Source organism: Streptomyces rugosispiralis, from assembly GCF_024505145.1.
Classification (GTDB): domain Bacteria; phylum Actinomycetota; class Actinomycetes; order Streptomycetales; family Streptomycetaceae; genus Streptomyces; species Streptomyces rugosispiralis.
On record NZ_JANIAA010000056.1, the window covers coordinates 1 to 51,695 of the forward strand.

Consider the following 51,695-nt stretch of genomic DNA (forward strand, 5'->3'; position numbering starts at 1 on the left):
ATCGGCTGCGGGGTCTCGCGGCGGGCCGGGTCCGGGCCCTCGAACTCGCGGATGACCTCGTAGCGGGTGTTCCGCTCCACCGGCCGGAACCCGGCGTCCCGGATCAGGTCGAGCAGATCGTCACGGGTGAGCTTGTTCGGCGTCCCGTAGTCGTCGGCGTCGTGGGTGATCTTGTACTCCACGACCGACCCGTCCATGTCGTCCGCGCCGTGGTTGAGCGCGAGCTGCGCGGTCTGCACGCCGTGCATCACCCAGAAGACCTTGACGTGCGGCACGTTGTCGAAGAGCAGCCGCGAGACCGCGAAGGTCTTCAGCGCCTCCGCGCCGGTGGCCATGGTGGTGCGGGCCTGAAGGCGGTTGCGGATCTTGCCGTCCTTCATGTCCACGAAGTCGTGCTGGTAGCGCAGCGGGATGAAGACCTGGAAGCCGCCGGTCTCGTCCTGGAGCTCACGCAGGCGCAGCACGTGGTCCACCCGGTGGCGGGGCTCCTCGATGTGCCCGTAGAGCATCGTGCAGGGCGTCTTGAGGCCCTTCTCGTGCGCGAGCCGGTGGATGCGCGACCAGTCCTCCCAGTGGGTCTCGTGGTCGACGATGTGCTGCCGGATCTCCCAGTCGAAGATCTCGGCGCCGCCGCCGGTGAGCGACTCCAGTCCGGCGTCGATCAGCTCGTCGAGGATCTCCGAGGCCGGCATGGAGGAGATCTTCTCGAAGTGGTGGATCTCGGTGGCGGTGAACGCCTTGAGGGAGACCTGCGGAAGGGCCTCCTTGAGCGCCTTGAGCGATCGCGGGTAGTAGCGCCAGGGGAGGGTCGGGTGCAGGCCGTTGACGATGTGGAGCTCGGTGAGGTTCTCGTTCTCCATCGCCTTGGCGAGGCGGACGGCCTCCTCGATGCGCATCGTGTAGGCGTCCTTCTCGCCGGGCTTGCGCTGGAAGGAGCAGTACGCGCAGGACGCGGTGCACACGTTCGTCATGTTGAGGTGGCGGTTGACGTTGAAGTGCACGACGTCACCGTTCTTACGGGTGCGCACCTCGTGGGCGAGACCGCCCAGCCACGCCAGATCGTCGGACTCGTAAAGGGCGATGCCGTCCTCCCGCGAGAGCCGCTCGCCCGCACGGACCTTCTGCTCCAACTCCCTTTTGAAACCCGCGTCGTGTGTGGTCCCCGTCACCCCGGTCGCCTCCCATACGTCTGCTGATGTCAGCCTTCGCCGAGACTACGCCTCGATGTCCTCGGGAAGCTCGCCGACCCGGTTTTCCCACTTCGTGGACAGCACGATCGTGGTCCGGGTGCGGGAGACGCCCTTGGTGCCGGAGAGCCGGCGGATGGTCCGCTCCAGGCCGTCCACGTCGGACGCGCGCACCTTGAGCATGTAGGAGTCGTCGCCCGCGATGAACCAGCAGTCCTCGATCTCGGCGAGCTCGCGCAACCGGTGGGCCACATCCTCATGGTCGGTGGCGTCCGAGAGCTGGATGCCGATCAGCGCGGTGACGCCGAGCCCCAGGGAGGCGGCGTCCACGGTCGCGCGATAGCCGGTGATCACCCCGGCGGCCTCCAGGCGGTTGATCCGGTCCGTGACGCTGGGCCCGGAGAGACCCACGAGCCTGCCGAGCTCCGCGTAGGAGGCCCGGCCGTTCTCCCGCAGGGCCTGGATGAGCTGCCTGTCCACCGCGTCCATAAGCACAAGCGCCTTCCATTATTCAGGGATTGGGCAAGATTACATGTAGAATCTAAGGCATCAGGACCACAAGTCCTGTAAATCTTTTAGGCGATCGACCATCCCTCACAGGAGATGAGACTCACCGTGTACACGATCGAGGGTCTTGAGGCCCGCATGCTCGAGCTGCGGGACCTGGCCAACCGCTCGGGTGCAGCCCGTACCAGCGACCGGCCCGTCTCCCGCGCGGCCCGCCGCGCGGCCGTCGTCGCGGCCCGCGCAGCGCGCACCAGGCGGCGCTGGACCCGCTAGGGCCTGTCGTTCGGATCTCCGCGGCGTCGCGTCGCCCGGCACGCGCACCTGCTGCGTTGTCGTCGGTCGACGACGCTCCGCGTCGCCTCCCTCCTCCGCCTCGCATCTGCACGCACCGGACACCGCTCCTTCCCCCACGGAGATCCGAACGACAGACCCTAGGCCGTTCCCCGGTCCCGGTCCCCACCGAGTTCCCCCTCCCACCGGCGGTACAGCTTGTGCGGCACCCCTGCCGCGTCCAGCACCCGCCCCGCGACGAAGTCCACCAGATCCTGGATGTGCGTCGCCCCCGCGTAGAACGCCGGCGAGGCGGGCAGCACCACGGCGCCCGCCTCGTCCAGCGTCACCAGAGCCTTCAGCGTCTGTCCGCTCAGCGGTGTCTCGCGCACCGCCACCACGAGCTTGCGCCGTTCCTTGAGCGTGACGCTCGCGGCCCGCTGGAGCAGATCCTTCGACAGCCCGAGCGCCACCCCGGCCACACACGCGGTGCTCGCCGGGACGATCAGCATCCCCTTGGCCGGATACGAGCCGGAGGACGGCCCGGCCGCCAGGTCCCCGGGCGACCAGTGGGCCACGTCCGCCACCTCGGCGGGCACCTCGAAGGCGTCGGGCGTGCCGTCCGCGCCGCGCGCCAGCCAGCGGCGCAGATCGTCGCGCCAGTGGGCGTCCCGGAACCCGATCCCCGTCTCGTCCAGCAGCGTCAGCCGTGACGCCCGGCTGACCACCAGGTCGACCGACTCCCCGGCCGCCAGCAGCGCACGCAGCACCGAGGCGGCGTACGGCGTCCCGGACGCGCCGGACACACCGACCACCCAGGGACGGCGCCCGCCCACTTCTTCGTGCGGCCCGTACGGCTCATGCGGCCCGTAAGGCTCGTGCGGCGTCTCCACGCCACCGAGCCTATCCGGCGGGTCTCACAGGCCGAGGCCCCGCACCACCAGGTCGAGGAGCGCGCAGCAGAACAGGGCGATCCCGATGAAGCCGTTGACCGTGAAGAAGGCGCGGTTCAGCCGGGACAGATCGCCCGGCCGCACGATCGTGTGCTCGTACCCGAACGCCGCCGCGACGATCGCCAGCCCGGCCCAGAAGAACGCCCCGGCGTCCGTCGCCAGCGCGTACCAGACCAGCAGGGCCGTGGTGACCACATGGCAGACGCGCGCCCCGTAGAGGGCGCCCGCGATGCCGAAGCGGGCCGGCACCGACCGCACCCCGTGCGCCCGGTCGGCCGCCACGTCCTGGCAGGCGTAGATCAGGTCGAAGCCGCCGATCCAGATGCCGATCGCGAGCCCCAGGATCACCGCGTCCCACGACCACTCGCCGGTGACCCCGATCCAGGCGCCGACCGGGCCGATGGCCTGGGCCACGCCCAGGATGGCGTGCGGATAGTCGGTGAACCGCTTGCCATACGGATAGACCACCATCGGCACCACCGCGAGCGGCGCCAGCGCCAGGCAGAGCGGGTTCAGCAGCGCCGCCGAGCCCAGGAAGACGGCGAGCGCGATCAGCGCGCCGGTCCACGCGGTGCGCACCGACACGGCGCCGGTGACCAGCTCACGGCCGGCGGTGCGCGGATTGCGGGCGTCGATCTCGCGGTCGATGATCCGGTTGCAGGCCATCGCGAAGGTGCGCATGCCCACCATGGCGATCGTGATCAGCAGCAGCCGCGTCCAGTGGACGGTGCCGTCCCACAGGTGCATCGCGGTCAGCGCGGCGATGTAGGCGAAGGGCAGCGCGAAGACCGAGTGCTCGATCATCACCAGCCGCAGAAACGCGCGGACCCGGCCGGGCGGCGCCGGTTCCGGGCCGAAGAGATCGGGGGTCGCGGAATCGGCGCTCACAGCCCGTACTCCTTCCATCGCTTCGTCACCCGATCGGCGGTCTCCGGATCGGACACGATCATGCGCGGCCATCCGCCGTCGCGCGTATAGCCCTCCTCGGGCCATTTCGCGGTGGCGTCGATGCCCGCCTTACCGCCCCAGAACTGCTGGTACGAGGCGTGGTCGAGATGGTCGACGGGGCCTTCGACCACGGTCAGATCGCGGGCGTAGTCGGTGTTCCCCAGGGCGCGCCAGGAAACCTCGTGCAGATCGTGGACATCGCAGTCGGCGTCGACCACGACGATCAGCTTGGTGAGCGACATCATGTGGGCGCCCCAGATGGCGTGCATCACCTTCTGCGCGTGCTTGGGGTACTTCTTGTCGATCGAGACGATCGCGCAGTTGTGGAAACCGCCGGACTCGGGGAGGTGGTAGTCCACGATGTCCGGGATGATGATCTTGAGCAGCGGGAGGAAGAACCGCTCGGTCGCCCTCCCCAGCGGCCCGTCCTCGGTCGGCGGGCGGCCCACCACGATCGACTGGAGCAGCGGCCGCCGCCGCATCGTCACACAGTCGATGGTCAGGGCCGGGAACGGCTCCTGGGGCGTGTAGAAGCCCGTATGGTCGCCGAACGGGCCCTCCGGCAGCGTCTTCCCGGGCTCCAGCCAGCCCTCGATGACGACCTCGGCGGCCGCCGGGACCTGGAGCGGCACGGTCTTGCAGTCGACCATCTCGACCCGCCGGCCCTGGACGAACCCCGCGAAGAGATACTCGTCGATATCGCCGGGCAGCGGCGCGGTCGCGGCGTACGTCACGGCGGGCGGCGAGCCGAAGGCGATCGCCACCGGGAGCTTCTCCCCGCGCCGGGCGGCCACTTGGTAGTGGTTGCGGCTGTCCTTGTGGATCTGCCAGTGCATGCCGATGGTGCGGCGGTCATGGCGCTGGAGGCGGTAGAGGCCGAGGTTGCGCACCCCGGTCTCCGGGTGCTTGGTGTGGGTCAGGCCGAGGTTGAAGAACGACCCGCCGTCCTCGGGCCAGGTGAACAGCGCCGGAAGCTGATCCAGATCGACGTCCTCACCGGTGAGGACCACCTCCTGGACGGGCGCCTCCTTCACCTTCCGCGGCGGCACATGGGCCATCGAGCCCAGCTTCCCGAACGCCTCGCGCAGTCCGCCGAAGCCCTGCGGCAGCTCGGGTTTGACCAGCCCGCCGATCTTCTCGCTGATCTCGTCGTACGAGCGGAGTCCCAGGGCCTTCAGGAGGCGGCGGTCGGTGCCGAAGACATTCATGGCCAGCGGCATCGCCGAGCCCTTGACGTTCTCGAAGAGCAGCGCGGGGCCGCCCGCCTTGTTGACCCTGTCGACGATCTCCCCGACCTCGAGATAGGGATCGACCTCGGCCCTGACCCTCTTGAGGTCGCCTTCCTTGTCGAGCGCCCGCAGAAAGGAACGAAGATCGTCATAAGCCATACGTCCCAGTATCCGGTACGCACTACCCTGGTCCCGTAACTGGGGGCCCGAGCCACCGCCCCGAACACCACACGCAGGGGGAATCGCCTCATGCTACGGGTGCTGATGATCCTGGTGCCGCTGGCACTGAGCATCTACGCGTTCATCGACTGCATCACCACCGACGAACAGGACATCCGCTATATCCCCAAGCCCATCTGGGCGATCCTCGTCCTGCTGTTCCCCGTTGTGGGCTCCGTCTCCTGGCTGATCGCGGGCCGCAAGCGCGCCGCCCCCGGAGGCGCCGGCCGGCCCGGCGTCCGGAGCGCGGGCGGCGGGGGCGGCTGGGTCGCCCCGGACGACAACCCCGAGTTCCTCAAGTCCCTGAACGACAAGGGCCATAAGGACGACGGGGACGAGCCGGCCGACACGCCCGGCGACCGCGAGAGCGACGAGGAGCGTCTGAGGGACTGGGAGGCCGACCTCCGCCGCCGCGAGGAGGAACTGCGCCGCAAGGGCGAGGGGCCGGGCTCCGGTTCGGGTTCCGGGTCCGGCTCCGGGTCCGGTCCGGAGGACACCCCGCCGGCCGCGTCCTGAGAACCGGCCGCGTCCCGACGAGCGGCCACTGACGAGCGGCCGCGTCCTGACGAGCGGCCAGGCGGCCGGAGAAGCGCGACAACGGCCGGTTCCGGTGACCTGGGTCACGGGAACCGGCCGTCGCGTTGTCCGGTGTCAGACTCCGGCGTAGGAGTGCTTGCCGGTGATGAAGATGTTGACGCCGTAGTAGTTGAACAGGTAGCAGCCGAAGGCGATCAGCGCCAGGTAGGCGGCCTTGCGGCCCTTCCAGCCGGCGGTGGCGCGGGCGTGCAGGTAGCCGGCGTAGGCGACCCAGGTGATGAAGGACCAGACCTCCTTGGGGTCCCAGCCCCAGTAGCGGCCCCAGGCGGCCTCGGCCCAGATCGCGCCCGCGATGATCGTGAAGGTCCACAGCGGGAAGATCGTGGCGTTGATCCGGTACGCGAACTTGTCCAGCGACGCCGCCGAGGGCACCCGCTCCAGAACGGACTTGGCGAACCGGCCGAACTGCTTGCCCTCCGGGTTCTCCAGCTGGGCCTCGTAGCGGTCGCGGAAGAGGTAGAGCAGCGTGGCGACGGCCCCGATGTAGAGCGAGGCGCCGGAGACGATCGCGCAGCTGACGTGGATCCACAGCCAGTACGAGTGCAGGGCCGGAACCAACTGGTCGCTCGCGGTGTACAAGACAGAGACGGCGAGACCGAGGTCGAGGAGGACCGTGGTGACGAGGGGCAGCCCGATCCAGCGCACATTCTTCTTCAGCGCCAGCAGCACGAGATACGTGGCCACCGCGACCATGGCGAAGGTCGTGGAGAACTCGTACATGTTGCCCCACGGCGCCCGCCGCACCGACAGCGCGCGGAAGAGGACGCCCACAGCATGAAAGAGGAAGGCCAGTACGGTCAGGCCGACCGCGATCCGGCCGTACACATCGCCCTGTTCGGTGCCGCCCGCGGCGCCCGGCCCGTCCGGGACGTCGCGGCTGCCCGCCGCGGAGCGGGTGACGATCTTCGGCCGGTCCAGGACGGCGGTGCCGCCGCCCTGCCCGCCGACCTGCACGGTCACCTTGGCGCGCTGGGCGGTCTCGGCGTCGGCGGTGATCGCGGCGGCGGTGCGGCCGACGGCGCTGCGGCTGCCGAACACCCACTCGGCGATATGCGCCAGGAAGGCGAGGGTGTAGACCGCCATCGCCGAGTAGATCAGCACGTTGCTGTAATGAGCCAGGTTCTCGTTGACTTCGGCGGCGAGGTTCACGCGCACGCTCCTTCGGCAGGATCTGCGGGATCTGCGGTGTCGGATGCGGATTCCGAGGCGGAGTCCTCGGTGGATTCCTTGGTGGATTCCTTGGTGGCGCCCTTGCCGGAGACTCCGGTGGCGTCCTTACCGGAGGCCCCGGTGGAGTTCCGGTCGGGCTCCGGGTCGGGCTCCGGGTCGGATTCCGCTTCCGGGGCCGGGGGTGCGTCCGCCTGGAGACGGACGGCCAGATCGGCGAGTTCTTCCGGCAGCTTGGCGTACTCACTGCGGCCGAGCCCCGCCATCTCGACCACGGTGGCGCCGTCGCCACCCTTCACCGCGCGCACCCACACCCGGCGGCGCTGGATGAACAGGGAGGCGGCCAGGCCCACCAGGGCGGCCACGGCACCGATGAGGGCGCCCTGGTCACCCGGCTTGTGCGAGATCTGGAAGCTGGCCCATTCCTTGACGCCGTCGAACGACAGCGTTCCGGCGCCGTTCGGCAGCTTCATGGTGTCGCCGACCTTGAGCGCGCGGGCGAACTTGGTCTTGCCGTCAGGCTCCAGGAACTGCTTCATCCGCGACTTGTCCAGCTGGTACACGCTCTGCGGAGTGCCGCCGTCCACACCGAGGCTGCCGTGGTAGGCGGTCAGGACCAGCGTCGGGTTGTCCAGCGCCGGGAAGACGGAGAACATGCCCTTGCTGCGCACCCAGGTCGGCAGGAACTGCCCCTGGAAGCCGATTTGATCCTTCTTGCCGTTCTTGTCCCGATAGTCCGGGACCTTGATGACCATGCTCTCGGTGAGGTTGGCCCCGTCGATCGGCAGCCCGACCACCGGGCCCTGGTGCACCACATCGCCCTTGCCGTCCCGGATGGTGACGACCGGCGAGTAGCCGTGGTTCAGCAGGAAGACCTTGTAGCCCGCGATCTCCAGCGGCTCGTTCACCTTGATCGAGGTCTTGTGGCTGGCGCCGTCCGCGCCGTCCCAGTAGCTCACATCGGCACGGAAGGTGCGCGGGGTGCGCATCTGCGGACCGCTGCGTTCATAGGTCGCGGTGAAGCGGTTCAGCTGGAAGCCGAAGGGGGCGAGATCGTCGCTGTTGAACAGCTGGCCCGTCTTGATGTCGTCGTACTGGGTGAGGCTGTTGGAGAAGCCGCCGCCCTCGGTGATCAGGCTGCTGCCCTCGGTCTTCCACAGCTGACCGGCGGCGAAGGACACCAGCAGCACGATCAGCGCGGTGTGGAAGAGCAGATTGCCCACCTCGCGCAGATAGCCCTTCTCCGCGGCCACCGCGTCGCCCGAGGCCTCGATGCGGAAGCGGCGCCCCTTCATGATCTTCCGGGCGGCCGCCAGCACCTGCTCCGGCTCGGCGTCGCTGCGCCACGTGGTGTACGCGGGAAGCCGGGTCAGCCGGCGGGGCGCGGCCGGCGGACGGCCGCGCAGCTGGCCGATGAACTGCCAGGTGCGCGGCACGATGCAGCCGATGAGCGAGATGAACAGCAGGAGGTAGATCGCCGAGAACCACACCGAGCTGTAGACGTGGAACAGCTGCAGCTTCTCGTAGATCGGGGTGAGCGTCGGGTGGCGCTCCTGGAAGTCCTGCACCTTGAGCTGGTCGATGCTGGTCTGCGGGACCAGCGAGCCGGGGATCGTGGCGAGGGTGAGCAGCAGGAGCAGCAGCAGCGCCACCCGCATCGAGGTCAGCTGCCGCCAGAACCACCGGGCCCAGCCGAGCGGTCCCAGCGAGGGGACGTTGATCTCCTCAACCGGGGCGGTGGACAGCTGCGACTCCGCGGCGCCGAGCTCGCGCTCCTCGGCGGTCGCGCCGCCCTCGGGCGGCGTGCCGGCCTCCTTGCCGGCCGCGGTGTCGGTATCGGTGGTGGACATCGATCAGATCCCAACGTTGAAGCCCTGAGCCCAGGTCTGCATGGAGCCCATCATGGTGTCCCAGACACCTGTGAGCAGCAGCACCCCCAGGGCGACGAGCATGCCGCCCCCGGCTCGCATCACCCAGACGTAGTGCCGCTTGACCCAGCCGAAGGCACCCAGCGCCCGGCGGTAGCCCACGGCGACCACCACGAACGGCAGCCCGAGCCCCACGCAGTACGCGGCGGTGAGCAGGGCCCCGCGCCCCGCACTCGCCTCATTGAACGCCAGGGCGTTGACTGCGGTGAGCGTCGGCCCCAGGCACGGCGTCCAGCCGACGCCGAACAGGGCGCCCAGCACCGGCGCCCCCGCGAGCCCCAGCGTGGGCTTGATGTGGAAGCGGAACTCCCGCTGTCCGAAGCCCCCCAGCACCCCCATGAAGGCGAGGCCCATCACGATCGTGACGACCCCGAGGACCTTGGAGATGGTCTCCTTGTGCTCCTGGAGCGTCCAGCCGAAGTTGCCGAAGAGCGCGCCCCCGGAGACGAAGACCGCGGTGAAGCCGAGCACGAAGAGCGAGGCACCCGCGACCATCCGGCCGCGCTTGGCCTCGGCCAGATCCGTGCCCGTCACCCCTGTGACGTACGACATATAGCCGGGCACCAGCGGCAGCACACAGGGGGAGAAGAAGGAGACCAGTCCGCCGAGCAGGGCGACCGGAAGCGCCAGCAGCAGCGCCCCGGTCAGGACGGTCTGGTTGGGATCGGTCGCGGCGGCCAGCGTGTTCACGAACGGTCACTTCTCCGCGATCAGCGGGGTGACCATCGAGCGCAGGCGCTCCTCGCTGAGCGGCGTCAGAGCGCGGGCCGCGATCCGGCCCTCCCGGTCCAGCACGATCGTCGAGGGGATGGCCTGCGGGTTGAGGCTGCCCTTGGGGAAGCGCAGCATGAGCTTCCCGATCGGGTCGTACAGACTCGGGTAGTCGACGCCGTATTCCTTCTCGAACCTGAGCGCGGGGGCGCGGTTGGAGTCACGGGTGTTGATCCCGATGAACTGCACGCCCTTGGCCTTGGTGTCCTTGGCCACCTTGGCGAGGTTCGACGCCTCGGCCCGGCAGGGGGCGCACCAGGAGCCCCAGACGTTCAGGACCACGATCTTGCCCTTGTAGTCCGCCACGTTCAGCGGCTTGCCCTCCAGGGTCTTGCCCGAGAGCTGGGGTGCGTCCTTACGGTTCTCCTTGGCGACGGTGTCCACGCCGCCCTTGCCCTGGACGAACTTGGTGTCGGCGGAGCCGCCCGAGGTGCCGCCCCCGCCGCAGGCGGTCAGGGACAGCGCGGCAACCGTGGCCCCGACGGCCAGCACGGTTGCGCGACGACGGGTCGCGAGGCCCCGAGGGGCACGGCAGGCACTCATGTGAAAAGTTTCGCATGGCCCTTTTGCGGATCTTCGCCACCCCCCTCCGGGCACTCGGCCGGGCCCCGCGGGGCCTCGCCCCCGGCTCACCCCGGGCTCCCCCCGCATCCGCGGGCGCCGTCAGCCGCCGTTCGCACTCCACGCCTGGCCCACACCGAGCCCGCGCAGCTCGGCCAGGACCGCGGGGTCCTGTGCGTCCAGCCAGTCGGTGAGCTGCTTGAAGGAGACCAGCCGGACGTCCTTCCGGTGCTCGTCGGCCATGTGCTTGAGCGCTTCCTCGACGGCGTCCATATAGATGCCGCCGTTCCACTGCTCGAAGTGGTTTCCGATGAAGAACGGGGCCCGATTGGTCTCATAGGCGCGCTTGAAACCGGCTATGTACGCCTCGGTGGCCTGCTTGCGCCAGCCCGGGTAGTTCGCGGGCGGCGCATTGGTGGAATTCTTCGACTGGTTCGCCAGGATGTTGTAGTCCATCGAGAGCACCTCGAAGGAGTGCCCCGGAAAGGGAATCTGCTGCAGCGGAAAGTCCCACACGCCCTGCTTCTTCGACGGCCACACCTGGAGTCCGCCCGGCGAACTGGCGTCATAGCGCCAGCCGAGCTCCCGGGCGGTCGGCAGCAAATTGGTCTGGCCCTTCAGACAGGGAGTGCGGCCGCCGATGAGCTCCTTGTGATAGTCGAAGGGCAGCGGATCCACATCGGTGAAGCGCGTATTCGTCCGCCACTCCGTGACGAAGGACATGGCCTGGTCGATCTCGGACTTCCACTGCGCGGACGTCCAGTTCTCCACCGAGCCGCTTCCGGAGCAGAAGTGGCCATTGAAATGGGTGCCGATCTCATGGCCCTCGAGCCATGCCTCGCGCACGTTCCGCAGCGTGGCCTTGATGTGGTCATCGGTGAGATAGCCGATGTCGGAAGCGCCCACCGGGTTGTTCGGCGGCCGGTAGAGCGACTTCTTCGACTCCGGAAGGCAGTAGATGCCGGAGAGGAAGAAGGTCATGGTCGCGCCGTGGTCCTCGGCCAGCTTGCGGAACCGCGGAAAGAGACCGTTGCCGACCTCTCCCGCACCGTCCCACGAGAACACCACGAACTGCGGCGGCTTCTGCCCCGGTTCCAGCCGCTCCGGCTTCGGGGCCTCCTTACGCCGCTCACCGTGCGAAGTGGAGCCGTCACCGATCGGCTTCGCCTGGGTCGTCTTCGAGGGCTTCGGCGTACCGGATCCGGACCCCGAGGAACAGCCGGCGACGGCCAGTGATGCCGCCGCTCCCATACCAAGACCGAGGATCCCCCTCCGGCTGACCTCACGCATAACGTCCTCAATTCGCACTCGCCGCTCTGATTGCCCGGGGTGTCCGGACAACCCTGGAGATGGCGAGGCGAATAGCGAGGTTCCGAAAGGACGCGGTCAATTACACGGCGAACACAATGTCTCCATTCGGTGGCACACCGCATGACCCGACGGTCATCCCACGGCCATGCACCCGTCACACACACAGCGGGCCGCCCACGGCGGCCCGCACCGCACCCACGACCCGACCGCGGCCGGGCGGCCCCTCAGCCGCCGTAGCCCTGCCAGGCCCTCAGCCGCCGTAGCGCTGCGCGGCCCTCAGCCGCCGTAGTCCTGCGCGGCCCATCAGGCGCCGTAGCCCTTGGAGGCCCCCTTCACCGGCTTGGCGCCCGCGCGCAGATGGGGCGGAACGAGATCGCGGGCCGGCTCGCTGTAGCCCACCGAGACGATCCGGTCGCCGCGGAAGGTGAAGCTGGTGAGGCTGGCCAGCGTGCACTGCCGCTTGCGCGGGTCGTGCCACAGCCGCCGCCGCTCCACGAAACTGCGCACGATCCAGATCGGGAGCTGATGGCTGACGCACACCGCCTCGTGCCCGCGCGCGGCGTCCCGCGCCCGGCCCAGCGCCGCCATCATCCGCACCACCTGGTCGACATAGGGCTCGCCCCAGGACGGGCGGAACGGGTTGGTGAGATGGCGCCAGTTGCCCGGTTTGCGCAGCGCGCCGTCGCCGACACCGAAGGTCTTGCCCTGGAAGACGTTCGCCGCCTCGATCAGCCGCTCGTCCGAGGCCACGTCCAAACCGTGCGCCTTGGCGATCGGCGCCGCCGTCTCCTGCGCCCGCTCCAGCGGGGAGGCGACCACATAGGTGATGTCACGGTCGGCGAGGTGCTCGGCGACCCGGTCGGCCATCCGCCGCCCCAGATCGGAGAGGTGGTAGCCGGGCAGCCTGCCGTAGAGCACGCCCTCCGGGTTGTGGACCTCGCCGTGGCGCATCACATGGACGACGGTGATGTCGTTCTCGCTCTGTGTCATGTCACCCATCATTCAGTGGCCTCGGCGGCGGCCCGCGCCGCCCCCGGCAGAGCCGCCGCCACCCGCTCCAGCGCCTTCTCGTCGTGCGTCGTGGAGACGAACCACGACTCGAAGGCGGACGGCGGGAGGTAGACGCCCTGGGACAGCATCGAATGGAAGAAGGCGGTGAAGCGGAACGCCTCCTGCGCCTTGGCCTTCTCGTAGTCGGTGACCTCGTCGGCGGTGAAGAAGACCGAGAACATGTTGCCCGCGACCTGGACCCGGTGCGCCACGCCCTCCTTCGAGAGCGCCTCCGTCACCATCGCCCGCAGCCGCTCGGAGGCCGCGTCCACCCGTCCGTACGCCGCGTCGTCCAGCAGCCGCAGTTGGGCGACGCCCGCGGCCGTGGCGACCGGGTTCCCGGACAGGGTGCCCGCCTGGTAGACCGGGCCGGCCGGGGCCAGGCGCTCCATGACGTCGGCGCGCCCGCCGAAGGCAGCCGCCGGGAAGCCGCCGCCCATGACCTTGCCGAAGGTCATCAGGTCCGGCTCCACGCCGTCCAGCCCGAACCACCCGGCCCTGGAGACCCGGAAGCCGGTCATGACCTCGTCGGAGATGTAGAGCGCGCCATGGTCGGCGCAGAGCTGCTTGAGGCCCGCGTTGAACCCGGGCAGCGGCGGCACCACGCCCATGTTGCCCGGCGACGCCTCGGTGATCACACAGGCGATCTCCCCTGGGTGCGCGGCGAAGGCCGCCCGGACCGCCTCCAGGTCGTTGTACGGCAGCACCACGGTCTCCCCCGCCTGTGCTCCCGTCACCCCCGGAGTGTCCGGCAGACCGAAGGTCGCCACCCCGGACCCGGCCGCGGCCAGCAGGGCGTCCACATGCCCGTGATAGCAACCGGCGAACTTGATCACCTTCGACCGCCCGGTGAACCCACGGGCCAGCCGGATCGCCGACATCGTCGCCTCGGTGCCGGACGACACCAGGCGCACCTGCTCGACCGGGGCGACCCGCGCCACGATCTCCTCGGCGAGCTCGACCTCGCCCTCGCCCGGCGTGCCGAACGAGGTACCGCGGGCGACGGCGGCCTGCACGGCCGCGGTGACCTCGGGGTGGGAATGGCCGAGGATCATCGGTCCCCACGAGCACACGAGGTCCACGTACTCGCGTCCGTCGGCGTCGGTGAGGTACGGACCGTCCCCGGACACCATGAACCGGGGCGTACCTCCTACGGCGCGGAACGCCCGCACCGGAGAGTTCACGCCGCCGGGCGTCACGGCGGCCGCGCGATCGAAAAGCGTCTGCGAAACTGGGGCTGCGTACGGATAGCTCACGCATGCCATGTTGTCAGAGGCGGACACACTCCCGCGGCCGGGCGTTTCACAGCTCTATGGTGGGGGAGGTCTCTGTGAACAGAGATCGGGTTGCGCGGTAGTGGCCGCGAGTGGTCGGGTGGAGATATGCATCGCGGTGGCGAACTGGGTGAAGGGACTGACGACCGAGGCCCCGAGCGTGCCCGGCCCGGACGCCATCGGCGGGACGAGGCGGGCAGGGCTGGCAGAAGCGGGGGCCGCATGGGGGTGACCTACAAGTACTTCGGTGCGCCGGACGGCGCCACCGCGGCCAGGGTCCCCATCTCCATGCGCCCCGAGGAGCTCGGTGGCGACGAGCTCGGCCACGGCATGTTCACGAAGATCAAGCCGGAGACGGTGGCGGCGATGGTCCTCACCGGCATCGAGGGCGTCCCGCTGCACAAGGTCCCCCCGCTCGAACTGGTCGTTCTCCACCCGGACTACGCCGTCGTCAAGCTTCCGATGACCGCTGTCGATCCGCTGCGCGGCGTGGGCGAGGAGGCCGTGGGCGCCGCGGCCTTCATCTGGTCCACGGTCCCCGACCGCGGCGGCCCCCGGGACGCGTTCACGGTCTATCAACTGCTCCACGAGTGGCAGGACTTCAGCCACCGGCTGCACGAGGCGGGTCACCAGCCGTACTGCCTGGTCTGGCCCTGAGCCCGGGGCTCGGGCGGGCCCGGGTGCGGCTGGGTCAGTGGATTTTTCTGAGCAGTTCGCACACCGGGTGGTCGGCGTCCGGGCCGGCGCAGAGGAAGTAGCCCGTCCAGCGGTAGTGGCTGTCGGACACGGTGCCGGGCCTCGTTGCCAGGTGGCCACTTGGTCGCCGTTGGAGAAGGTCAAGCCGCCCTGATCGGCCTTCGGTTCGCGCTCCAGCAGGGTGGCCAGGTCGTGGAGGAAGGACGCTCGGTCCGGGCGCTTCTTCCAGGACGCGATGACCTTGTCCGGGGCGGCGGCCGAGAGGCCCGTGCCGTCGAAGCCCCCGCGGTCCAGGAGCCAGAAGGTCAGGCCGGCGACGGCGGCGAGCGCCAGGGCGGCCGCGGCGAGGGCGCGTTGGTCCGCCATGGTGAGCAACTCCGGCGCGTCCGGGTCGCCCTCTTCGAGGAGGGCGACCAACTCGCCGGTGAAGGCCGGGTACCGCTCCCCCCCCGGGGGCGCCAGCGCCTGCTTGGTGGCGTGAGAGGCGGCGAGGAAGGGTCTTGTATGGGCGGGCCGTACCCTTCCCCCATGCTCATCGCACGTTCCATCGCACTGTTCGCCGTGGCCGCGATCCTGGAGATCGGCGGCGCCTGGCTCGTCTGGCAAGGCGTGCGTGAGCACAGGGGGTGGGCGTGGATCGGCGCCGGGGTCATCGCTCTTGGCGCCTACGGGTTCGTGGCCACGCTCCAGCCGGACGCGGAGTTCGGCCGCATCCTCGCGGCGTACGGCGGCGTGTTCGTCGCCGGATCGCTCGCCTGGGGCATGGTCGCCGACGGCTACCGGCCCGACCGCTTCGATGTGCTCGGAGCGCTGATCTGTCTGGCCGGAGTCGCTGTGATCATGTACGTGCCTAGGAGGTAACCATCGGCCGGCCGTGGCCGCCCTTGCCCTCGTGGTCGTCGTGGTTGTTCTTGCCCTGCTTGCCGTGGTCACCGTGGTGCTCGTCCTGCTCCTGCTCCGTGCCGAGGACGCAGCCGGTGTCCGGGTCGATGAAGACGGTCGTGATGGTGTGGTCGCACTCGACCTCCACGACCCACACCTGCTTGACCTTCTGCTTGTGCGAGTCCTTACGGTCGTCCTTGCGCTGCTTGTCCTTGCGGTCGTCCTTGCGCTGGTCGTCCTTGCGGTCGTCCTTGCGGTCGTCCTTGCGCTGGTCGTCCTTGCGCTGGTCGTCGTGGTGGCGCGAGTCCTTGCGGTCGTCCTTACGGCCGTCCTGCTGCTTGCCCTGGTGGTGCGAGTCGTCCTCGGGGCAGTCCACCAGCTCGGCGCTGACCGCCTGGCCGCCGACCTCGCACTCGGCGATCTCGACCGCCTCGGCGAGCGTCACCGAGTCGTTCTTCTTCTGGTCCTGGTGCTCGTTGTGCTCCTGGCCGTGGCGCGCCTGGTCGTCCTCGTGGACGGGGACGGTGACGGGACGGACGGCACCGCGGTCCTGGGCCTCTTCACCTGACTGGGCGGCCTCGTACGGCTGAGCGGCCTGCTCGGGCTGGGCGACCTGCTCGGACTGAGCCGCCTGCTCCGGCTGCGCGGCCTGCTCGGGGCGCGCCGCACTGCGGCCCTGGATGCCGGGCCAGTACTTCACGGTGGGGAAGTACTGGGTCGGGTCCTTACGGCCCTGCTCCTCGCGCTGACCGTGGTCCTCGCGCTGACCGTGCTCCTCCTTGCGGCTGTCCTCCTTGCGGCTGTCTTCCTTGCGGCTGTCCTCCTTGCGGCTGTCCTCCTCGCGGCTGTCCTCCTCACGGCCGTTGTCCTCCTCGCGACCGCTGTCCTCCTTCTCGTCGTAGCGGCCGTGGTCCTCGCGCTGGTCGCTCTCCTCGCGCTGGTCGTCGTCCTTCTCCTCGTACCGCCCGCCCTCGTCGTGGCGGCCGCCGTAGGAGTCCTCGTGGCTGTTCGCCTCGTAGCGACCGTGCTCGTCCTTCTTCTGCTCGTGACGGCCGTTCGAGTCCTTCGCCTCGTAGCGACCGTGCTCGTGGTCGGCCTTCTTGTCCTCGTGACGGCCGTTCTCGTGGTTCTGCTTCTCGTGGTTCTGCTTCTCGTGGTCCTGCTTGCCGTGGTTCTGGTTCTGCTTCTCGTGGTCCTGCTTGCCGTGGTCCTGGTTCTGCTTCTCGTGGTCCTGGTTCTGGTTCTGCTTCTCGTGGTTCTGGTTCTGCTTGTTGTCGCCGTGCGCCCGGTCCTGGGCGCAGTGGTTGCCCTGCGACGAGTGCGGGTCGGGGGTGCTGGCCGAGGCCCATGCGGTTCCCGGAGCGCCGGTGACCAGAGCCGCCGCCGCGATGGCGCCCGCTGAGGCCACGCCCCAGCGTCGGAAAGAACGACGGGACCGCTGAAGGAATCTGCTCTGCTGGGTCATTACCTGAATTCACTCCTTGGGCATGGGTGCTCCAACTACCGGCGCCGCGCCGGACGCAGTGCACCCTTCCCCGGGCCCGAGAGCCCGTAGCGGATTCCTATCTTCAGTCCCCCGGTTGGAGGTAAATCAGGCCGTCATATCCTGCATATGGATCATGCGCACACACCACCGTCTGCGCCACGTCGCCACTGGAGGGCCGATGACCACCCGTACCGCAGTGATCACCGGCGCGAGCAGCGGGATCGGAGCCGCGACCGCGCGCCGCCTGGCGGCCGCCGGATTCCGTGTCGTCCTCGCCGCCCGCCGTAAGGAGCGCATCGAGGCGCTCGCCACCGAGCTGACCGAGGCGGGGCAGGAGGCCGAGGCGTACGTCCTGGACGTCACCGACCGCGCCGCCGTGGAGTCCTTCGCCGCCGGTCTGGACCGCTGCGACGTCCTGGTGAACAACGCGGGCGGCGCGGTCGGCGCCGAGACCGTGGCCACCGCCGACCCGGCCGACTGGCGGGCGATGTACGAGGTCAACGTGGTGGGCGTGCTCCAGGTGACCCAGGCGCTGCTGCCCGCCCTCACCGCCTCCGGCGACGGCACGATCGTCGTGCTGTCCTCCACGGCGGGCCATGTGGCGTACGAGGGCGGCGGCGGCTACGTGGCGGCCAAGCACGGCTCCCACGCCATCGCGGCCACCCTGCGCCTGGAGCTGTGCGGTGAGCCGGTGCGGGTGATCGAGATCGCCCCGGGCATGGTGAGGACCGACGAGTTCGCGGTGAACCGCTACCGCGGCGACGAGAGCCAGGCCGCGGCCGTCTACGAGGGCGTGGCCGAGCCGCTGACCGCCGACGACGTGGCCGACACGGTCGAATGGGCGGTCACCCGCCCCTCGCATGTGAACATCGACATGATGGTCATCCGCCCCCGCGCCCAGGCCGCCCAGCACAAGGTCCACCGCGAGCGCTGAGCCCGCCCGCCCTCGTCCTCCACGGTTCCTCACGACCCCTCGCCGTAACAGCCCGCCGTCCCCCGTTCGGCGCAGTGTGTGTGCGCCATCCCGGGGGCGCTCCGATGCTGGGAGTGGCCGTCACCTCGCGAAGACTCTTCGCGGAGGCTCTTCGCGGAGACTCTCGGCGGAGGCTCTTGGCGGTGATTCCTCGCGGTGAAGCGGAGGCGTCATGAGGGTTGTCGTTGATCTCAACCGGTGCCAGGGCTACGCGCAGTGCGCCTTCCTCGCCCCGGACGTGTTCGCGATGCACGGTGAGGAAGCGCTGCTGTACGACGCGGAGCCGGATGACGCGCGGCGCACAGACGTGCTGCGGGCAGTGGCGGCGTGCCCGGTGAGGGCCATCACCGTGGAGGGCGCGGGCGGCCGGTGGACGGCGGACCGGGTGGGTGCCTCCAATGGCGCTTGACGGCTCCCTGGAGCGGCTCCGGCGCGAGGGCCACATCGTCGTGGTGGGGGCGTCCCTGGCGGGGCTGCGGGCCGCCGAGACGCTCCGGGAGGAGGGCTTCACCGGCACGCTCACCATGATCGGTGACGAGCCGTACGAGCCGTACGACCGTCCGCCGCTGTCCAAGCAGGTCCTGCTCGGCCTGGTGCCGGTCGACCAGACGGCCCTCCCCCGGCGCCGGGCGATCGACGCGCGGTGGCGGCTGGGCGTCGCCGCGACCGCGCTGGACATGGCGGCCAAGCGGGTGGCGCTCGCCGATGACACCTCGGTGGAGTACGACCGGCTGCTGATCGCCACCGGTGTGCGCTCCCGCCCGTGGCCGAACGAGCTGGAGGCCGGCCTGGACGGTGTCTTCGTGCTGCGGACCACGGACGACGCCGCCCGGCTGGTCCACCGGCTGCGGGCCGGCCCCCGCCGGGTGCTGGTGATCGGCGCCGGGTTCACCGGCTCGGAGATCGCCTCCGTCTGCCGTGAGCGGGAGCTGCCCGTCACGGTCGCCGAACGCGGCCCGGCGCCCCTGGTGGGCGCCCTGGGCGGGGTGATCGGCGAGGTGGCCGCCGAGCTGCAGCACCAGCACGGCGTCGATCTGCGCTGCGGTGTGATGGTCACCGGGCTGGACGGCGACGGTGCGGGCAGGCTGCGGCGGGCCCACTTCTCGGACGGCGACACGCTGGACGTGGAGGTGGCCGTCGTCGCCCTGGGGGCGACGCGCAACACCGAATGGCTCGCGGGCTCCGGACTGGCCGCGGGGCCGCGCGGGATCGCCTGTGACGCGGGCTGCCGGGCCTTCGACGTACGGGGCATCGTCTGCGACGACGTCTTCGTCGCGGGGGACGTGGCCCGCTCCCCGCATCCGCTGTTCGGCTACCAGTTCCTGTCCCTGGAGCACTGGGGCAACGCGGTCGCGCAGGCCGAGGTCGCCGCGCACAACATGATCAGCCCCGGTGAGCGGCGCCGCCCGCACCTGTGGACGCCGTACTTCTGGTCGGCCCAGTTCGGCGTCAACATCAAGTCCGTCGGGGTGCCGAACATGGCCGACCAGATCCTCGTCAGCCAGGGGTCGCTGAGCGAGCACCGCTTCACCGCGGCCTACGGCTACCAGGGCCGTGTCATCGCCGCCGTCACCTTCGACCAGGCCAAATGGCTGGAGTTCTACCAGCGGCAGATCGAGCGGGCCGCGCCCTTCCCCCTGCCGTTCACCACCGTCGACCGGCGGACCGAGGGCATGCGGCCGGTACCGGCCGGGTTCCCCGACCCCTCGGTGCCCTCCCACGGCCCCGAGGTCACCGTCAGCGGCCACTCCCCGACCGACCAGCGCGTCACGTTCACCCCCGCCTGACGCGGACACCACCCGCGCCGACTCCACCCCCGCCTGACACGGACACCACCCGCGCCGACTCCACCCCGGCCCGACGCGGACACCACCCGCGTCACGTTCACCCCCGCCCGACACGGACACCCCCGGCACCGCACCCGGAAGGACTCCACCATGACGTCGGTCGCACTCCTGGGCCAGATCCTCGACCACGCCAACCGCGCCGACCCGTACCCGCTGTACGCGGAGCTGCGCAGGACGCCCGTGGTGCGGGACGAGTCCGGGCCCTACCTGGTCAGCACCTACTGGGAGATCCACAGCCTGCTCCACGACCCCAGGGTCAGCTCCGACGTCCGCAATCTCGCCCCCGAGGCGAGAACCGTCGCCGGCACCTACGACCCCGACCTGCCGCCGAGCTTCATCCGGCTCGATCCGCCCGACCACGACCGGCTGCGCCGGCTGATCATGCGGACGTACGGCCCTCCGCACACGCCCCGGCGGGTCTACGACCTGCGCGGCGAGATCTCCGGAATCGTCTCCGGCCTCATCGACCGCTTCCAGGGTCGGGACCGGATCGACCTGGTCGAGGACTTCTCCTACCCCTTCCCCGTCACCGTGATCTGCCGTCTGCTCGGCGTCCCCCCGGAGGACGAGCAGCGCTTCCACGGCTGGGCCGACACCGTGGCCACCGCCATCGAACCGCCCTCCGGCACGCCCGAGGAGCAGCAGGCCCACCGGGAGGCCGTCCGGGATGCCCGGCACCAGCTCGCCGCCTATCTCTCGGGTCTGATCGAGCAGCGCCGCCGCGCGCCCCGGGACGACATGATCTCCGGCCTGGCCACCGAGCACGGGACCGACGAGAGCCCGATGTCCCTGCCCGAGATGCTCAGCAATCTGACGACACTGCTGATCGCCGGTCATGAGACCACCGTCAACATCATCACCAACGGGATGCTCACCCTGCTGCGCCACCCCGACGCCCTCAAGCAGCTGCGCGAGGACCCCGATCTGATCTTCCCGCTGGTGGAGGAGGTGCTGCGGTTCGAGCCGCCCGTACAGCTGCTGCCCGAGCGCACCACCCTCGACGACATCGAGATCGGTGGCATCACCATCCCCAAGGGCGCCTCCCTGTGGCTCGTCCCGGCCTCGGGGAACCGGGACCCCCAGCGCTTCCCCGAGCCGGACCGCTTCCTCCCTGACCGCCCGGACAACCAGCACTTCGGCTTCGGCAGCGGCATCCACAACTGCATCGGCTCGCCCCTGGCCCGGCTCGAGGCGCAGGCCGCCCTGACCGAACTCGTCCGCCGGCTGGACAACCCGCGCCTCGTCGAGGACCCGCCCCCGTACCGCCGGAACGCCGTCCTCAGAGGGCCGCGGCACCTGGCCATCGGCTACGACGGCATCAAGCGCTAGCGCGCCCCGAGCGGCAGCGTCCGGGGCTCAGCCCTTCACGCACACCACCTGCTTGAGCCGCGCCACCACCTCGACGAGGTCCCGCTGCTGGTCGATGACCTTCTCGATCGGCTTGTACGCACCCGGGATCTCGTCCACGACACCGGAGTCCTTACGGCACTCGACACCACGCGTCTGCTCCTCCAGATCCCGGGTCGAGAAGCGCTTCTTCGCCGCGTTACGGCTCATCTTCCGGCCCGCTCCGTGCGAGGCCGAGTTGAACGACGCCTCGTTCCCCAGACCGCGCACGATGTACGAACCGGTGCCCATGGAGCCCGGGATGATCCCGTAGTCCCCGCTCCCGGCGCGGATGGCGCCCTTACGGGTCACGAGAAGGTCCATGCCCTGGTAGCGCTCCTCGGCCACGTAGTTGTGGTGGCAGCTGATCACCGGCTCGAAGACCGGGCGGGCCTTCTTGAACTCCTTGCGCACCACGTCCTGGAAGAGCGCCATCATGATCGCGCGGTTGTACTTCGCGTACTCCTGCGCCCAGAAGAGATCGTGCCGGTACGCGGCCATCTGCGGGGTGTCCGCGATGAAGACGGCCAGGTCGCGGTCGACCAGATTCTGGTTGTGGGGCAGCTTCCGGGCCTCGCCGATGTGGTACTCGGCCAGCTCCTTACCGATGTTGCGGGAGCCGGAGTGCAGCATCAGCCAGACCGAACCCTCGTCATCGAGACAGAACTCGATGAAGTGGTTACCGGATCCGAGCGAACCCATCTGCTTGACGGCCCGCTCCTGGCGGAACCTGACCGCCTGGGCCACTCCCCCGAACCGGCTCCAGAAGTCGTCCCACCCCGTCGTCGGGAACGCGTGCAGCCGCCCCGGGTCCACCGGGTCGTCGTGCATACCGCGCCCCACCGGGATCGCCTGCTCGATCCGGGACCGCAGCCGGGAGAGATCCCCCGGAAGGTCGTCGGCGGTCAGCGACGTCTTGACGGCCGACATCCCGCAGCCGATGTCCACCCCGACCGCCGCCGGGCACACCGCGCCCCGCATCGCGATCACCGAGCCGACCGTGGCACCCTTCCCGTAATGCACATCCGGCATCACGGCGAGGCCCTTGATCCAGGGCAGCGTGGCCACATTGCGCAACTGCTGCATGGCCACGCCCTCGACCGTCGAGGGGTCGGTCCACATCCGGATCGGCACCTGCGCGCCGGGCACCTCGACATACGACATGATGTACTCATTCCCCCGTAAAAGACTGAAAACGCAAAAGCCTGGCCAATGCCCCATAGGCGGCGGGCGACCGGCAGGCACGGCAGTGCGTGCGATAGACATTGTGTCCAGCCGCCGCCTGCGGGCGGCAAGGAGTTTTCCGTCGCTCGAAGGGACACGGACAGTGCAGCCAGCGCAGCGAAGGGCGTACGGACGGCGGGCCACCCCGGCCGTCGCCGTGCTCATCACCGTGCTCGCCGCCGCGGGGCTCGGCGCATGCACCGGCTCCGATTCGACGACCGACCCGGACGACGGCGCCTCCGGCGACTCCGGGACGGCCGTCTCGGCCGAGCCCGGCCGCTACCGCACCCTGCCCGAGGCGTGCGGCGCGGTGAGCCGCAAGACCCTCCAGGCCCTGCTGCCCGGCGCGGAGCAGGACGACAAGGTGTACGACGGCCAGGCGTCCGTGACGTATGACATAGACCGCCGGGACGGCTGCCGCTGGAAGGTGGAGACCTCGAGCGGCACGCGCTATCTCACGATCGACTTCCAGCGGGTGGTCTCGTACGACCCCTCGGTCAGCGATGACGACCGGGCCCAGGAGACCTACGAGAAGAAGGCCGCCGCCGCCGACATCCCGGACGCCACGAGTCCGCCCTCGAGCCCCTCCGGTTCGGAGAGCGGCTCGGGCGGCTCGGGCGGCGCGAGCGACGACAGCGGCTCCTCCGCCTCCGCGAGTTCGAGCGCCGATGAGCCCGGTAAGAGCAGCAAGGGCGACAAGGGCGATGAAGCCGGTAAGGGCGACAAGACCGGCGATGGAGGCAAAAGCACCGATAGTCCCTCCGTGGGCGCCGATGCGAGCGGCGGAAGTGACGAAAGTGACACCGCCTCGACCGACACCGCCCCGCGCCGGCTGGACGACCTCGGTGACGACGCCTTTCTCAACGACCAACTGATCACCAAGGACTCCGGTATCCACCGCGACATCACCGTCGTGTTCCGGTCCTCGAATGTGATTGCCACCATTGAGTACGACCAGTGGACGACCGACAAGAAGCACATTCCCAGCAGCCAGGAACTGCAGGAGAACGCCCAGGACTTGGCCGATGAACTGACCGGTCGCCTCAACGAATAACGGGTCCTCGCCACACCCCCGCGAGCACCCCGGCCCCACCCCGCGGAGACCTCGGAAATTGGGACGCCCGCGCGTCGGCCGCGTACCGTGCCGACTAATGACGCGGGCGGCACGTCCGCCCATCGACAGAGAATGAGCGAAGGACCCATGCACCGTTCAGCCCCGCGACTCGCCCGAATACTCGCCTGCGCGACCGTACCGGTGGTGCTCGTCGCCGGCTGCTCCTCCGGCTCGGACAAGAAGGAAGACAAGAACGCCGGTGGCTCAGCGAGACCCGACTCGCCCAGCGCTTCACCCACCGTCGCGGCGGCGAAGTTCAGCAAGCTGCCCGATGTGTGTTCCACGCTTTCCGGGAAGACGGTCGACGACCTCGTCCCCAAGGCGCAGAACAAGAAGGGCAAGGCCCTTCCCTCGGCCGACACCAATACGTCGGCCAGCTGCCTGTGGAGCGGCCTCGACGAGTTCGACTACCGCTCGCTGACCGTCTCCCTCAAGCTGTTCCACTCCGACGCGGGCCTCGGCTCCGGCGACAAGCGCGCCGGGGAGTACGCCGCCCAGCAGGCGAGCAGGGCCGCCACCACCGGCAAGGTGACCGACCCCAAGACCGAGAAGATCGCGGGCATCGGCGACGAGGCGACCGCGGTCAGCACCAAGGAGAAGAAGGACGGCGACGACTTCCGCGACCAGACGGTCGTGGCCCGTACCGCCAATGTCGTCATCACCCTCCAGTACGACGGCGCGGGCTATGAGACCGCCAAGACCCCGGACGCCGCCGACCTGCTCAAGGGCGCCAAGTCGGCCGCCAAGGAGGCCGTCGGCGCCATCGGTAAGGGTGCCAAGAGCGGCGCCTGACCCGCCGACACGACCCCTTCCCGCCCATGAGCCTTGACGTGTATGCGACGCTGATGCGGCTGTTGTTGAGGACGGGGAGGGGTCGCGGGTGGCCGCGATGCAACTGACACGGATGCACCGAATACTGGCCGGGGTGGTCGTCACCGGGGCAGTGGTGATCGCCGGGATCGGCTTCGCCGGTTCCTACGCCGCGGTGCGCGATCTCGCCCTCGACAAGGGCTTCGGCGCGTTCGCCAATGTCTTCCCGATCGGCATCGACGCGGGGATCGTGGTCCTGCTCGCGCTGGATCTACTGCTCACCTGGATCCGCATCCCCTTCCCGCTGCTGCGCCAGACCGCCTGGCTGCTGACCGCGGCCACCATCGCCTTCAACGGCGCGGCCGCCTGGCCGGACCCGGTCGGCGTCGGCATGCACAGCGTGATCCCGATCCTGTTCGTCGTCTCCGTCGAGGCCGCCCGGCACGCGGTCGGCCGGGTCGCCGACATCACCGCCGACCGGCACATGGAGTCGGTCCGCATCGCCCGCTGGCTGCTCGCGCCGGTGCCCACCTTCCGGCTGTGGCGCCGGATGAAGCTGTGGGAGCTGCGCAGCTACGAGGAGGTCATCAGGCTGGAGCAGGACCGGCTGGTCTACCAGGCCCGGCTGCGGGCCCGCTACGGGCGGTCCTGGCGCCGTAAGGCGCCCGTGGAGTCGCTGATGCCGCTGCGGCTGGCGCGGTACGGGGTGCCGCTGGCGGACACCGCCCCGGCGGGGCTCGCGGCGGCCGGTCTGGACCCGTCCACGGTGTCGGCGACCGCGCTCCCCCCGGGCCGGTCGGCCACGGCGGACGGGACGGGGCCCAAGAACGCGCCCCTGGAGGCCCGGACGGGCCCGTACGGGGCGCCGGGGGCCGGGGCCGACTCGGGGCCGCAGCAGCACCCCCAGCAGCCTCAGACGCAGGAGCTGCCGCTCTCGCTGCCCCTGCCGGTGTACCAGCAGCCCGCCGGGCAGGGCCATGACGGCCGGAACGCCGTGCCCTTCGACCCGGCGGCCGCCCACCCCGCGGCCGTCGAGCAGCAGCCACAGCAGCTCCAGCACCCGCAACAGGCACAGCAGCCGCCGCAACTCCAGCCGCAGGACCAGCAGGTCCCGGGCCAGGCGCCGCAGCCCGAGCAGCAGCCGCAGCAATTCCAGCAGCCCCAGCCCCCGCAGCCCCAGCTGACCGTGCCGGTCGGGCCCGGCGGCCGGGTGCGGCCGCTCGGCGGTGAGGGCGTGGGGAGCCACCAGGGCGTCTACGTACCGGAGCAGCGCGAGCCCGAGCGGTACGCGTACGAGGAGCCGCAGCCGGAGCAGCAGCTCAACCAGCTACCGGACGACGTGCCGCGCGAGGAGGTCTACTACGCGACCTTCCGCCAGTTCCTCGCCGACCACAGCCGGTACCCCTCCGCGTACCAGTTCGGGCAGCGGCTGCGGGAGACCTACGGCGTGACCGACCTCAGCAACAGCGAGCTGGCCGGGTACGTCGAGGACTTCAAGGAGCGCGTCCGCCTGGAGCGCGAGGCCATCCCGTAGCCACCCCGTGGCCGTCATGGCCGCCGTGGCCGCCATGGCCGTCCCGCGAGGCCGGAACGCCGGGCGGCGGCCGTAAGGCCGTCCGCCCGGCGCCCGGGAGCCGCGGAGGTCAGGCCGCGAGCAGCTTGCGCACCCGGTCCGCCCCCACCGCCAGCAGCAGCGTGGGCAGCCGCGGGCCGGTGTCCCGCCCGACCAGCAGGGTGTAGAGCAGCGCGAAGAACGACCGCTGGGCGACCTTCAGCTCAGGCGTCGGCTTGGCCTCCGGCGACAGCCCCGCCTGGATCTTGGGCACCCCGTAGACCAGCGTGGTGAGGCCGTCCAGCGACCAGTGGTCGTCCAGGCCGTCGAGCAGCAGCCGCAGCGACTCCCGCTCGGTGTCGCCCAGGGCGGCCAGCCGCTCCGTGTCCGGCTCGTCCCGGACCCGGGTGCGCTGGTCGGCCGGGACCTGGGTGGTGATCCAGCGCTCGGCCTTGTCGAGCCGGGGCCGGGTCTCCTCCAGGGACTTCACCGGGTTGTCGGGGTCGAGCTCGCCGAGGATGCGCAGCGTCTGCTCGTCATGGCCGGTGGTGATGTCCACCACCGAGGCCAGCGTGCGGTACGGCAGCGGGCGCGGGGTGCTCGGCAGCTCGCCCGTGGCGGTGCGGGTCGCGCGGCGGTACGCGGCCGCGTCCGCGGGCTGGGCCGTGGACTCGGTGATCTTCCGCTCCAGCGCGTCCCACTCGTCGTAGGTCCGCTGGATCTCCTGGTCGAAGGCGATCTTGAAGGACTGGTTGGGCCGGCGCCGGGCGTACAGCCAGCGCAGCAGCGGCGCCTCCATGATCTCCAGCGCGTCGGCCGGGGTGGGCACACCGCCCTTGGAGGAGGACATCTTGGCCATGCCGCTGATGCCCACGAACGCGTACATCGGGCCGATGGGCTGCTCGCCGCCGAAGACCTCGCGGACGATCTGGCCGCCGACCACATAGGACGAGCCGGGCGAGGAGTGGTCGACGCCCGAGGGCTCGAAGACCACGCCCTCGTAGGCCCAGCGCATCGGCCAGTCGACCTTCCAGACCAGCTTGCCGCGGTCGTGCTCGCTCAGGCGGACGGTCTCGCCGTGGCCGCACGCGCAGGTGTACGCCAGCTCGGTGGTCTCCTCGTCGTACGAGGTCACCGTGGTCACATCGCGCTCGCAGACCGAGCAGTACGGCTTGTACGGGTAGTAACCCGCCTCGCCCGCGCTGCCGTCGTCCTCGGCGGCCGCGCCCGAGCCCTCGGCGGCGGCCAGCTCGGCCTCGTCCACCGGCTTCTGCTGCTGCTTGGGCTTCTTGGCGCCGGGCTTGTCCTTGGTGCGGTACCGGTCCAGGACGGCGTCGATCTCCCGGCGGTGGCGCATCGCGTGCAGGATCTGCTCCCGGTACGCCCCCGAGGTGTACTTCTCGGTCTGGCTGATGGGGTGGAACTCGATGCCCATCTCCCGCAGCGCCTCGGCCATCGGCGCCTTGAAGTGCTCCGCCCAGTTCGGGTACGGGGATCCGGGCGGGGCCGGGACCGAGGTGAGCGGCTTGCCGATGTGCTCGGACCAGGACGGGTCGATCCCTGCCGGGACCTTGCGGTACCGGTCGTAGTCGTCCCAGGACAGGATGTGAACGCACTCGTGGCCCCGGCGCCGGATCTCGTCGGCGACCAGGTGCGGGGTCATGACCTCGCGCAGATTGCCGAGGTGGATCGGGCCGGACGGGCTGAGGCCCGAGGCGACGACGACAGGTTTGCCCGGGGCGCGGCGCTCCGCCTCGGCAATGACCTCGTCGGCGAATCGGGAGACCCAGTCGGTCTCGGTGCTCTGAGCCACGGTCGGCACTTCCTTCCTAGCGGGCATGGCACCGCCCATTGTCCCAGACGGAACAGACCCCTCCGGATTCGCCCACAGGGCCCGCCGGGCGGACCCGGGTTGTCCACAGGCCGGGGAAATCGTTGGACGCGCCGTGAAATACTGGGTTGTCCATACCACCACTATCGGAATGGCACCTCATCCATGGCATCGGTCCTTTCCCTCGCCGCTACGGTCCATCAGCGCGTCGCGGACGCCCTCTCGGCTGCCCTGCCGGAGGCCGGCTCCGCGGACCCGCTGCTGCGACGAAGCGACCGGGCCGACTTCCAGGCCAACGGGATGCTGGCGCTGGCCAAGCAGCTCAAGGGAAACCCCCGTGAGCTGGCCGCCAAGGTCGTGGCGCACCTTCCGGTCGCCGCCACCTCGGCCGACCCCGATCCGGTGATCGCCGACATCGAGGTCTCCGGCCCCGGCTTCCTCAACATCACGATCGCCGACTCCGCGATCACCGCGACCCTCGCCGCCCGCGCCGCCGACGACCGCCTCGGCGTGCCGTACGCGCAGGCGCCCGGCACCACCGTGATCGACTACGCCCAGCCCAATGTGGCCAAGGAGATGCACGTCGGCCATCTGCGCTCGGCGGTGATCGGCGACGCGGTGGTGCGGATCCTGGAGTTCGCGGGCGAGAAGGTGATCCGCCGCCACCACATCGGCGACTGGGGCACCCAGTTCGGCATGCTCATCCAGTATCTGATCGAGCACCCGCACGAGCTGGACCACGAGGACGCCTCCTCCGGCGAGGAGGCCATGTCCAACCTCAACCGGCTCTACAAGGCCGCGCGGGCGCTCTTCGACGCCGACCCGGAGTTCAAGGAGCGGTCCCGGCGGCGGGTGGTGGAGCTCCAGGCGGGCGACGAGGAGACCATCGCCCTGTGGCGGAAGTTCGTGGACGAGTCGAAGATCTACTTCTACTCGGTCTTCGACAAGCTGGACATCGAGATCCACGACCCCGACGTGGTCGGCGAGTCGGGTTACAACGACATGCTGGCCGAGACCTGCCGGCTGCTGGAGGAGTCCGGTGTCGCCGTGCGCTCCGAGGGCGCGCTGTGCGTCTTCTTCGACGACATCAAGGGCCCCGAGGGCAATCCGGTGCCGCTGATCGTCCAGAAGTCCGACGGCGGCTTCGGCTACGCGGCCACCGACCTCTCCGCGATCCGCGACCGGGTGCAGCACCTGAAGGCGGACACCCTGCTGTACGTGGTGGACGCCCGGCAGTCGCTGCACTTCAAGATGGTCTTCGAGACCGCCCGCCGGATCGGCTGGCTCAATGACCAGGTGCACGCCGCGCAGCTCGCCTTCGGCACCGTCCTGGGCAAGGACGGCAAGCCGTTCAAGACCCGCGCGGGCGAGACGGTGCGGCTGGAGGACCTGCTGGACGAGGCCACCGAGCGGGCCGCGGCCGTGGTCCGGGAGAAGAGCGAGAAGCTCGGCCTCACCGAGGAGGAGATCCTCGAGCGCGGCGCCCAGGTCGGCGTCGGCGCGGTGAAGTACGCGGATCTGTCCACCTCCGCCTCGCGCGACTACAAGTTCGACCTCGACCAGATGGTCTCGCTCAACGGGGACACCTCGGTCTACCTCCAGTACGCGTACGCCCGGATCCAGTCGATCCTGCGCCGCGCCGGGGAGGGGCAGCGGCCGCTGGCCCACCCGGAGCTTCCGCTGGCCCCGGCCGAGCGGGCGCTGGGCCTGCACCTCGACCAGTTCGGGGAGACGCTGCGCGAGGTGGCCGCCGGATACGAGCCGCACAAGCTGGCCGGGTATCTCTACCAGTTGGCCTCGCTCTACACGACCTTCTACGACCAGTGCCCGGTCCTGAAGGCGGACGGCGGCCCGACCCATGTGGAGAACCGCCTCTTCCTGTGCGACATCACGGCGCGGACGCTGGGGCAGGGCATGTCCCTGCTGGGCATCCGCACCCCCGAGCGCCTCTGAGTCACCGCGGATGAAGAGCCCCGCCCCGGCACGAGGGGCGGGGCTCTTCGCGTTCATCGATGGCTCGTCACGGGCGTCACCGGCAGAGCACATCGCGCTTCGGCCGCTGACCGGTCAGCAGGAAGTCCGTGACCCTCCGGTCCGCGCAGGCGCTGCCGTTCGCCACATACGCCGCGCCATGCCCCACCGCGTCCACGCTGACCATCCGGGCCCGGTCCCCATAAGCGCGCCGCAGATTCAGCGCCCCGCTGTACGGGGTGGCCACATCGCGCCTGTTCTGCACCAGCAGGACGTTCGACGGCCCCTGGCCGGTGATCCGCACCGGCTTGTCCCGCGGCGCGTCATGCCAGAACGCGCACGGCGTGACGTTCACCGGCATGCCCGCGGTGAGCGGGTGGCTCTTACGGTCGGCGGCGACATCCCGCGCGTAGCCGGGCAGGGAGGTGGGCCACTCCACGTCGTTGCAGATGGTCGCGAGGGACACCGCCGCGGCGTCCTGCGGGGGGTTGGCCGGTGCCTCGGCGGTCACCTTGCCCGCGTCCGCGTCGACGATCAGGCGGGCCAGGCTCTCGAAGCGGTCCGGGGAGTACAGGGCGTCCAGCATGCCCTGGCGCAGTGCGTTGCCGTTCAGCTCGGGCGGGTTGGCGCCGGGCCACGGCAGCGGCTTCGCGTCCAGCCGGGCGGCGAGGTCCAGGACCCGCCGCCGCACCCCGTCGGGGGTCCCGGCGAGCCGGACGGGACTGCCGGGGGCGGAGGCCCAGCGGGCGAAGTCGGGGAACGTGTCCTCGACGCCCACGGCGTAGTTGGCCAGCCAGCCGCGCTCCACCCGCTCCGGGTTCGGGTCGTCATTGCTGTCCAGCACCCAGCGGTCGGTGTGCTCGGGGAACATCTGCGCGTAGACGGAGCCCACATACGTCCCGTACGAGACGCCCCACGCGGACAGCTTCCGCTCGCCGAGCGCCCGGCGGACGCTGTCGATGTCCCGCGCCTCGTTGACGGTGCTGATGGTGCGCAGCAGTTCGCCGCCGTTGCGGGCGCAGGTGTCGGCGATGCGGCGGCCGGTGGTGACGTTCCGCGTGATGTCCCCGTCGGGGGCGGGCCAGGGGCGGGAGGCGAGCAGCGACAGATCGGCGGGGTTCAGATCGCATCCGGCGTGGGTGGACCGCCCCAGGCCGCGCGGGTCGAAGCTGACGATGTCGTACGCGTCCCGCACCGACTGCGGGAGCCGCTTGCCGAGCGTGCTGGGCCGGTTCAGCCCCGGCGATCCGGGGCCGCCCGGGATCAGCAGCAGGGTGCCCCGGCGGGCCCGCGGCCGCTCGCTGGGGATGCGGGAGACGGCGAGGGAGATCCGCTCGCCACCGGGGTCGCGGTAGTCCAGCGGCACCTTGAGCGTGGCGCATTCCTGACGGGGGTCGAGCCCGGTGCCCTCGCAGGCGCCCCAGTCGGGCGCGGCGGCGGTCGGGTCGGCCAACGGGGCCGGGGTCGCGTTCGCGGACGCGACCCCGAGGAGGGCGGCGGTGGTGGCGGTGGCGAGGGCCAGTGCGGCGGTTCTGCCGGTCGTCGGTCTCATGCGCACAAGCCTTGTCGAACCGGCCCTCCCGTCCCATCCGGGCAACCGGCCGACCCGCTCGGGGGAAAACCCCCGGGCAACCGGCCGACCCGCTCGGGGGAAAACCCCCGGGCGGCCGCCATGAGCACCCCGCCCCCGCGGACGTAGCATTCGGGACACATTTCCCGGACCGGGACAACCTCTCACCGCCCCGGCCTGTCCAACCCCGTGAATCACCTGTCATCAACGGACAACAGACCATTGGGGGCTTGACCATGCGACGGTGGGGGACCGCACTCGCGGCGATGGCGCTCGCGGGCGGCGCGCTGGCGGCGACGGCGGGGACGGCAGGGGCCGTCACGCCGACCGCGGCCAAGGCGGCGACGACCTGCGAGACCGGCTGGGGCAGCGGCGAGAAGACGGCCCAACCGGCGGGACACGCACCGCTGGGGAACATCAGGACGGGCCGGCACGCGTGCTACGACCGCATCGTGTTCGACGTGAAGGGGGCCACGGCCGCCGATCGCGTCGGCTACCGCGTGGGGTATGTGAACACCCTGCACCAGGACGGCTCGGGCGAGGAGATCCCGGTCCGCGGTGGGGCAATCCTGGAGATCCATGTGTCCGCGCCGAGCTACGACCCGGGCAGCGGCGCGGAGTCGTACCCGGGGCGGGCGCGCAAGCCGCTGCCGGGCGTGGACATCTCCGGCTACCAGACCTTCCGGGACACCCGCTTCGGCGCCAGCTTCGAGGGTGAGACCCAGGTCGGCCTCGGGGTGCGGGCACGGCTGCCGTTCCGGGTCTTCCAGGCCGACGGGCATGTCGTGGTGGACGTGGCGCACTCCTGGAACGCGGCGCGCTGAGCCCGGCGCGGGGCCACGACGAGGGCACCTGACGGCCATGACAAGGGCCTGCCCCGCGACCCGGTGGGTTCGCGGGGCAGGCCCCTTGCTCTGCCGCTGGTGCGGGCTACCTGCTGAAGCCGTAGTCCATCAGCTTCTTCGCGTCCTTCGTGCGGTTGTCCACCGAGGTGGAGGCGAGGACGGTGCCGATCATCGTCTTCCCGCTCCGGGTGGCGGCGAAGACCAGGCAGTACTTGGCCTCCGGACCCGAGCCGGTCTTGACACCGATGGTGCCCGAGTAGCTGCCCAGCAGGTTGTTGGTGTTGGTCCACGACATGTAGCGGTAGCCGCCGTTCTTCGTGGTCACCTTCTGCTTGGTCGACTTCGTCTTCACGACCGAACGGAACGTGGAGTACTTCATCGCGTTACTGGCCAGCTTGGTCAGATCGCGCGGCGTCGAGTAGTTGGCGCCGTTCCCGATGCCGTCGAACGAGTCGAAGTGGGTGTTCGTCAGCCCGAGCGACTTGGCGGTGGTGTTCATCTTGCCGATGAACGACTTCACCCGCGCGGCCCGGGTGGAGCCGGTGCCGAACTTGTCCGCCAGCGCGTACGCCGCGTCACAGCCGGACGGCAGCATCAGCCCGTACAGCAGCTGGCGGACGGTGACCTTGTCGCCGACGATCAGCTTGGCCGAGGAGGCCCAGTTGTTGTCGACGATGTAGTCGCTGTACGCCTTCTGGACCGTGACCTTGGCGTCCAGGTTGAGGTTCGGCTGCGCGAGCACCACCCGAGCGGTCATGATCTTGGTGGTGGAGCCGGTGGAAAGACGGGTGTCCGCGGCCTTGGTGAACAGGCTCTTCCCCGTGGCGTTGTTCATCACGAACCCGCCCTTGGCGGCGATCGTGGGACTTGCGGTCGTCGCGGCCTGCGCGGAGGCGGTGAACGCCCCCGCCGTCAGTACGGCTCCAGCGGTGATCGCGACCGCGGATACGCGACGTAGACCCTTCATGCCGGTTTTCAACGTCAATATCTCCAAATGCCCCTGGCCTGCGGCCGCATCACAGGGCCGCTCCCTGATCAGACGTCCGAGAGGGTCCGATGGATGTGCCCTCTGCCGAGATTTCCTGGAAATTCCCCCGGGTGCGCCTCCGCGCCGCGGGCGTCGGGCCGGGTAGTGGATCGTGCCGTGCGGCGCGGGCCCGACGCCCTCGCAGTGCTGGGTGAAGGTGGCGTCCAGCAGCGTGACCGCGCCGGAGGCGGCCGTCTCCAGCTGGTGCGCAAGCGCACGAGCACTGCCTCTCCGCCGAGGAACGCGAAGGGGGCGAACGGCCTCAACCTAGCGGGCGCGTACGACAGTTTGCAGTCGACCACCGCCACGGCGCCGCCTCCGGATACCCTGCCTCGCGCACCGAACCCGACGTGCCGAAAGCGCCCACCATGACTCCCCAGCACCTCCTTGACCGCGCTCGGCGCCTCGCCGACGCAGGCACCCGCCGTCTGCTCGGCATCGCCGGACCGCCCGGCGCCGGTAAGACCACCCTCGCCGAGCACCTGGTCGACGCCCTCGGCGCCGACCGGGCCGTCCTGGTGCCCATGGACGGCTTCCACCTCGCCGACGCCGAGCTGCGCCGGCTCGGCCTGATCGGCCGCAAGGGCGCGCCCGAGACCTTCGATCCGTACGGCTACACCGCGCTGCTGCGGCGGCTGCGGGCGCCGCGCGCCGAGGAGGTCGTCTACGCGCCGGGGTTCGACCGCGAGCTGGAGCAGCCGGTCGCGGGCACCATCCCGGTGGAGCCGGAGATCCCGCTGGTGATCACCGAGGGCAACTATCTGCTCCTCGACGAGGCGCCCTGGCTCCCGGTCCGCGAGCTGCTGGACGAGACCTGGTGGGTCGATCTGGACACCGAGGAGCGGGTGCGCCGGCTGGTCGAGCGCCATGAGCGGTTCGGCAAGCCGCACGACGAGGCCGAGCGCTTCGTCCTCACTTCCGACGAGGCCAACGCCCGGCTGGTGGCCCCCGGACGGGCCGCCGCCGACTTCGTGGTCAGGGGCCGGTGATGACCGGCACGCCCGGTCTCGGGGCCGTCCGCACCACCCCGTACGACAGCCGGGCCGGACGCGGCGGACGCGCGTCCGGCCCGTAGAGCACGAGGGGACGGCTACTCCCCTCGGTTCAGCCGCTGCGCGACCTCCGTCGCCCAGTACGTGAGGATCATCCCCGCGCCCGCGCGCCGCACCGAGGTCAGCGTCTCCATGATGGCGCGGTCGCGGTCGATCCAGCCGTTGGCCGCGGCCGCCTCGACCATCGCGTACTCACCGGAGATCTGGTACGCGGCCACCGGCACGTCCACGGCGTCGGCGATCCGGCGCAGGATGTCCAGGTACGGCAGGGCCGGCTTGACCATGACCATGTCCGCGCCCTCGGCCAGGTCCAGCTCCAGCTCGCGCAGCGACTCACGGGCGTTGGCCGGGTCCTGCTGGTAGGTCTTGCGGTCGCCCTTCAGCGAGGAGCCCACCGCCTCGCGGAACGGGCCGTAGAAGGCGGAGGCGTACTTCGCGGTGTAGGCGAGGATCGAGATGTCCTGGTGCCCGGCGCCGTCCAGCGCCTCGCGGACCACCCGGACCTGCCCGTCCATCATCCCGCTGGGGCCCACCGCGTGGACGCCCGCGTCGGCCTGGGCGCGGGCCATCTCCGCGTACCGCTCCAGCGTGGCGTCGTTGTCGATCCGGCCCTCGGCGTCCAGGACGCCGCAGTGGCCGTGGTCGGTGTGCTCGTCCAGACAGAGGTCGGACATGATCACGAGGTCGTCGCCGACCTCCGCGCGCACATCGCGGATCGCCACCTGGAGGATCCCGTCCGGGTCCGTGCCGGGGGTGCCGACCGCGTCCTTCTTGGACTCCTCCGGCACCCCGAAGAGCATGATCCCGCCGATCCCCGCGGCGACCGCCTCGGCCGCCGCCTTCCGCAGCGTGTCCCGGGTGTGCTGGACCACGCCCGGCATCGACTGCAGCGGCACCGGCTCGGTCACGCCCTCGCGGACGAACGCGGGCAGGATCAGCTCGGCCGGGTGCAGCCGGGTCTCCGCGACCATGCGCCGCATCGCGGGCGTGGTGCGCAGCCGGCGCGGCCGGGTGCCGGGGAAGCTGCCGTTCGAGATGGTCAAGAGCGTGCCCTCCTTCGCGAACCAGGCCGTCGCTCGCTCGGGCGGGTGACCGGCTCCCCGGCCTCGATCGCGGCCTGCCGCCGCGCCGCCCCGAAGTCCGCGAGCGCCTCGGCCAGCTTGAGCACCGAGGGCTCGGGCGACAGCACATCCACCCGCAGTCCGTGCTCCTCCGCGGTCTTCGCGGTGGCCGGGCCGATACAGGCGATGACAGTGACATTGTGCGGCTTGCCCGCGATGCCGACGAGGTTCCGCACGGTGGACGACGAGGTGAAGAGCACCGCGTCGAACCCGCCGCCCTTGATGGCCTCACGGGTCTCGGCCGGCGGCGGCGAGGCGCGCACGGTGCGGTACGCGGTCACGTCGTCGACCTCCCAGCCCAGCTCGATCAGCCCGGCGACCAGGGTCTCGGTGGCGATGTCGGCGCGCGGCAGGAACACCCGGTCGATCGGGTCGAAGACCGGGTCGTACGGCGGCCAGTCCTCCAGCAGCCCGGCCGCGGACTGCTCACCGCTGGGCACCAGATCCGGCTTCACCCCGAAGTCGATCAGGGACCTCGCGGTCTGCTCGCCCACCGCCGCGACCTTGATCCCGGCGAACGCGCGGGCGTCGAGCCCGTACTCCTCGAACTTCTCGCGCACCGCCTTGACCGCGTTGACCGAGGTGAAGGCGATCCACTCATAGCGGCCGGTGACCAGGCCCTTGACCGCGCGCTCCATCTGCTGCGGGGTGCGCGGCGGCTCCACGGCGATGGTCGGCACCTCGCTCGGCACCGCGCCGTAGCCGCGCAGCTGATCGGAGAGCGAGGCGGCCTGCTCCTTGGTGCGCGGCACCAGGACCTTCCAGCCGAACAGCGGCTTGGACTCGAACCATGACAGCTGATCGCGCCGGCCGGCCGCGCTCTGCTCGCCGACCACGGCTATGACCGGCTGGGCGCCCTGCGGCGACGGCAGCACCTTGGCCGCCTTCAGCACCTGGGCGATGGTTCCCAGCGTCGCGGTCCAGGTCCGCTGGCGGGTGGTGGTGCCCGCGACGGTGACGGTGAGCGGGGTGTCCGGCTTGCGGCCCGCGGTCACCAGCTCGCCCGCGGCGGCGGCCACCGTCTCCAGGGTCGCGGAGACCACGGCGGTCGCGTCGGAGGAGCCGATCTCGCTCCAGCAGCGCTCGTCGGCGCTCAGGGCGTCCACGAAGCGCACATCCGCGCTGTGGGCGTCCCGCAGCGGCACCCCCGCGTACGCGGGCACGCCCACCGCGGCGGCCACACCGGGCACCACCTCGAAGACGATGCCCTCGGCGGCGCAGGCCAGCATCTCGTCGGCGGCGTATCCGTCGAGGCCGGGGTCGCCCACGACCGCGCGCACGACCCGCTTGCCGCCGCGCGCGGCCGTCATGACAAGATTGGCGCTGTCCCTGAGTACCGGGACGGTGGCGGTGCCTGACGACCCGTCGGCATCCGCCTGCCGCGGCGCGCCCTGAGCGTCCGCGGCCACGCCCGGCCTGACGTGCGTGCGCACCACGTCGAGCACTTGAGGATCGGCGATCAACACGTCCGCGGCGGCGAGTGCCTCCACGGCGCGCAAGGTCAGCAGGCCCGGATCTCCGGGGCCCGCACCGAGGAAGGTGACGTGTCCGCAGCCGGGGTGATTCGGGGCGTTGGGGTTCAAAGTGCTCGCTCCCCCATAAGACCGGCCGCACCCTTGGCGAGCATCTCGGCAGCGAGTACGCGACCGAGGTCCGCGGCCTCACTGGGCGATGCGGGTACGGGACCGGTGGTGGACAGCTGCACCAGCGTCGTGCCGTCGAGCGTGCCGACGACGCCGCGCAGGCGCATTTCGGTGACAGCCTGACCGTCGCCCAACAGGTCGGCCAACGCACCCACGGGTGCGCTGCAGCCGGCCTCCAGGGCGGCGAGCAGGGATCGCTCGGCGGTCACGGCGACCCGTGTGGACGGGTCGTCGATCTCGGCGAGCCGGGCAGTGAGCGCCACGCTGGACGCGGCGCATTCCACTGCCAGGGCCCCCTGGCCGGGGGCGGGCAAAACATGGTCGACATCGAGCAGCTCGGTCGCCTCGCCGCTCCGTCCCAGACGGATCAGACCGGCGGCGGCGAGCACCACGGCGTCCAGCCGTCCCGAGCGGACGTAGCCGATACGGGTGTCGACATTGCCACGTATCGGCACGGTCTCGATGTCGAGGCCGAGGGAGCGGGCCCACGCGTTGAGCTGGGCCGCGCGGCGCGGGGATCCGGTGCCTATCCGGGCCCCCGGCGGAAGCTGGGCGAAGGTGAGCCCGTCGCGGGCGATCAGCGCGTCGCGCGGGTCCTCGCGGCGCGGGACCGCGGCCAGCTCCAGCCCCTCCGGCTCCGCGGTGGGAAGGTCCTTCAGCGAGTGCACGGCCAGGTCGATCTCGCCCCTGAGCAGCGCCTCGCGCAGCGCCGAGACGAAGACACCGGCACCGCCGATCTGTGCCAGGTGCTCCCGAGAGGTGTCGCCGTACGTGGTGATCTCGACGAGCTCGACGGGGCGCCCGGTGACCTCGCGGACCAGGTCCGCGACCAGACCGGACTGGGCCATGGCGAGCGCGCTGCGGCGAGTGCCCAGGCGCAGCGGCGGAGCGCCGCCGGAGGCGGCGGGTGAGGGGGTGGGGTTCATGCCCGGCCTCCCTTCGGGTCGTTCGGTTCGGCGGAGCGGGCCGAGCCGTCCGCGCGGCTGACGGCCGCGACCGCCTGCGGATCGAGGTCGAAGAGCTCCCGCAGCGCGTCCGCGTAACCGGCGCCTCCCGGAGTGCTCGCGAGCTGCTTGACCCGCACGGTGGGCGCGTGCAGCAGCTTGTCGACGACCCGCCGCACGGTCTGCGTGATCTCGGCCCGCTGCTTGTCGTCCAGATCGGGAAGTCGCCCGTCGAGGCGGGCGATCTCACTGGCGACGACGTCCGCCGCCATGGTACGCAGCGCGACCACCGTCGGGGTGATGTGCGCGGCGCGCTGGGCCGCCCCGAAGGCGGCCACCTCCTCGGAGACGATGGCCCGCACCTTGTCCACGTCGGCGGCCATCGCCCCGGCGGACGAGCCCGGCGCGCCGGACGGCTCGGCGGCCGCCTCGGCGAGGGACTCGATGTCGACCAGGTGCAGCCCCTCGATCCGGTGCGCCGCCGCGTCTATGTCGCGCGGCATCGCCAGGTCGAGCAGCGAGACATCCGCCCCGGCGGGGTGCGCCCCGGGCGGACAGGCCGCGCGCTGGGCGAGCGCGGTGCGCAGCTCGGCGGCGGTCAGGACCAGCCCGGTCGCGCCCGTACAGGACACGACGATGTCGGCGTGCGGCAGCTCGGCGGACACCCGGTCCCGGGGCACGGCGCGGGCCACCAGAGCCTCGCGCAACGTTTCCGCACCGGTGTCCGCGCCGGTGTCCGCACCGGGCGAGCTGTCCTCGGCAGGGGCGATCGCGACCGGGGTGGCGGCGTGCTGCTGGGCCAGCGACTCGGCCAGGCGCAGCGCCCGCTCCAACGTCCTGTTGGCGATCACCAGTTCTGATACACCGGCACGCGCGAGCGTCGCGGCGGCCAGCGAGGACATCGAACCGGCGCCGATCACCAGGGCGCGCTTGCCCCGGGCCCACTCCGCCACCGGCGCGCCCTGGGCGAGCTGCTCCAGGCCGAAGGTGACCAGCGACTGGCCCGCCCGGTCGATCCCGGTCTCGCTGTGGGCCCGCTTGCCGACCCGCAGCGCCTGCTGGAAGAGATCGTTCAGCAGCCGCCCGGCGGTGTGCAGCTCCTGCCCGAGCGCCAGCGCGTCCTTGATCTGGCCGAGGATCTGGCCCTCGCCCACGACCATCGAGTCCAGCCCGCAGGCCACCGAGAACAGGTGGTGGACGGCCCGGTCCTCGTAGTGGACGTAGAGGTACGGGGTGAGCTCGTCCAGTCCGACGCCGGTGTGCTGGGCGAGCAGCGTGGACAGCTCGGCGACCCCGGCGTGGAACTTGTCCACGTCGGCGTAGAGCTCGATGCGGTTGCAGGTGGCCAGCACCGCGGCCTCGGTGGCGGGCTCGGCGGCGAGGGTGTCCTGCACCAGCTTCGCCTGCTCGTCCCCCACCAGGGCGGCGCGCTCCAGCACGCTCACGGGCGCGCTGCGGTGACTCAGTCCGACGACAAGGAGACTCATGCGGGCATCACGGCGGGCACGTCCCCGTCAGGTCCTTGCCGTCCGCTGTCGGCGCCGGGGGCGCCGGGGGGCGCGCGATGGGGCACGGGCGGCGGCGGAACCGCCCCCGCGGCTTCCTCGGGGGCGCCGACCTCCTCGCCCGCCTTGCGCTGCTCGTGGAAGGCGAGGATCTGCAGCTCGATCGAGAGATCGACCTTGCGCACGTCCACCCCGTCCGGAACGGACAGCACGGTGGGCGCGAAGTTGAGGATCGAGGTGATCCCGGCGGCCACCAGCCGGTCGCAGACCTGCTGGGCCGCGCCCGCCGGGGTGGCGATGACGCCGATCGAGACGCCGTTGTCCGTGATGATCTTCTCGAGCTCGTCGGTGTGCTGCACCGGGATGCCCGCGACCGGCTTCCCGGCCATCGCGGGGTCGGCGTCGATCAGCGCGGCGACCCGGAAGCCACGGGAGGCGAAGCCGCCGTAGTTGGCGAGCGCGGCGCCGAGGTTACCGATACCGACGATCACAACCGGCCAGTCCTGGGTGAGCCCGAGCTCCCGCGAGATCTGGTAGACGAGGTACTCGACGTCGTAGCCCACACCGCGGGTGCCGTACGAACCGAGATAGGAGAAGTCCTTGCGCAGCTTGGCCGAATTGACGCCGGCCGCGGTGGCCAGCTCCTCCGAGGACACTGTGGGCACCGAACGCTCGGAGAGAGCGGTCAGCGCACGCAGATACAGCGGTAGCCGGGCGACGGTGGCCTCGGGGATCCCTCGGCTGCGGGTCGCCGGTCGGTGAGTTCGGCCAGTTGCCACGGTGCTCCTGCGGGTAGAGCGAGGCTGCGGGCGGCCGGGTGTTTCATGACCGCCCCATCGACAGCAGGCTATGTCTTTGTGAACGCGTGCACAAAGATGGTGTCCGCTTTGTCCGAGCAAAGTGACCGGTGTCACGCGCCTTATCGAGCCAGCCGCGGAACCACTACCTGCGTCGCACCGTTCCCCGCGGGCTCGCCCGCCCCGCTGGGCCGCCGACGGGAGCACAGGCCCTCACTCCTCACCTTTTACCCCCGGACAGCAACAAAACGCCCACGATCGTAATCGACCGAGAGCCCACTTCCGAACTCGTCGGGAGCCGCTCGCCCACGGGGGCGGGCACACTTGTGGCCATGAGCCCGTTGCTGCGCCGCACCCCGCGCAAGAAGCCCACCGAGCGCACGGTCACGCTGATCGGCAAGCCCGACTGCCATCTGTGCGAAGACGCCGAGGCCGTGGTGAAGGAGGTCTGCGGCGAGCTGGGCACCCCCTGGGAGAAGAAGGACATCACCCAGGACGAGGAGCTGTACCGCGCCTACTGGGAGCAGATCCCGGTGGTGCTGATCGACGGCGAGCAGCACGACTTCTGGCGGGTGAACCCACAGCGGCTGCGCACCGCGCTCGGCGGCTGATTCCGGCCCCCGCACCGGGCCTCTTCCACTCTTGCGCGCCTCCCTTTCGCGTAACCTGAATCGGCCCGACACCCGGGCGTAACGGGATGCGCCGGAGCGCTGGCTATGCTCGCTTCATGGCCGCACTGGGATGGTTCACCCGACGTCGACAGCCCGCCACGGAGCGGAGTGTCCTCGCCGGAGAGGCATCGGCCGAGGCCGCGCGCAAGTCATCGGCCGAGGCCCCCGCACCGCAGCCCCCCGCCGAACCGGAGTTCCCCGTCGTCGGGGACGAGCGGGCCGCCGCCTTCTTCGACCTGGACAACACGGTCATGCAGGGCGCCGCGCTCTTCCACTTCGGCCGCGGCCTCTACAAGCGGCACTTCTTCCGCAAGCGCGAACTCGCCCGCTTCGCCTGGCAGCAGACCTGGTTCCGGATGGCCGGGGTCGAGGACCCGGCGCATATGGAGGACGTGCGCAGCAGCGCCCTGTCCATCGTCAAGGGCCACCGGGTCGCCGAGCTGATGTCCATCGGCGAGGAGATCTACGACGAGTACATGGCCGACCGCATCTGGCCCGGCACCCGCGCCCTGGCCCAGGCCCATCTGGACGCCGGACAGCGGGTCTGGCTGGTGACCGCCGCGCCGGTGGAGACCGCGACGATCATCGCCCGGCGGCTGGGGCTGACCGGGGCGCTGGGCACCGTGGCCGAGTCGGTGGGCGGCATCTACACCGGGCGGCTGGTCGGCGAGCCGCTGCACGGCCCGGCCAAGGCCGAGGCCGTACGGGCGCTGGCGGGGGCCGAGGGACTGGACCTGACCCGCTGCGCGGCCTACAGCGACTCCGCGAACGACATCCCGATGCTGTCGATCGTGGGCCATCCGTACGCGGTGAATCCGGACACCCGGCTGCGCAAGCACGCCCGGGAGCACGGCTGGCGGCTGCGCGACTACCGCACCGGGCGTAAAGCGGCCAAGATCGGCATCCCGGCGGCGGCCGGGGTGGGCGCGGTGGCGGGCGGCACGGCGGCCGCCGTGGCCCTGCACCGCCGGCGCCGCTGACAAAGCGGCCGGGGGCCCGTCCGGGCCCCCGGCGTCACCCCTCACCCCCTCGCTGACCTCCCGTTGAGCCTCTTCCGGAGTGCCCCGTTCGGGCGGTGCCGACCGCCTGCGTACGACCGTGACCGAGGACGGTCAAGGCTGACCGTCGATCGCGCTCCGTGACGATGCGCCCATCGATACACAGCGTCACCAACCGAACGCGCCCGCCCTGTTTCGGTCATTCCGTGGTTCCTACCCCACAGCGCCCCCGCCAGTCCCCTTACCGCCGCTTTGTCACAACACGCCACACAATCGCACAATCCACGAACGGTTCCGGTCAATTGGCGGTACGCGTTCGATACTTGATGCGTCATCAATCCATAACAGAGTGAACGGAAACGATGATTTGAGCAACTGGGTGTAGTGCCGCCTGTACGAAGCGTTATTCTCCTTAGACGCAAACCGGTACCCACGCGTCCCTACGGCGGGTGACGGTCCCGTACTGCACGTGATGGAAGCTCTGCCTCTGGGAGTCCCGTGTACCCACACGTCGGGGTTGACGCCTCGGGCCTGGCTACGCTGCGCGCAACGGTCCTCGACTGTCTGCGCGGCTTCGTCCCCACCGCGTATGCCGTCCCCGCCCTCGCCACCCCCCAGCCCGTCAGCCCAGCCGTCGGCACGGTCGACCGCCCCGGCCAGGCCGGTCCGTGCTACGCCCTGGCGGACGGCGGCGCCGCGGTCGGCAGACGCTCCCGCGGCTCCACCCCCACCGCCCGGCGCCCCGGCGCCGACAGCGACAGCCGCCGCATGATGGACCTCGTCGAGCGCGCCCAGGCCGGGGAGGCCGAGGCGTTCGGCAGGCTCTACGACCAGTACGCCGACACGGTGTACCGCTACATCTACTACCGCGTGGGCGGCCGGGCCACGGCCGAGGACCTCACCAGCGAGACGTTCCTGCGCGCCCTGCGCCGCATCGGCACCTTCACCTGGCAGGGCCGCGACTTCGGCGCCTGGCTGGTGACCATCGCCCGCAACCTCGTCGCCGACCACTTCAAGTCCAGCCGCTTCCGGCTGGAGGTCACCACCGGCGAGATGCTGGACGCCAACGAGGTCGAGCGCAGCCCCGAGGACTCCGTCCTCGAATCGCTGTCCAACGCCGCCCTGCTCCAGGCGGTGCGAAAACTCAACCCGCAGCAGCAGGAGTGCGTGACGCTCCGCTTCCTCCAGGGCCTCTCGGTCGCCGAGACCGCCCGGGTCATGGGGAAGAACGAGGGCGCGATCAAAACGCTTCAGTACCGGGCCGTACGCACTCTGGCCCGGCTCCTTCCGGACGACGCCCGCTGACCCGCCGTAGCCTCCCGGCCACGGTCCGTCCGCACGTCGGGAGGGCCCTCGGGGAGGGCGTAACCCGGGTGCTGCGCCGCTCGTTGTGGGGGATGCAGGCGCCTTGTGGTCGTACCCTGCCAGTGATCCACTCACTCGATCGGGTGGACGCGCGCATGGCACGGAACCCTCGGGTGTCCTGGGGAGTCGACCGTCACGACGAGAGGAGGTGCCGCCTGTGATCGCGAACGTATCGGCACACCGGCGGGCGAACGCCTTCGCCAAGGCCCTGGAGGCCCTGGAGGCCCTGGAGAGCAACCACCAGGCCGCCCGGGACGAGACGCCGCAGCAACAGCCAGGTTCCCCATCGGCGGAGAGCGCCGAGCGGAGACGGCTGCTGGCCCTGGCGAGCGGGCTGGGCGAGCTGCCGGCACCGACATTGGACCCGGAGGTCCGCGCCACCCAGCGGGCGCAGCTGCTCGCCGCCATGGAGGCGGCCTTCGCCGAGGGGGCGCCGCGCGTGCCCGAGCAGCGGCGCCGCCCCAGTGGCGCCCACCGGGCCAAACCCCCGGTGGCAAGATTCCGCCCCCGTTCCCGCTGGTCCAAGGGGCTGGCGGCCGGGGGGCTCACGGTCGGCGTGGCGGCGGGCGCGTTCGGCGGCGTCGCCGCGGCCAGCTCGAACGCGCTGCCGGGCGACACCCTCTATGGGTTCAAGCGCGGTATGGAAGACCTCAAGCTGGAGATGGCGGACGGCGACGCCGACCGGGGCCGGATCTATCTGGACCAGGCGTCCACGCGGATGAGCGAGGCGCGCCGCCTGATGGAGCGGACCCGCACCGGCGATCTGGACCATGACTCGCTGGGCGAGATCCGCCGGGTCCTGGCCGGGATGCGCCATGACGCCTCCGAGGGCCACCGGCTGCTGCACCAGGTCTATCAGCGCGACGGCTCGCTCGGCCCGATCCAGCAGCTGTCCACGTTCTCCCAGGCCCACCGCGACGGCTGGAGCCGGCTTCGCGAGCGGCTGCCGGTCCAGCTCATGGATGTCGGCGACGAGGTGAGCTCGGTCTTCGACGCCATAGACCAAGAGGTCGGTCCGCTGCGGGCGTTGCTGCCCACGAAGAAGGAGCAGCAGCCCCAGTCCGGCCCGCAGCCCGGCCGCGCGCCGCAGCGCGCGGGCGGGCTGGACCCGGACGACCGCACGGCGTCCGCCTCGGCCACCCCGAGCGGCAGCCACACCGACGAGAAGACGGCCCCCCGGCCGCACCCGTCGTCCTCGGCGAGCACCCACAGCCAGAGCGGCGGCCTGGTGGGCGGGGCCGGCGATCTGCTGGACCCACCGCTCGGCGGTGGATCGAGCCCCAGCCCGTCCACGGGCAAGGGCGACCCGGGCAGCAAGCCGTCCCAGCCGGACATCACCATCCCCCCGCTGCTCCCGGACCTGCTGCCGGGCCTGAGCATCGACGGCGACGACACGAGGTGAAAATGCCTTGGCGGGGTGGTGTGCGGCGCACCCCCCCCCGCCAGGTACACGTTCCTCAGAAGAACACCGACCTCCGCTGCACCAGCAACTTATAGAGCGTGTGCTGGATCGTTTCTCGTACCTGGTCGGTCAGGTTGAACATCAGCATCGGGTCGTCCGCCGCCTCCGGCGGATGCCCGTCCGTGGGGATGGGCTCGCCGAACTGGATGGTCCACTTCGTCGGCAGCGGCACCGCTCCCAGCGGCCCGAGCAGCGGGAAGGTCGGCGTGATCGGGAAGTACGGGATGCCGAGCAGCCGGGCCAGGGTCTTCGCGTTCCCCACCATCGGGTAGATCTCCTCCGCGCCCACGATCGAGCACGGCACGATCGGCGCCCCCGCGCGCAGCGCCGTCGAGACGAAGCCGCCCCGTCCGAAGCGCTGCAGCTTGTACCGCTCCGAGAACGGCTTGCCGATCCCCTTGAAGCCCTCCGGCATCACCCCGACCACCTCGCCGCGCTCCAGCAGCAACTGGGCGTCCTCGGCGCAGGCGAGGGTGTGCCCGGCCTTGCGGGCCAGCTCGTTGATGACCGGGAGCACGAAGACCAGATCGGCCGCGAGCAGCCGCAGATGGCGCTTGGCCGGGTGGTTGTCGTGCACCGCGACCTGGAGCATCAGCCCGTCCAGCGGCAGCACCCCGGAGTGGTTGGCGACGACCAGCGCGCCGCCGCTGTCGGGGATGTTCTCGATCCCCTTCACCTCGACCCGGAAGTACTTGTCGGACAGCGGGCGGAGCAGGGACATCAGCACCTGCTCGGTCAGGTCGTGGTCGTACCCGAAGTCGTCGACCTCGTAGTCCCCGGTGATCCGGCGGCGCAGAAAGTTCAGCCCGTGGGCCAGCTTGCGCTCCCAGTCGCCGCTGCCCGGGGCGGGCTTGGGCGGGTCGGGCGGCAGGGGCGGCACGGCCGCGGCCGCCGTCTGGGGGCGCTGCTCGAGCGCCTCGTCGCGCTGCTGGGGTACGGGCTTGAGCGAGCCCTGGGAGCGGCCGCCGCGGCCCAGCCGGGGGACCTTCCTCCGGGACGACCGGGGTTCCTCACCGAACGGAATGACCTTGGCGTCCGCCATGGTGGTTGCGCTCCTTAAGGCTGGGCGCCGGCGGGCAGCAGCGCGGCGAGCCGATCGATGGTACGGGCGAGGGTCTCGGGCGGGAGCAGCCCGGGGCCGCGGCTGTGCGCATAGTCCGCGAGGGCGCCGGCGGTGGTGTGCTCGGGTTCGAATCCCAGGGTCTCGCGCATCTGGGTGGTGGCCACGACCCGGCCGTGGGTGAGCAGCCGGATCTGCTCGGGCGAGAAGTCGGTGATGCCGAGGGACCTCAGCGCGGTGCGGGCCCAGCGCAGGGTGGGCAGCAGCAGTGGCAGGGTCGGGCGGCCGAGCCGCCGGGCGGCCTGGGAGAGCAGCAGCACCCCGTCTCCGGCGATATTGAACGTGCCGCTGTTGAGCGTGGACCGGCGCGGCTCGGAGGCCGCGATCCGCAGCACCTCGATGGCGTCCTTCTCATGGACGAACTGCAGCCGCGGGTCGTAGCCGATGACGGTGGGCAGCACGGGCAGCGCGAAGTACTCGGCGAGCGGGGAGTCCGCGCACGGCCCCAGGATGTTGGCGAAGCGCAGCACGCACACCGCGACATCGGGGCGGCGCCGGGCGAAACCGCGGACATAGCCCTCGACCTCGACGGTGTCCTTGGCGAAGCCGCCGCTGGGCAGGGATTTGGGCGGGGTGGTCTCGCTGAAGACGGCGGGGTCGCGGGGCGCGGAGCCGTACACATTGGTGCTGGACTTCACCACCAGCCGCTGCACCGACGGGGCCTTCTGGCAGGCGCCGAGCAGCTGCATGGTGCCGATGACATTGGTCTCCTTGACCGAGGCGCGATTGCCGCGCGCACCCAGCGGAGTGCCGTTGATATCCATGTGGACGACGGTGTGGACGCCGTATTCGGCGAGCAGTTTCCCGATCGTGGGATGACGGATATCGGCCCGGACGAAGTCGGCGCCGCCGAGGTGGTGTTCGGGCGGTACGGCGTCCACGCCGATCACCCGCTCCACATCGGATTCGCGCTGTATGCGCCGGACGAAACGGCCTCCCAGCCGACGAGCGACTCCGGTGACGAGCACGACCTTTCCCAAGATCAGCGCCTTCCTTCCCACCCTCGTCCGAGCTGGGCTGTGCCGAACACCGTAACCGCTCGATCTTGCCCTGTGATGACCACTCGCCGCGCGGTACGACGTTTTAAGCCGGGGCCAAAGGGGCGAACGTGGCTTCAGACCGGTGCCGCCCACGCACCGCAGCCCTCCCACCGGTGGTGGAAGGGCTGCGGGACGAACACAGCGTCGCTTGCTTACTTCTTGTTGCGACGCTGGACGCGCGTGCGCTTGAGCAGCTTGCGGTGCTTCTTCTTGGCCATCCGCTTGCGCCGCTTCTTGATAACAGAGCCCACGACTACCCTCGCTCACTTCGAATCACTCGGTGCGGGGCGTCCGAGCCCACACGACCTACATCGGGCCAGCCTACCCGGCACCGAGCGAACCACGTAATCCGAGGGTCCTCCCCAGGCCCGGAAACGGCCTAGGCGGACTCCACCCCCACATACGATTCGCGGAGGTATTCATGAACCGCTTGCTCTGGGACCCGGAAAGACCTGCCCACCCGGATCGCCGGCAGATGACCACTGTGCACCAATCGGTACACGGTCATCTTGGACACTCGCATCACCGAGGCGACTTCCGCCACGGTCAGAAACTGAACCTCGTTCAGAGGCCGTTCGCCAGCAGCCATGACAACACCTGAACCTTCCGCACATGTCGGGCACCGGCTTCCCCTCCGGTGACTCCTGGTCGCATGCGCGCTCCACCCCAGGTTAGGGGCGGGTGATGCAAGTGGGGAAGAGGAGTAGCGATCGGACGCCTACTGTGACAGACACGCTCGATTGAGTACATAGCGAGTAATCGGCCGGTAGTAACCAGACCGCACACCGTCATCAAGCGGAACGGCGACGGACACCCGCCCCTCGGCCTCCCCGACGAACAGCGCGGGGTCGTCCGTGTCACCGAGACCGATGGCCTCAAAGCCCAGCTGACCTGCTCCGCAGACCCACCCGTGGTCCCCGATGACGAGCCCCGGCAGAGGCCCGCCGGACTCCGCGGCCCGGCCCAGGGCGACCCGAACCGGGAGCGGCGAATGGCTGTGGGCGCCCGGCTCACTCGCGGTCGGGCGAGCGCCGGGCGCCCGCACCATCGCGACACCTCGTACGTAGGCGAGCCGGTGAGTACGTACGCCAAACCGCGTCGTTATGTCGATACATCTACCCCGTGCGGGAGTGAGGACACGGCAACCCGCCGCCGAGAGCGCCGACGCCAACGCGGCGTAGAAGCCGAGGAGACGGTGGGGATGGCCGGTGCCGAGGAGTACCGGGAGCCGGTCTCGGGCGGCCCCGCGCAGCCGGTCCGCGAAGGCGTCCAGCGCGGCGATCGTCAGCTCCGGATCGATCACATCCGGCCCCGAAACTTTGGCCGGATCGATCGAAACCCCGCATTTCTCACCCATCAGGCCGAGCAATTCCATAAAGGACCAGTCGTATTCGGGCTCCAGCCCGAGCAGCACCCGAGGGTCCCGGGCCGCGAAGAGCCGATAGCGGCGCAGGCTCTCCTCCCGGCTCGTCGCCACGGGACCGGCGAGCCGCGCCGCCAGCAGATGCGCACGCAGCGCCGCGGTACTCGACACGCCACCGATGCTGGCGGACGGAGCCCGTGGGCCGCCCGGATACGCGGGCAGACCCCACGGTTGGCGTAACGGCCACGTGGCCGCGGCCGTGGTTCGGACCCCGCCCAGCCGTGGTACGGGGCGTTCCACGGGGCTTCCGTTCCACGGGGCTTCTACGGCAGCAGCCCGCGGTGCGGGAAGACCGCCCGGCGCGTCGCCAGGATCGCCTGGTCCAGCCGGTCCGCGGGGTCGTACCCGGCCTCGTGGAAGTCCTGCCAGACCGGCTCCCGCCCGTCCGTCATCCGCCGCGGCGCGTCCATCCGGGTCCGCCGGTACACCTCCTGCCGCCACTCCTCCGGCACCGGCGTGGTGGCCTCCACCGGCCGCCCGGCCGCGATCGCGACCAGATGCGTCCAGGACCGCGGCACCACGTCCACCACCGCGTAGCCGCCGCCCCCGAGCGCCATCCAGCGCCCGTCCGCGTGCTCATGCGCCAGCCGGTGACAGCTCTCGGCGACCGCCCGCTGCGCGTCGACGGTCACCGCCAAGTGGGCCAGCGGGTCCTCGACATGGGTGTCCGCGCCGTGCTGGGTCACCAGCACCTGCGGGCGGAACGCCGCCAGCAGCTCCGGCACCACCGCGTGGAAGGCCCGCAGCCAGCCCGCGTCCGAGGTCCCGGCCGGCAGCGCCAGATTGACCGCCGAGCCCTCGGCGCCTTCCCCGCCTGTCTCCTCCGGCCAGCCGGTCTGCGGGAACAGCGTCCGGGGGTGTTCGTGCAGCGAGATCGTCAGCACCCGCGGATCGTCCCAGAACGCCGCCTGCACCCCGTCCCCGTGGTGGACGTCCACATCCACGTACGCGACCCGCTCCGCCCCCAGCTCCAGCAGCCGCGCGATCGCCAGCGCCGCGTCGTTGTAGATGCAGAACCCGGACGCGCCCCGGGGCATCGCGTGGTGCAGCCCGCCCGCGAAGTTCACCGCGTGCAGCGCCTCCCCGCGCCATACGTCCTCGGCCGCGCCCACCGACTGCCCGGCGATCAGCGCGGACGCCTCGTGCATCCCCGCGAAGGCCGGATCGTCGATCGTCCCGAGGCCGTACGAGCCGTCCGCCGCCTCCGGGGCGGCCGAGGCGCGCCGTACCGCCTCGATGTACTCCTGCCCGTGGACCAGGCGCAGCGTCGACTCCCCGGCCGGCTTGGCGGCCACCACCCGGACCGCCCGGTCCAGCCCGAACGCCCGCACCAACCCCATGGTCAGCGCCAGCCGCACCGGGTCCATCGGATGCCCGGCGCCGAAGTCGTATCCGGTTACTTCCTCATCCCACATCAACTGTGCGCGGCCGCTCATGCCCGTCACCGTATCCGGCTGGTACAGGGCTGAACGACCTCGCATACCGGATCGTCATCAGCACGAGCGCCATCGGCACCAGCATCGCCACACGGTAGTTCCACGCCCCGCCCAGCGCGCCGACGAGCGGGGAGCCGATCAGGAAGCCCACGTAGTTGAAGATGTTGAGGCGCGCGACGGCGACGTCGGACGCCCCGGGGAAGAGCCGCCCCGCGGCCGCGAAGGTCTGCGGCACCAGCACGCACAACCCCAGCCCCAGCAGCGTGAACCCGGCCATCCCCAGCCATGCCCCGGGCGCCGCCGCGACCACCGCGAAGCCGCCGCCCGCGAGCAGCGCCCCGGCCCGGACCACGGCGACCGCCCCGAAGCGCCGCACCCCGAGGTCGCCGAAGGAACGGCCGAGGAGCGTGGTGACCATATAGACGTTGTACGGGACCGTGGCCAGCTGCTCGGAGCTGTGCAGCACGTCCTCCAGATACTTGGCGCTCCAGTTGGAGACGGTGGAGTCGCCGATGTAGGCGAAGGCCATGACGAGACAGAGCGGCAGCAGTGCCCGCATGCCCACGGTGGTCTCGTTCCGCACCACTTCGGTCGGCTCGGCGCCCCGGTGGTCGACGTACCAGCGGCTGGCGATCAGCGCGACGGGCACCAGGGTGGCCACGAGCGGCGCGTAGAGCGTGGGCAGCGGCAGATCCCAGTGCGCCCCCACCCAGGCGAGCGAGGCCCCGGCGATCCCGCCCAGGCTGTACGCGCCATGGAAACCGAGCATGATGCTGCGCCCGTACGCGCGCTGGAGGCTCACCCCCAGCATGTTCATCGACGCGTCGAGCGCCCCGACCGTCAGCCCGAACACCGCGAGCGCCGCGGCGAGCTGCCACACCGTGGTCCCCGATCCGGCGGACAGCAGGGCGAGGGAGACGATGGGCTGCACCAGGCGGAGGACCAGCCCCGGACGCATCCGCTTGACGAGATGCTCGGTTCCGACGCTGCCCACCCCGGCGAGGATCGGCACGGCGGCCAGGAAGAGGGGCAGCAGCCCATCGGATATCCCGTACCGGTCCTGGAGCGCGGGTATGCGCGTCACCAGCAGAGCGAAGATCGCGCCCTGGACGAAGAAGCTGATGGCCAATGAGGCCCGGCCTTGCCGAAGCCGGCGGCTCGGACGCGAATCCGTCATGGCCGTGGAGCGTACGGCCCTGGGCTACTTGTGGGTAGAGGTGAGCAGTCCTCGCAGTTCGGCCATCTCCACGAAGAGGCCCCGGGCCGCGGCGAGTTTGGCGGCCGGTGTCATGGCCGTGTAGCCGTACACATCCATCCCGGCGGCCAGGGCGGCCTGGACCCCGAGCGGGCTGTCCTCGACGACGGCACAGCGCTCGGGCACGACGCCCATGCGCTCGGCGGCGTGGAGGAACAGATCCGGGGCGGGCTTGCCCCGGCCCACGTCCTCGGAGCTGAAGATGCGGTCCTCGTCGAAGAGGTCGTACAGCCCGGTCGTACGGAGGGCGACGCGGATCCGCTCATGGCTTCCGGATGAGGCGACGCAGTACGGGACGCCGTCGGCCCGCAGCTTCTCCAGCACCTCGGCCACACCCGCCACCGGCCGCAGCTCGCGGCGGAAGGCGTCGAAGACCCGGCCGTGGAAGGTGGTGTCGAAGTCGGGCGGAAGCCGCCGGCCCGAGCGCTCGAGGACCAGGTCGTGGACGCGATGCATGGCGGAGCCCATGTAGTCGCGTATGGAGTCCTCGTAGCTGGTGGGGTGCCCCAACTCGGTGAGATAGGCGGCGAGCAGCCGGTTGGAGATGGGCTCGCTGTCGACGAGCACTCCGTCGTTGTCGAAGATGACCAGGTCATAGCGCATGTGGTCAGCCTACAAACAGAAATGCGAAAAGCCCGGTTGCGAGCCAAAGCTCCCAACCGGGCTTTTCGTAAAGT

48 protein-coding genes are annotated in these 51,695 nt (G+C 70.7%); 18 read left to right on the top strand and 30 right to left on the bottom strand.

Translation table 11 applies throughout. From position 1 onward, the window contains the following. Both mqnE and NP777_RS42935 read right to left on the bottom strand, forming a co-directional pair. On the bottom strand, window positions 1-1,169 hold a 1,169-nt coding region (gene mqnE / locus NP777_RS42930; protein ID WP_256655629.1), incomplete at its 3' end, for an aminofutalosine synthase MqnE. A gap of 45 nt (window positions 1,170-1,214) precedes the next feature. Continuing rightward, on the bottom strand, window positions 1,215-1,676 hold the full coding sequence (locus tag NP777_RS42935) for an Lrp/AsnC family transcriptional regulator (protein WP_137978995.1): 462 nt from the start codon (window positions 1,674-1,676) through the stop codon (window positions 1,215-1,217). Between the two features lie 114 nt (window positions 1,677-1,790). On the opposite strand from NP777_RS42935, the gene NP777_RS42940 reads away from it, so the two are divergent. Continuing rightward, a complete protein-coding gene (locus NP777_RS42940; RefSeq protein ID WP_256655630.1) occupies window positions 1,791-1,967 on the top strand; it encodes a hypothetical protein in 177 nt (58 codons plus the stop codon). A gap of 158 nt (window positions 1,968-2,125) precedes the next feature. Here the strand turns inward: NP777_RS42940 and NP777_RS42945 are convergent, their stop codons facing one another. From NP777_RS42945 to NP777_RS42955, 3 genes are all read right to left on the bottom strand, one after another. Then, window positions 2,126-2,800, bottom strand: coding sequence for a UbiX family flavin prenyltransferase (locus NP777_RS42945; RefSeq protein WP_256655671.1), 675 nt, complete (start codon window positions 2,798-2,800; stop codon window positions 2,126-2,128). 81 nt (window positions 2,801-2,881) lie between these two features. Further along, window positions 2,882-3,805 (bottom strand): menaquinone biosynthesis prenyltransferase MqnP, encoded by a 924-nt coding sequence (gene mqnP, locus NP777_RS42950; RefSeq protein ID WP_256655631.1) that lies wholly within the window; start codon window positions 3,803-3,805, stop codon window positions 2,882-2,884. Continuing rightward, window positions 3,802-5,253 (bottom strand): menaquinone biosynthesis decarboxylase, encoded by a 1,452-nt coding sequence (locus NP777_RS42955; RefSeq protein WP_256655632.1) that lies wholly within the window; start codon window positions 5,251-5,253, stop codon window positions 3,802-3,804. Before NP777_RS42955 ends, mqnP begins: the two co-directional genes overlap by 4 nt. 90 nt (window positions 5,254-5,343) lie before the next feature. Between NP777_RS42955 and NP777_RS42960 the strand changes: the two genes are divergently transcribed. After that, window positions 5,344-5,829 carry a PLD nuclease N-terminal domain-containing protein gene (locus tag NP777_RS42960; RefSeq protein WP_256655633.1) on the top strand — a complete coding sequence of 162 codons (486 nt, stop codon included), beginning with the start codon at window positions 5,344-5,346 and terminating at the stop codon, window positions 5,827-5,829. Between the two features lie 135 nt (window positions 5,830-5,964). Here the strand turns inward: NP777_RS42960 and ccsB are convergent, their stop codons facing one another. The 7 genes from ccsB to hemL form a co-directional block, all read right to left on the bottom strand. After that, a complete protein-coding gene (ccsB, locus tag NP777_RS42965) occupies window positions 5,965-7,059 on the bottom strand; it encodes a c-type cytochrome biogenesis protein CcsB (protein ID WP_256655634.1) in 1,095 nt (364 codons plus the stop codon). Further along, entirely contained in the window at window positions 7,056-8,927 is a 1,872-nt protein-coding gene (locus NP777_RS42970; RefSeq protein WP_256655635.1) for a cytochrome c biogenesis protein ResB, read from the bottom strand. The genes ccsB and NP777_RS42970 overlap by 4 nt, the downstream gene beginning before the upstream one ends. A gap of 3 nt (window positions 8,928-8,930) precedes the next feature. Then, window positions 8,931-9,695 carry a cytochrome c biogenesis CcdA family protein gene (locus NP777_RS42975; RefSeq protein ID WP_256655636.1) on the bottom strand — a complete coding sequence of 255 codons (765 nt, stop codon included), beginning with the start codon at window positions 9,693-9,695 and terminating at the stop codon, window positions 8,931-8,933. A 6-nt stretch (window positions 9,696-9,701) separates the two neighbouring features. Next, complete coding sequence (locus NP777_RS42980; protein WP_256655637.1) at window positions 9,702-10,319, bottom strand: TlpA family protein disulfide reductase; 618 nt, start codon at window positions 10,317-10,319, stop codon at window positions 9,702-9,704. 120 nt (window positions 10,320-10,439) lie between these two features. After that, window positions 10,440-11,627, bottom strand: coding sequence for a hypothetical protein (locus NP777_RS42985; protein ID WP_256655638.1), 1,188 nt, complete (start codon window positions 11,625-11,627; stop codon window positions 10,440-10,442). A 324-nt stretch (window positions 11,628-11,951) separates the two neighbouring features. Then, entirely contained in the window at window positions 11,952-12,638 is a 687-nt protein-coding gene (locus NP777_RS42990; protein ID WP_256655639.1) for a histidine phosphatase family protein, read from the bottom strand. Between the two features lie 8 nt (window positions 12,639-12,646). Continuing rightward, window positions 12,647-13,963 (bottom strand): glutamate-1-semialdehyde 2,1-aminomutase, encoded by a 1,317-nt coding sequence (gene hemL / locus NP777_RS42995; protein WP_256655640.1) that lies wholly within the window; start codon window positions 13,961-13,963, stop codon window positions 12,647-12,649. A 117-nt stretch (window positions 13,964-14,080) separates the two neighbouring features. Between hemL and NP777_RS43000 the strand changes: the two genes are divergently transcribed. Together NP777_RS43000 and NP777_RS43005 are read left to right on the top strand one after the other, a co-directional pair. Further along, complete coding sequence (locus NP777_RS43000) at window positions 14,081-14,629, top strand: hypothetical protein (protein WP_223864596.1); 549 nt, start codon at window positions 14,081-14,083, stop codon at window positions 14,627-14,629. 567 nt (window positions 14,630-15,196) lie between these two features. Next, window positions 15,197-15,529 carry a YnfA family protein gene (locus NP777_RS43005; protein WP_256655641.1) on the top strand — a complete coding sequence of 111 codons (333 nt, stop codon included), beginning with the start codon at window positions 15,197-15,199 and terminating at the stop codon, window positions 15,527-15,529. Here NP777_RS43005 and NP777_RS43010 read toward each other — a convergent pair. Continuing rightward, a complete protein-coding gene (locus NP777_RS43010; RefSeq protein WP_256655642.1) occupies window positions 15,519-16,958 on the bottom strand; it encodes a hypothetical protein in 1,440 nt (479 codons plus the stop codon). The two genes, NP777_RS43005 and NP777_RS43010, sit on opposite strands and share 11 nt — an antisense overlap. A gap of 256 nt (window positions 16,959-17,214) precedes the next feature. Between NP777_RS43010 and NP777_RS43015 the strand changes: the two genes are divergently transcribed. The 4 genes from NP777_RS43015 (at window position 17,215) to NP777_RS43030 (ending at window position 21,185) form a co-directional block, all read left to right on the top strand. Continuing rightward, the gene (locus tag NP777_RS43015) at window positions 17,215-17,970 is read left to right on the top strand and encodes an SDR family NAD(P)-dependent oxidoreductase (RefSeq protein ID WP_256655643.1); all 756 of its coding nucleotides are present in this window, start codon (window positions 17,215-17,217) and stop codon (window positions 17,968-17,970) included. 211 nt (window positions 17,971-18,181) lie between these two features. Next, a complete protein-coding gene (locus tag NP777_RS43020) occupies window positions 18,182-18,418 on the top strand; it encodes a ferredoxin (protein WP_256655644.1) in 237 nt (78 codons plus the stop codon). Beyond that, window positions 18,408-19,796, top strand: coding sequence for an NAD(P)/FAD-dependent oxidoreductase (locus NP777_RS43025; RefSeq protein WP_256655645.1), 1,389 nt, complete (start codon window positions 18,408-18,410; stop codon window positions 19,794-19,796). Before NP777_RS43020 ends, NP777_RS43025 begins: the two co-directional genes overlap by 11 nt. A 150-nt stretch (window positions 19,797-19,946) precedes the next feature. Next, window positions 19,947-21,185, top strand: coding sequence for a cytochrome P450 (locus NP777_RS43030; RefSeq protein ID WP_256655646.1), 1,239 nt, complete (start codon window positions 19,947-19,949; stop codon window positions 21,183-21,185). A 27-nt stretch (window positions 21,186-21,212) separates the two neighbouring features. Here NP777_RS43030 and NP777_RS43035 read toward each other — a convergent pair whose 3' ends face one another. Beyond that, the gene (locus NP777_RS43035; RefSeq protein ID WP_256655647.1) at window positions 21,213-22,406 is read right to left on the bottom strand and encodes an RtcB family protein; all 1,194 of its coding nucleotides are present in this window, start codon (window positions 22,404-22,406) and stop codon (window positions 21,213-21,215) included. Between the two features lie 163 nt (window positions 22,407-22,569). Here NP777_RS43035 and NP777_RS43040 point away from each other — a divergent pair, with 163 nt between their 5' ends. The 3 genes from NP777_RS43040 (at window position 22,570) to NP777_RS43050 (ending at window position 25,924) form a co-directional block, all read left to right on the top strand. Then, window positions 22,570-23,520: a DUF3558 domain-containing protein gene (locus tag NP777_RS43040; RefSeq protein ID WP_256655648.1), complete on the top strand. Its 951-nt coding sequence runs from the start codon at window positions 22,570-22,572 to the stop codon at window positions 23,518-23,520. Between the two features lie 147 nt (window positions 23,521-23,667). Beyond that, window positions 23,668-24,372 (top strand): hypothetical protein, encoded by a 705-nt coding sequence (locus tag NP777_RS43045; protein ID WP_256655649.1) that lies wholly within the window; start codon window positions 23,668-23,670, stop codon window positions 24,370-24,372. A gap of 97 nt (window positions 24,373-24,469) precedes the next feature. Continuing rightward, window positions 24,470-25,924: a DUF2637 domain-containing protein gene (locus tag NP777_RS43050; protein ID WP_256655650.1), complete on the top strand. Its 1,455-nt coding sequence runs from the start codon at window positions 24,470-24,472 to the stop codon at window positions 25,922-25,924. A 109-nt stretch (window positions 25,925-26,033) separates the two neighbouring features. Here the strand turns inward: NP777_RS43050 and lysS are convergent, their stop codons facing one another. After that, the gene (gene lysS / locus NP777_RS43055) at window positions 26,034-27,782 is read right to left on the bottom strand and encodes a lysine--tRNA ligase (RefSeq protein WP_256655651.1); all 1,749 of its coding nucleotides are present in this window, start codon (window positions 27,780-27,782) and stop codon (window positions 26,034-26,036) included. A gap of 156 nt (window positions 27,783-27,938) precedes the next feature. Between lysS and argS the strand changes: the two genes are divergently transcribed. Continuing rightward, window positions 27,939-29,726: an arginine--tRNA ligase gene (argS, locus tag NP777_RS43060; protein ID WP_256655652.1), complete on the top strand. Its 1,788-nt coding sequence runs from the start codon at window positions 27,939-27,941 to the stop codon at window positions 29,724-29,726. A 76-nt stretch (window positions 29,727-29,802) separates the two neighbouring features. Here argS and NP777_RS43065 read toward each other — a convergent pair whose 3' ends face one another. Beyond that, window positions 29,803-31,296, bottom strand: coding sequence for an alpha/beta hydrolase (locus NP777_RS43065; RefSeq protein ID WP_256655653.1), 1,494 nt, complete (start codon window positions 31,294-31,296; stop codon window positions 29,803-29,805). 254 nt (window positions 31,297-31,550) lie between these two features. On the opposite strand from NP777_RS43065, the gene NP777_RS43070 reads away from it, so the two are divergent. Further along, entirely contained in the window at window positions 31,551-32,138 is a 588-nt protein-coding gene (locus tag NP777_RS43070) for an AMIN-like domain-containing (lipo)protein (RefSeq protein ID WP_256655672.1), read from the top strand. Between the two features lie 106 nt (window positions 32,139-32,244). On the opposite strand, the gene NP777_RS43075 is transcribed toward NP777_RS43070, so the two are convergent. Beyond that, window positions 32,245-33,126, bottom strand: coding sequence for a D-alanyl-D-alanine carboxypeptidase family protein (locus tag NP777_RS43075; RefSeq protein ID WP_256655654.1), 882 nt, complete (start codon window positions 33,124-33,126; stop codon window positions 32,245-32,247). 428 nt (window positions 33,127-33,554) lie between these two features. Between NP777_RS43075 and NP777_RS43080 the strand changes: the two genes are divergently transcribed. Continuing rightward, window positions 33,555-34,175, top strand: a complete 621-nt coding sequence (locus NP777_RS43080) for a nucleoside/nucleotide kinase family protein (RefSeq protein WP_256655655.1) — start codon at window positions 33,555-33,557, stop codon at window positions 34,173-34,175. Window positions 34,176-34,276: 101 nt separating this feature from the next. On the opposite strand, the gene hemB is transcribed toward NP777_RS43080, so the two are convergent. From hemB to NP777_RS43105, 5 genes are read right to left on the bottom strand one after another with little or no spacing between them, the layout of a single operon-like run. Further along, on the bottom strand, window positions 34,277-35,275 hold the full coding sequence (gene hemB, locus NP777_RS43085; protein ID WP_391858687.1) for a porphobilinogen synthase: 999 nt from the start codon (window positions 35,273-35,275) through the stop codon (window positions 34,277-34,279). A 2-nt stretch (window positions 35,276-35,277) separates the two neighbouring features. Then, window positions 35,278-36,942 carry a bifunctional uroporphyrinogen-III C-methyltransferase/uroporphyrinogen-III synthase gene (locus tag NP777_RS43090; protein WP_256655657.1) on the bottom strand — a complete coding sequence of 555 codons (1,665 nt, stop codon included), beginning with the start codon at window positions 36,940-36,942 and terminating at the stop codon, window positions 35,278-35,280. Then, entirely contained in the window at window positions 36,939-37,928 is a 990-nt protein-coding gene (hemC, locus tag NP777_RS43095) for a hydroxymethylbilane synthase (RefSeq protein WP_256655658.1), read from the bottom strand. Before hemC ends, NP777_RS43090 begins: the two co-directional genes overlap by 4 nt. Further along, window positions 37,925-39,433: a glutamyl-tRNA reductase gene (locus NP777_RS43100; protein WP_256655659.1), complete on the bottom strand. Its 1,509-nt coding sequence runs from the start codon at window positions 39,431-39,433 to the stop codon at window positions 37,925-37,927. The genes hemC and NP777_RS43100 overlap by 4 nt, the downstream gene beginning before the upstream one ends. Beyond that, window positions 39,430-40,230, bottom strand: a complete 801-nt coding sequence (locus tag NP777_RS43105) for a redox-sensing transcriptional repressor Rex (RefSeq protein ID WP_256655660.1) — start codon at window positions 40,228-40,230, stop codon at window positions 39,430-39,432. Before NP777_RS43105 ends, NP777_RS43100 begins: the two co-directional genes overlap by 4 nt. Before the next feature lie 350 nt (window positions 40,231-40,580). On the opposite strand from NP777_RS43105, the gene NP777_RS43110 reads away from it, so the two are divergent. The 4 genes from NP777_RS43110 (at window position 40,581) to NP777_RS43125 (ending at window position 44,684) form a co-directional block, all read left to right on the top strand. Further along, on the top strand, window positions 40,581-40,859 hold the full coding sequence (locus NP777_RS43110) for a glutaredoxin family protein (RefSeq protein ID WP_256655661.1): 279 nt from the start codon (window positions 40,581-40,583) through the stop codon (window positions 40,857-40,859). Window positions 40,860-40,975: 116 nt separating this feature from the next. Continuing rightward, a complete protein-coding gene (locus NP777_RS43115) occupies window positions 40,976-41,899 on the top strand; it encodes an HAD family hydrolase (protein WP_256655662.1) in 924 nt (307 codons plus the stop codon). A gap of 516 nt (window positions 41,900-42,415) precedes the next feature. Continuing rightward, window positions 42,416-43,222, top strand: a complete 807-nt coding sequence (locus NP777_RS43120; protein WP_256655663.1) for an ECF subfamily RNA polymerase sigma factor, BldN family — start codon at window positions 42,416-42,418, stop codon at window positions 43,220-43,222. Window positions 43,223-43,439: 217 nt separating this feature from the next. Continuing rightward, window positions 43,440-44,684 carry a DUF5667 domain-containing protein gene (locus NP777_RS43125; RefSeq protein ID WP_256655664.1) on the top strand — a complete coding sequence of 415 codons (1,245 nt, stop codon included), beginning with the start codon at window positions 43,440-43,442 and terminating at the stop codon, window positions 44,682-44,684. A gap of 55 nt (window positions 44,685-44,739) precedes the next feature. On the opposite strand, the gene NP777_RS43130 is transcribed toward NP777_RS43125, so the two are convergent. From NP777_RS43130 to NP777_RS43165, 8 genes are all read right to left on the bottom strand, one after another. Next, the gene (locus NP777_RS43130) at window positions 44,740-45,786 is read right to left on the bottom strand and encodes a lysophospholipid acyltransferase family protein (RefSeq protein ID WP_256655665.1); all 1,047 of its coding nucleotides are present in this window, start codon (window positions 45,784-45,786) and stop codon (window positions 44,740-44,742) included. 14 nt (window positions 45,787-45,800) lie between these two features. Beyond that, a complete protein-coding gene (locus NP777_RS43135) occupies window positions 45,801-46,844 on the bottom strand; it encodes an NAD-dependent epimerase/dehydratase family protein (RefSeq protein WP_256655666.1) in 1,044 nt (347 codons plus the stop codon). Window positions 46,845-47,056: 212 nt separating this feature from the next. Beyond that, window positions 47,057-47,155, bottom strand: a complete 99-nt coding sequence (locus NP777_RS43140; protein WP_003948845.1) for a 30S ribosomal protein bS22 — start codon at window positions 47,153-47,155, stop codon at window positions 47,057-47,059. A gap of 128 nt (window positions 47,156-47,283) precedes the next feature. Next, window positions 47,284-47,493: a helix-turn-helix domain-containing protein gene (locus NP777_RS43145; protein WP_014053989.1), complete on the bottom strand. Its 210-nt coding sequence runs from the start codon at window positions 47,491-47,493 to the stop codon at window positions 47,284-47,286. A gap of 129 nt (window positions 47,494-47,622) precedes the next feature. Next, entirely contained in the window at window positions 47,623-48,438 is an 816-nt protein-coding gene (locus NP777_RS43150; RefSeq protein WP_256655667.1) for a phosphatase, read from the bottom strand. A gap of 152 nt (window positions 48,439-48,590) precedes the next feature. Next, complete coding sequence (locus NP777_RS43155) at window positions 48,591-49,763, bottom strand: acetoin utilization protein AcuC (RefSeq protein WP_256655668.1); 1,173 nt, start codon at window positions 49,761-49,763, stop codon at window positions 48,591-48,593. Then, the gene (locus tag NP777_RS43160) at window positions 49,732-50,940 is read right to left on the bottom strand and encodes an MFS transporter (protein WP_256655669.1); all 1,209 of its coding nucleotides are present in this window, start codon (window positions 50,938-50,940) and stop codon (window positions 49,732-49,734) included. The genes NP777_RS43155 and NP777_RS43160 overlap by 32 nt, the downstream gene beginning before the upstream one ends. Before the next feature lie 24 nt (window positions 50,941-50,964). Next, a complete protein-coding gene (locus NP777_RS43165) occupies window positions 50,965-51,621 on the bottom strand; it encodes an HAD family hydrolase (protein WP_256655670.1) in 657 nt (218 codons plus the stop codon). Between the last annotated feature and the right edge of the window lie 74 nt (window positions 51,622-51,695).

What these genes read in the sequence shown, in the direction of transcription:
- NP777_RS42935 (WP_137978995.1), bottom strand. Translation starts at nt 1,676, where the DNA reads ATGGACGCGGTGGACAGGCAGCTCATCCAGGCCCTGCGGGAGAACGGC.
- NP777_RS42940 (WP_256655630.1), top strand. Translation starts at nt 1,791, where the DNA reads ATGAGACTCACCGTGTACACGATCGAGGGTCTTGAGGCCCGCATGCTC.
- NP777_RS42955 (WP_256655632.1), bottom strand. Translation starts at nt 5,253, where the DNA reads ATGGCTTATGACGATCTTCGTTCCTTTCTGCGGGCGCTCGACAAGGAA.
- NP777_RS42960 (WP_256655633.1), top strand. Translation starts at nt 5,344, where the DNA reads ATGCTACGGGTGCTGATGATCCTGGTGCCGCTGGCACTGAGCATCTAC.
- NP777_RS42970 (WP_256655635.1), bottom strand. Translation starts at nt 8,927, where the DNA reads ATGTCCACCACCGATACCGACACCGCGGCCGGCAAGGAGGCCGGCACG.
- NP777_RS42980 (WP_256655637.1), bottom strand. Translation starts at nt 10,319, where the DNA reads ATGAGTGCCTGCCGTGCCCCTCGGGGCCTCGCGACCCGTCGTCGCGCA.
- NP777_RS42985 (WP_256655638.1), bottom strand. Translation starts at nt 11,627, where the DNA reads ATGCGTGAGGTCAGCCGGAGGGGGATCCTCGGTCTTGGTATGGGAGCG.
- NP777_RS42990 (WP_256655639.1), bottom strand. Translation starts at nt 12,638, where the DNA reads ATGACACAGAGCGAGAACGACATCACCGTCGTCCATGTGATGCGCCAC.
- hemL (WP_256655640.1), bottom strand. Translation starts at nt 13,963, where the DNA reads ATGGCATGCGTGAGCTATCCGTACGCAGCCCCAGTTTCGCAGACGCTT.
- NP777_RS43000 (WP_223864596.1), top strand. Translation starts at nt 14,081, where the DNA reads ATGCATCGCGGTGGCGAACTGGGTGAAGGGACTGACGACCGAGGCCCC.
- NP777_RS43005 (WP_256655641.1), top strand. Translation starts at nt 15,197, where the DNA reads ATGCTCATCGCACGTTCCATCGCACTGTTCGCCGTGGCCGCGATCCTG.
- NP777_RS43015 (WP_256655643.1), top strand. Translation starts at nt 17,215, where the DNA reads ATGACCACCCGTACCGCAGTGATCACCGGCGCGAGCAGCGGGATCGGA.
- NP777_RS43020 (WP_256655644.1), top strand. Translation starts at nt 18,182, where the DNA reads ATGAGGGTTGTCGTTGATCTCAACCGGTGCCAGGGCTACGCGCAGTGC.
- NP777_RS43025 (WP_256655645.1), top strand. Translation starts at nt 18,408, where the DNA reads ATGGCGCTTGACGGCTCCCTGGAGCGGCTCCGGCGCGAGGGCCACATC.
- NP777_RS43030 (WP_256655646.1), top strand. Translation starts at nt 19,947, where the DNA reads ATGACGTCGGTCGCACTCCTGGGCCAGATCCTCGACCACGCCAACCGC.
- NP777_RS43035 (WP_256655647.1), bottom strand. Translation starts at nt 22,406, where the DNA reads ATGTCGTATGTCGAGGTGCCCGGCGCGCAGGTGCCGATCCGGATGTGG.
- NP777_RS43045 (WP_256655649.1), top strand. Translation starts at nt 23,668, where the DNA reads ATGCACCGTTCAGCCCCGCGACTCGCCCGAATACTCGCCTGCGCGACC.
- NP777_RS43050 (WP_256655650.1), top strand. Translation starts at nt 24,470, where the DNA reads ATGCAACTGACACGGATGCACCGAATACTGGCCGGGGTGGTCGTCACC.
- lysS (WP_256655651.1), bottom strand. Translation starts at nt 27,782, where the DNA reads ATGCCCGCTAGGAAGGAAGTGCCGACCGTGGCTCAGAGCACCGAGACC.
- argS (WP_256655652.1), top strand. Translation starts at nt 27,939, where the DNA reads ATGGCATCGGTCCTTTCCCTCGCCGCTACGGTCCATCAGCGCGTCGCG.
- NP777_RS43065 (WP_256655653.1), bottom strand. Translation starts at nt 31,296, where the DNA reads ATGAGACCGACGACCGGCAGAACCGCCGCACTGGCCCTCGCCACCGCC.
- NP777_RS43070 (WP_256655672.1), top strand. Translation starts at nt 31,551, where the DNA reads ATGCGACGGTGGGGGACCGCACTCGCGGCGATGGCGCTCGCGGGCGGC.
- NP777_RS43075 (WP_256655654.1), bottom strand. Translation starts at nt 33,126, where the DNA reads ATGAAGGGTCTACGTCGCGTATCCGCGGTCGCGATCACCGCTGGAGCC.
- NP777_RS43080 (WP_256655655.1), top strand. Translation starts at nt 33,555, where the DNA reads ATGACTCCCCAGCACCTCCTTGACCGCGCTCGGCGCCTCGCCGACGCA.
- hemC (WP_256655658.1), bottom strand. Translation starts at nt 37,928, where the DNA reads ATGAACCCCACCCCCTCACCCGCCGCCTCCGGCGGCGCTCCGCCGCTG.
- NP777_RS43100 (WP_256655659.1), bottom strand. Translation starts at nt 39,433, where the DNA reads ATGAGTCTCCTTGTCGTCGGACTGAGTCACCGCAGCGCGCCCGTGAGC.
- NP777_RS43110 (WP_256655661.1), top strand. Translation starts at nt 40,581, where the DNA reads ATGAGCCCGTTGCTGCGCCGCACCCCGCGCAAGAAGCCCACCGAGCGC.
- NP777_RS43115 (WP_256655662.1), top strand. Translation starts at nt 40,976, where the DNA reads ATGGCCGCACTGGGATGGTTCACCCGACGTCGACAGCCCGCCACGGAG.
- NP777_RS43130 (WP_256655665.1), bottom strand. Translation starts at nt 45,786, where the DNA reads ATGGCGGACGCCAAGGTCATTCCGTTCGGTGAGGAACCCCGGTCGTCC.
- NP777_RS43145 (WP_014053989.1), bottom strand. Translation starts at nt 47,493, where the DNA reads ATGGCTGCTGGCGAACGGCCTCTGAACGAGGTTCAGTTTCTGACCGTG.
- NP777_RS43155 (WP_256655668.1), bottom strand. Translation starts at nt 49,763, where the DNA reads ATGAGCGGCCGCGCACAGTTGATGTGGGATGAGGAAGTAACCGGATAC.
- NP777_RS43160 (WP_256655669.1), bottom strand. Translation starts at nt 50,940, where the DNA reads ATGACGGATTCGCGTCCGAGCCGCCGGCTTCGGCAAGGCCGGGCCTCA.
- NP777_RS43165 (WP_256655670.1), bottom strand. Translation starts at nt 51,621, where the DNA reads ATGCGCTATGACCTGGTCATCTTCGACAACGACGGAGTGCTCGTCGAC.